Consider the following 55,367-nt stretch of genomic DNA (forward strand, 5'->3'; position numbering starts at 1 on the left):
CGCCTGCGCCTGGTGCCCGTGCTGGCCGTGCTGACCCCGCTGGTGCTGACCCCGACTCTGCTCGGGCCGCCGGCCGCCGTCGTCGTGGCGCTGGTGGCGCTCTCCGGCATGGCCCAGGGCGCCGGGCTGCCGCCGCTCAACGCGTCGTTCGCGCTCGTCCTCCCGGCCAGCCACCGGGCCCGCGCGTTCGGGGTGATGACCGGCGGGATCCAGGCCAGCCAGTTCATCGCGGTGCTGTTCAACGGGCTGTTCTCCGAGCGGTTCCGGATTCCGCTGGTCGTCGGCGTTTGGAGCCTCGCCGGCACGGTTCTGATGATCGCGGTCGCGGCGTTCTGGCCGAAGCCGGAGGAGTTCTCGGCGGCCGAGCAGGCGGTCCTCCCGCCGGAGCAGGCCCGGGCCGAACCGGCCACCTGAAAAAAGAGCTGGCAGGATGGAACGGTGACCGCACCTGTTCCGGAAGAGGCCAGCTTCTTCACCGCCGTCGGCGGCGAACCCACGTTCCGCCGCCTCGTCGACAAGTTCTACGAGGGCGTGGCGCAGGACCCGCTGCTGCGGCCGATGTACCCCGAGGAGGACCTCGGACCGGCCGCTGACCGATTGACGCTCTTCCTGATGCAGTACTGGGGTGGCCCGAACACGTACTCGGCCGACCGCGGCCACCCCCGGCTGCGGATGCGGCACGCGCCGTTCCGGGTCGGCCCGGCCGAGCGGGACGCCTGGCTCGAGCACATGCGGGTGGCGGTGGACTCGCTCGGCCTACCCGCCGCGCAGCACACCCTGCTCTGGGAGTACCTGGAGCGTGCGGCCTATTTCATGGTGAACACGATGGATCCGACAGAACCCGCTCGTTGATCGTGTCGCCACCGCCGGTGGCTCGTTGATCGGATTGTATCCACGATCGAGGAGCTGCCCATGCGTCGTCGCCTACTGGCCGTCGCCACCGCCTTCCTCACCGTGCTGGCCGGCTCCACCCCACCCGCGGTCGCCGACATCCCGCAGTACGGGATCGTCTCCGACAACCCGGTGGACTGGACCCCGCACGTTATGGACGGCACCGTCTGGGCCCTCGCGTTGGTCGGCGACACGGTAATCGTCGGTGGCGCCTTCACCAAGGTCCAGGACAGCAGCCGGCGGGTCACCCTCGATCGCAAGAACATCTTCGCGTTCGGCCTGTACGACGGCGCGATCCGCTCCTTCGCGCCAGAAGTCGACGGCGCGATCTACTCACTCGCGCCCGGCACCGGCGGGACCGTCTACGTCGGCGGCGCGTTCAAGAAGGTGAACGGCGTCGCGCAGCGCGGACTGACCCGGCTCTGGCTGGGCAGCGGCAACCGGGTCACCTCGTTCCAGGCAAAGATCAACTGGGGTGACGTGCGGTCCCTGACCAACCGTCTCGGGCACCTCTACGTCGCCGGCACGTTCTCCGCGATCAACGGCGTCGAACGGGTCGGCCTGGCCCGGCTGTACGCCGAGTCCGGCACCGTCGACCAGGGCTTCGACGCGAAACTGGCCGGGCCAGGGCTGAGCCGCACCCGGGTGGAGCACTTCGACGTGACCGCGGACGGGCGGCGACTGGTCGCGGTCGGCGCGTTCCTCAAAGCCGGCAGCTCCGAGCGGATCCAGATCGCCGAGTTCGACGTCGGCGGCCCGACGGCACAGCTCACCGGGTGGTACACGAAGGCGTACGAGCCGGAATGCATGAAAGGCTTCGACACCTACCTGCGGCAGGTCAAGTTCGCCCCGGACGGGTCGTACTTCGTGGTCGCGGCGACCGGACGCGCCTCCTCGGTGCACAAGCTGTGCGACTCGGCGGCGCGGTTCGAGACCGACGCGGTCGGTGAGCAGGAGCCGACCTGGGTGCAGCGGACCGGCGGGGACTCGCTCTACGCGGTCGCCGTCACCGGGCCGGCCGTGTATTTGGGCGGGCACCAGCGGTACTTCGACAACCCGCTCGGCACCGACGGGGACGGTCCGGGGCCGGGGGCGGTGTCGCGGCCGGGGATCGGGGCGGTCGACCCGGCCACCGGTAAGGCGCTGTCGTGGAACCCGACACGGGCCAGAGGGGTGGGGGTTCGGGCGTTCCTAGCGGTGCCGGAAGGGTTGCTGGTCGGCTCCGACACGGACGAACTAGGCAGGGAGTATCACGGCCGCATCGGCATGTTTCCGCTCGGCTAGCTTGGCTGAGTTAGCTTGGCTTCGCTTCGCTTCGCGGCAATTTGCCTGGTAACCGATGACTTAGGCCCGTTTTTGCCACCCACAAAGAGCGCGTGGGTGGCAAAAACGGGCCTAAGTCATCGGCGGCAAATTGCGGGGGTGCGGGCTTTTATGGATGACGGGGGTTCACGGCATCCGTGAGGTGGAAGGGGGTTAGAGGAGGGCGCCTTCGTCGTGGAGCCAGTCGACGAAAGAGGTGGCGACGGCGGCGCCGCAGTCGAGGAGTTCGACGAGGAGAGTGTCGTGGGTGCCGGCGGCGAGGGGGACCTGGAGTTCGGCGTAGATCGGGAGCTGGCCGCGCTCGGTGGGGTCGCCCACGTAGGCCTTGCAGAAGCGGCGGGTGTGGTTCCATTCGTTGACCACGCGGTAAGCCCGGTCGGCCCAGTCCGGCGGGACCGTCGCGTGCGGACGCGCCCGCATCACCAGGATCTCGTCGTCCGGGCCCTCGAGGGTGAACAGCACGGCGTGCCGCTCCCACATCGCCAGCAGGCTGCCGCTGCCGTCGGCGAGGAATCGGATGTCGAGCAGGTCGAGGGCCTTGCCGATGCGCGCCAGCGACACCTGCTCGATCACATCGGAGGATCCGGTCGTGGATGTCAGTTCGGATGGAGCCCCGGTCCGGACCGGCTCGCGCTGGGCCGGGACACCGACGCGAACGGTGCTCTGCACCGCAATCTCGCCACCGGCTTCCGTCTCGGCACCCGCGGCCGTTCCTGGCCGCCATGTCCACCACGGCATCGTGTGCACCTCGCTCCCCAACAGACCCGCTGCCGGACGTTGCAGTAGATCCGAGGGCCGACGGTACCCAACCGTTTCCTAAAGGTCATCCCCCCAACGGGAGGGCGGGACCATAAGAACGATACGGCCTCACCCTTTCGGGTGAGACGTCATCGGCATAACGGTCAATTTGTGGGCGCTCTGTCGCCACGCGACTCCATATGGTGCCGAAATTCCCACCCAGCTACCGGTCGTCCGGACTCTCGCCTCCACCGGTTCTACTCCCCCGGGCCCGAGAAAACCCATTCGGGCGACCGCCTGCACGAGGCGCTGGGAGACCTCAACCGGGTCGCCGGACTCCGGCGTGACGACCAGCGCGACGTGATCGAGAAGGGCGTCGCGGACCACCCGCTGCCCGACCGCGCGGCCGGCGACCCCACCCGTGGTGATCTCCCGGAGCGTGCCGGCGGCGGCCGCGGCCAGCCGGATCAGTTCCTCGGCGGAGACCGACTCGACGGCCGTGCTGGCGGCCGGCGGCAACGGCCAGCGCCACCGGGTGTCCCGCCGCTCGGGCAGCGCCTCGGTGCCGGCCGCCAGCGCGGCGAGCAGCTCCGCGGCGGAGACCGTGGCGTCGCCGGGCCCCGGGCCCGCCACCTCCCGGGTTACCAGCACGTCCCAGGGCAGGTGGGCCCAGAGCGCCGTCCGGCCGCCGACCGAGCGGAGCCGGACCGGCGCCGCCGGGTCCAGTCGGGTCAGCCGGGCCAAGAACGCTCCGGCGTCCGGAACGCCGAGCAGACCGTGCGACGACATCAGGCCACTCCGGCGTACGGCTTCAGGAAGTCCCGCTCCTCCGGAGTGAGCCGCCGCGGATGCCCGGCGGCCAGGTTGTACGGCACACACACCGACTTCGCCCGGCTCGCCAGCACACCGTCGTCGAAGAGCTCGTAGGAGACGGTGAACGCCGCCGTCCGCAGCTCGGAGATCCACATCTCGATGCGCACCGGCTCACCGAAATCGACCGGACGCAGGTAGTCGATCTCGTGGCGGGCGATCACGATGCCCTCCTCGAACGAGCCCAGGCCACGTTCGCGGGCACCGATGAAGAACATCGCAACGCGCGCCTCCTCGTAGAGGGTGAGGAAGCGCGCGTTGTTGACGTGCCCGTACGCGTCCATGTCGGACCAGCGTACGGACACGTCGTAGATGAACCGCTCAGTCACGGGTGAGCTTGCGGTAGGTGACCCGATGCGGGCGAGCCGCATCCGCGCCCAGCCGCTCGATCTTGTTCTTCTCGTACGCCTCGAAGTTGCCCTCGAACCAGAACCACTTGTCCGGGTCCTCGTCGGTGCCCTCCCACGCGAGCATGTGGGTGGTGACGCGGTCCAGGAACATCCGGTCGTGGGAGATGACGACGGCGCAGCCGGGGAACTCCAGCAGCGCGTTCTCCAGGCTGGAGAGCGTCTCGACGTCCAGGTCGTTGGTCGGCTCGTCGAGCAGGATCACGTTGCCGCCGATCTTCAGCGTCATCGCCAGGTTCAGCCGGTTGCGCTCACCACCGGAGAGGACCTTGACCGGCTTCTGCTGGTCCGGGCCCTTGAAGCCGAAGGCTGCGACGTATGCCCGGGACGGCATCTCGACCTTGCCGACCATCATGTGGTCGAGCCCGTCGGAGACGACCTCCCACACCGTCTTGCTGCCGTCCAGCCCGGACCGGCCCTGATCGACGTAGGACAGCTTGACCGTCTCGCCGACCCGGACCGAACCGGAGTCCGGCTGCTCCAGCCCGACGATGGTCTTGAACAGGGTGGTCTTGCCGACCCCGTTCGGACCGATGATGCCGACGATGCCGTTGCGCGGCAGCGAGAACGACAGGTTGTCGATGAGCACACGCTCGTCGAAGCCCTTGACCAGGTCCTTGGACTCGATAACGGTGTTGCCCAGGCGGGGGCCCGGCGGAATCTGGATCTCCTCGAAGTCCAGCTTCCGGGTCTTCTCGGCCTCGTTGGCCATCTCCTCGTACCGCTCGAGGCGGGCCTTGCTCTTGGTCTGTCGGGCCTTCGCGTTGGACCGGACCCACTCGAGCTCCTCGGTGAGGCGCTTCTGCAACTTCTGGTCCTTGCGGCCCTGCACGGCCAGGCGGGCCGCCTTCTTGTCCAGGTACGTCGAGTAGTTGCCCTCGTACGGGTACGCGCGGCCGCGGTCCAGCTCGAGGATCCAGGTGGCGACGTTATCCAGGAAGTACCGGTCGTGGGTGATCGCGATGACCGTGCCGGCGTACTTCGACAGGTGCTGCTCCAGCCAGTTGACGCTCTCCGCGTCCAGGTGGTTGGTCGGCTCGTCGAGCAGCAGCAGGTCGGGCGCCTCGAGCAGCAGCTTGCAGAGCGCGACCCGGCGGCGCTCACCACCGGAGAGCTGGGTGACGTCGGCGTCCGGCGGCGGGCAGCGCAGCGCGTCCATCGCGAGCTCGAGCTGCGAGTCGACGTCCCACGCGTTGGAGTGGTCGAGCTCCTCCTGGAGCCGTCCCATCTCCTCCATCAGCTCGTCGGTGTAGTCGGTGGCCATCTGCTCGGCGATCTTGTTGAACCGCTCCAGCTTGGCCTTGGTCGCCGCGACCGCTTCCTCGATGTTGCCGAGGACGGTCTTCGTTTCGTTCAGCGGCGGTTCCTGGGCGAGCATGCCGACGGTGTAACCCGGCATCAGCCGGGCGTCGCCATTGCTGACCTGGTCGATTCCAGCCATGATCTTCAGCAGGCTGGATTTACCGGCGCCGTTCGGTCCGACGACTCCGATCTTGACGCCTGGCAGGAAGTTCAGCGTCACGTTGTCGAGCACGACCTTGTCGCCGTGCGCCTTGCGCGCCTTTTCCAGGACGTAGATGAACTGGGCCACGGTGTGCCCTACCTCCGAGATCGTGGATTTTCGGTGCCGGGATCAAAGGACAATCTTTCCAGGTCCCGCGGCCCCGCTGCACGCCAACCCCGGCGGGTCAGTTTCCGACCACCTCCTGCACCTCCTCCTTGCCGCTCGACTTGCGGATCACGAGCCGCTCACGATTCACCAGGAAGACCGTGTTGTCCGAATTTGCGACAGCCCGGAACCCGCCGTCCGACAACTTCTCCACATCCGTGAGAAAGAGCGCCGTGACACCCTCCACCCACTCCGCGCCCTCGCCGCCCTTGTTGCCGTGGTAGAAGAGCCGCCCCGCCTCGTCCTGACAGATCCAAACCACCGATTTGTCGGTGACGGCCTTGAAGACTTTGGAAACCTCACCATCGGCGCCCGCAGCTTTCGCCTCGTCCTGGGTATGCGCCGGGCAGGGACCATCGGTGGGCAACCCCACCGACGTGCTGGACGACTCCGCGGACGCGGTGGTTGAGGTGGAAGTGGAAACGGAGGTGGTTGAGGTGGACGTGGGCTTGGGCAGGGTGCGCCGCCGCTCGCTCAGCAGATACCCCCCGATCATGCTGATGATCGTGAGCAACACAGTGGCGATCACCACAGGAAAGAAGATCTGGCGCCGTTGCTGGGAATGATCATCGAGGGGCGTCACCGGCACAGGATGGCACCCCCGGTCAAAATCGCACGACCAGAGTGGGGTACGACCCGAGCTGGCTACGCACAGTAGGCTCGCCTCGGGAACAGAAACCACCCGGAGGTGTACTCAGCGTGGCCCAACGAAGTTCCTTCGTCGTCGTCGCCAACCGCTTACCCGTGGACGAGATCATCACGCCCGACGGGGAACGGCAGTGGCGGCCCAGCCCAGGTGGCCTGGTCACGGCGTTGCATCCGGTACTGACCGAGCACCGCGGCACCTGGATCGGTTGGTCGGGCGGGGATGGCCCGGCTCCCGAACCCTTCGAACTGGACGGTATCCACATCCACCCGGTGCCATTGAGCGCCGACGAACTCGAACGCTATTACGAGGGCCAGTCGAACGCGACGATCTGGCCGCTCTACCACGACGCCGTGGAAACCCCCGTCTACAAACGGCGTTGGCGCGACTCCTATCGCGCGGTCAACCAGCGATTCGCCGAAGCCGCGGCGGACGTGGCCGCCGAGGGCGCCACCGTCTGGGTGCAGGACTACCAGCTCCAGCTGGTCCCGGCGATGCTCCGGGAGATGCGCTCCGACCTGCGGATCGGCTTCTTCCTGCACATCCCGTTCCCCCCGATCGAACTGTTCATGCAGATGCCGTTCCGGGCCGAGGTGCTACGCGGCCTGCTCGGCGCCGACCTGGTCGGCTTCCAGCAGCGACTGGCCGCGCAGAACTTCGTCCGGCTGGCCCGGCACCTGCTCGGCCTGCGCTACGAGGGCCAGTCCATTCAGGTGGACGGGCGCAAGGTGAAGGCCGGCGCGTTCCCGATCAGCATCGACACCAGGGACATGGAACGGCTCGCCGCCGACCCGGCGGTGCAGGCCCGGGCCAAACAGATCCGCGCCGAGCTGGGCGATCCGAAGACCGTCATCCTCGGCGTCGACCGGCTGGACTACACCAAGGGCATCGAGCTGCGCCTCAAGGCGTTCCGCGAGCTGCTGGCCGACGAGCGGCTGAACGTCGGCGACGCGGTGATGGTGCAGGTCGCCACGCCCAGCCGGGAGCGGGTCGAGCACTACCAGGCGCTGCGTGTCAAGGTGGAGCGCGAGGTCGGCCGGATCAACGGCGAGTTCGGCAAGGTCGGCACGCCGGCCGTGCACTACCTGCACCAGTCGGTCAGCAAGCAGGAGCTGGCCGCGATGTATGCGGCGGCCGACGTGATGATGGTGACGCCGCTGCGGGACGGGATGAACCTCGTCGCCAAGGAGTACATCGCCTGCCGCGGCGACACCGGGGGCGCGCTGGTGCTCAGCGAGTTCGCCGGTGCCGCCACGGAGCTGCGCCAGGCCTTCCTGTGCAACCCGCACGACCCGGACGGTGTCAAGGACGCGTTGATGCGCGCGATCAACACCGAACCCGCCGAGCTCAAGCGGCGCATCCGGGTGATGCAGCGCCACCTGCGCACCCACGACGTGGCCCGGTGGGCGCGCACGTTCCTGGCCGAACTCGACGCCGACGAAGCCGAGAACGCCGCGGAGGGCTAGAACCACGCTTTTCGGCGCCGGACCGCTCCAGGTCCGGCGCCGAAAGCGTGGGTACGAACAATGAGCGCCCGCCGGCGATCAGCCGGCCGCCGGGGTGAACGACTCGGTCGCCCCGACCACGTCGCCGATCACCACCACGGCCGGTGGGCGGATCCCGGCCGCCACGACCTGATCGGCCACCGCGCCCAGGGTGCTGCGCAGCGACCGCTGGTGCGCGGTCGAGCCCTCCTGGATCACCGCGACCGGCGTCGCCGCGTCCCGACCCTCCGCGATCAGCCGCTCGGCGATCTTCGACAGGTTCTTCAGCCCCATCATCACCACCAGGGTGCCGCGCAGCCGGGCCAGCGCCGGCCAGTCGACCAGCGAGTCCGCGTGGTCCGGCGGGATGTGCCCGGAGACCACGGTGAACTCGTGCGCCACCCCGCGGTGCGTGACCGGGACACCGGCCAGCGCGGGCGCCGCGATCGAACTGGTCACCCCCGGCACCACCAGCACCGGAACACCGGCCTCCGCGCAGGCGAGGGCCTCCTCACCGCCACGGCCGAAGACGAAGTTGTCGCCGCCCTTGAGCCGGACCACGAACTTTCCCTGCCGGGCGCGGTCGACCAGGATCCGGTTGATCTCCTCCTGGGCGGCGGACGGCCCGTACGGAATCTTCGCGGCGTCGATCAGCTCGACCTCCGGCCGCAGCTCACCCAGGAGCAGGCCGGGGATCAGACGGTCGGCGACCACCACATCGGCGGCGGCCAGCAGTCGGCGGCCCTTCACCGTGATCAGCTCCGGGTCGCCGGGACCGGCGCCGACCAGCGCGACGCCCTTCAGCTCGGGCGCGGCCGGGGGCGTCGCCTCCAGCGCGTGCGCGACCAGGTCACGGACCGCCATCGCGCGCCGGCGGTCACCACCGTCCGTCACAGCGACCGTCACCTGGCCGTGCCGGGTCACCGCCGGTGTCCACGCGGTCGCGGCGTCCCGGTCGTCCGCCCGTACGCAGAAGGTGTTGTGCTCCTCGGCCGCGGTGCTGACCTGCGCCGCCGCCTCCGGATCATCGATCGCGACATGCACCAGCCAGGCGCCCGCGACGTCGCCGGGCGCGAAGCGCCGCGGCGTCCAGGTCGCCCGGCCGGCGTCGACGTGGGCTCGCAGCGCGGGGGTCAGCTCCGGCGCGACGATCTCGACCCGGGCGCCGGCCGCGATCAGCGCCGGCACTCGCCGGGTGGCCACCGTGCCGCCGCCGACCACCAGCACCCGGCGGCCCGTCAGACGCAGGGCCAAGGGGTAGAGGCTCATTTCTCGGACACTCCCGCGCTGTCGAACGTCGCGACCTCGTGCAGCACCCGCACGGCAGCCGAGACGATCGGCAGCGCCAGCACCGCACCGCTGCCCTCGCCGAGCCGCATCCCGAGGTCCAGCAGCGGTTCCAGGCCGAGGTGAGCGAGCGCGACGGTGGCGCCCGGCTCGGCCGAACGGTGCCCGGCGACCATCGCGGCGACCGCCTCCGGGGCGAACGCGGCGGCGGCCAGCGCGGCCGACGCGGCGATCACGCCGTCCACGATCACCGGGACCCGGTTGGCGGCCGCACCCAGGATGAAGCCGGCCAGCGCGGCGTGCTCCAGGCCACCCACCGACGCGAGCACACCCAGCGGGTCGGCGGCGTCCGGGGAGTGCCGGGCGATCGCGGCCGCGATCACCTCGCTCTTGTGGGCCAGCATGGCGTCGTCGATGCCGGTGCCGCGCCCGGTCACGGTGGCCGGATCGGCGCCGGTGAAGACCGCGATCAGGGCCGCGGCCGGTGTCGTGTTGGCGATCCCCATGTCACCGGTGAGCAGGCATTTCGCACCAGCCGTGACGAGCTGGCCGGCGACCGCGATGCCGACCTCGACGGCGGCCAGGGCCTCCTCGCGGGTCAGCGCCGGCTCGACGGTCATGTCCCGGGTGCCCCGGCGGATGTTCGCGTCCAGCAGGTTCGGCCCGCCGTGCAGCGGGATCGCCACCCCGGCGTCGATCACCATCACGTCCACGCCGGCCTGCCGGGCGAACGCGTTCACCACCGCACCGCCGGCCACGAAGTTCGCCACCATCTGGGCGGTGACCTCCTGCGGCCACGGGGTGACGCCCTGGGCGTGCACCCCGTGGTCGCCGGCGAAGACCGCGACGGTGGCCGGGGTCGGCAGCGGCGGCGGGCAGACCCCGGCCAGGCCGGCCAGGCGCACCGACAACTCCTCCAGGCTGCCCAGAGAGCCGGCCGGTTTGGTGAGCCGGGCCTGCAGCTCGCGCGCCGCGGCCATGGCCTGTTCATCGGCTGGCCGGATGGCGGCCAGGGTGTTCTCCAGGGTCACGGTCGCTCCTCGATCACTTCTCGCAGAGTCTGCACGAATCGGTCCGTGGTGGCAGTGTCGCGCACCGCTATCCGGAGCCAGTCTGGGCCCAGGCCCGGAAAGGTGTCGCCACGACGTACCGCGTAGCCGCGTTTGCGCAGCTCGACGCGGATCTGATCGGCTCCGGAAAGGCGTACCGGAACAAAAGCGGACGCCGGATCGCCGGGAATCGTGATGCTCGGCACGTGCCGCAACTGTTCCACCAGATGGGCTCGCTCGGCGGCGAGCGTCACCGCGATCTCGCGTTCGGCGGCGACCGCGACCGGCGACGCGCAAGCGATCGCCGCCGCCAGCGCCGGCGTCGAGACCGCCCAGAGCGGCTGCGCCGCCGCCAGCCGCGGCACCAGATCGGCGGGTCCGAGCAGGTAGCCGATCCGCAGGCCGGCCAGGCCCCAGGTCTTGGTCAGGCTGCGCAGCACCACCAGGCCGGGCAGGTCACGGCGCTCGGCCAGGGACTCCGGCTCACCCGGACAACCCTCCCGGTACGTCGTGTCCGCGAACGCCTCGTCGACCACCAGCACCCGGCCCGGCCGGGCCAGTCGCGCCACGTCCCGCGCCGGATGCAGGACCGAGGTCGGATTGGTGGGGTTGCCGACGAAGACCAGGTCGGCGTCGTCCGGCACCAGCGCCGGATCCAGCCGGAAGCCGTCCCGCTCGTGCAGCAGCACCCGCTCCACCGTGTGCCCCGCGTTCTTCAGCGCCGCCTCCGGCTCGGTGAACTGCGGATGCACCACCACCGGCCGGCGCGCGGTACGCAACGCCTGGGCGAGCAGCACGAACGCCTGCGCGGCGCCCGCTGTCAGCAGCACCTCACCCGGATCGCGGCGATGCCGGGCGGCCACCGCCGCCGTCGCGGCCGTGGCGTCGGGGTACGCGGAGAGCCGGGTCAGCGAGTCCGCGATCGGTTCCGCCAGCCAGGCGGGCATGACCTGGTGCCGCACGTTGACCGCGAGATCGATCAGGCCCGTCCCCACCTCGGCGTCGCCGTGATGATCAAGGTCGAACGTCATGGGCCCCAGCATGCCCGACGCCCGTTCTCTTGCTGATTCGCGGGGAACATGAGGGCATTTGTCATACCTTCGAGGAGTGACTGACCGACGCCCCACCGTAGCCGGACGAGTCGCCCTCTTGATCCGTGCCGGACTCATCGCGGGCCTGGTCGCCGCCGGGCTCTTCTATCCCTTCACGGCCCTGGCCGGGATGGGTGTGAAGGCCGGCGCCGACGCCCTCGAGCGAATGCCGGAACAGCTCACCGAGGCGCCGGCGGCGCAGACCACCTACGTCTACGCCAAGGACGGCAAGACGCTGCTGACGATGTTCTACGAGGAGTACCGGCGGCAGGTCGCGCTCAAGGACATGTCGCCGTACATCACCCAGGCCATCGTGGCCTCCGAGGACACCCGCTTCTACGAGCATCACGGCGTCGACGCGAAGGGGGTGGCCCGCGCCTTCGTCGCCAACCAGCAGGCCGGCGGGGTCTCCCAGGGCGCCTCGACGCTGACCATGCAGTACGTCCGGATGGCGCTGCGGGACAGCGCGAAGACCCCCAGAGAGGCGCTGGAGGCCACCGAGCAGACCGCCACGCGGAAACTGCGCGAGATGCGGCTGGCCATCGAGGTCGAACACCGGCTCAGCAAACAGGAGATCCTCGAGCGGTACCTGAACGCCGCCTATTTCGGACACCGGGCCTACGGCATCCACGCCGCCGCCGGGGTGTTCTTCTCCAAGGCTCCGAAGAACCTCACCCTCACCGAGGCCGCCCTGCTGGCCGGGCTGGTCAAGGCGCCGTCCGCGTACGACCCGGCGACCACCGATCAGGATGCCGCGCTGCAACGGCGCAACTATGTGATCGACCAGATGCTGAAGATGGGCTCGATCACCCCGGCGCAGGCGGCGAGCGCCAAGAAGGCCCGGATCAGGCTGAAGCTGAGCACACCGCCGAACGACTGCGTCTCCGTCCCGGCGGAGCACAACGACTGGGGCTTCTTCTGCGACTACCTGAAGAACTGGTGGCGGGAGCAGCCGGCCTTCGGCGAGAGCGCGCTGGAGCGTGAGGAGAATCTGCGCCGCGGCGGCTATCGGGTGATCACCTCGATCGATCCGGCGATCCAGGCGTCCGCGGTCGAGCACGTGCTCGACAAGGAGAGCAAGGACAGCCCGTTCGCCCACGGCGAGGTGGTGATCCAGCCCGGCACCGGACGGGTCCTCAGCATGGCGGTGAACCGGACGTACTCCCTGCACCAGGAGCACAACGGCAAGCACAGCGACCGGTCCCAGCGCGACGACATCCGCGGGAACTACCCGAACACGGTGAACCCGCTGCTCGGCGGCGGTGACATGGCCGGTTACCAGGCCGGCTCCACCTTCAAGATCTTCACGCTCCTGGCCGCGCTCGACGCCGGGCTGCCGCTACGCACGTCGTACTACGCCCCCGAACGGTTCGTCTCGAAATACATCACCGAGCCCGGGCCGGCGACCTGCGGAAAACACTGGTGCCCGAAGAACTCCAGCAAATCGATGACCGGGCAGCAGTCCATGTGGAGCGGGTTCGGCAAATCGGTCAACACCTACTTCGTGCAGCTCGAACAGCGGGTCGGCGCGGAGAAGGCGGTCGCCATGGCCGAGAAGCTCGGGCTGAAATGGCGAACCCCGATCGACAAGGAGCTGGCCCGGCCGGCGAACGCCGCCGGTTGGGGCGCGTTCACCCTCGGCGTCAGCGACGCGACCCCGGTGGAGATCGCCAACGTGTTCGCCACGGTGGCCGCGGAAGGCACCTACTGCGAGGCGCTGCCCGTCCTGTCGATCCGCGACTCCACCGGCAAGAACGCGATGTACCGGGGCAGGTTCGTCGCCGCGCCGCGCTGCCACCGGGTGTTCAGCCCGGAGGTCGCCCGCGCCGCGACGGACGCGGCCCGCTGCGTCACCGGCTACGGCTCGGCGCGCGGCGGCTGCGGCGGGTGGGGAACATCGGAGATGGTGTACGGCGTCGTGGGGCGGCCGGTGGCCGGTAAGAGCGGGACCACGGACAACAACCGGACGGCCTGGTTCAGCGGGTTCACCCCGCAACTGGCGGCGTCGGCCTTCGTCGCCGACCCGGACAACCCGAAGCATTACGTCGGGAACGGCCGCTCGACGATCTCGAAGTACACAGTGGCCCAGACGCTGCGGGACGCGCTCGAGGGCCAGCCCGAGCTCAAGTTCACCCCACCGTCCGACAAGCTCGTCTGGTAACGACGGTGACCGCGGTCTTGATATCCCTCAGTATCTTCAGCTGACCGGAATCGCCCAGACCTAACCCGCAGAACGAAGAACGTGACCGAAGGTGGTGCTACAGCCGGTCGCCGGTGGTCCCGCCCGCGAGCTCGGCATCGGTGCGACCGGCCTGGCGTTCGCACCCGATGGCCGAAGCGTCCTCGTCACGACGTTGTTCGGTGGTTTCCACCGCTTCAAGGTCGGATGAGGCGGACCGTCCGCCGGTAGCCCGCGCAGCAGACTCGCGGCGCTGTCGTGTCCGAACCTGATCAGGCAGAGCGGGCGGCGGGCGGGTGCTCGCGGTGCAGGCGAGCCGACGGGACGTCGCGGATGCGGGGTGGTCGCCAGGCGGGGTCGCGGCCGGCCAGACCGAGCGCCCGGGGCAGAGCCTCCTCCTCCGGGTCGATCGGCACGCGCGGGCCGAGAAGGCCCGGAGTGCCCTCGGGCGGGCCCGCCGAGAGGAACTCGATCAGGGTGGCCAGGACGCGCGGATCGGCGGCGAAGTCCTGGCCGGTGGCGCGGGCCAGGTCCCAGCCGTGCATGACCAGCTCGTTCGCCGCCACCGCGCCCAGCTCGCGGGCCGGCATGGTGATCCCGCCGGCCCGGGCCGCGCCCCGCCAGGCGGCCGGCTCCTGCCAGGCGGTGGCGAGCTCCTCCAGCAGAACCGGCAGACGGCTCCGCCAGTGCTGCGGCAGGTGGGCGGCGGACGGCTGCGGTGGCGCCCCGCCACCGGCTGTGTCGGCCCCCTTGCGCGCGGCCCGGGTGAACGCCTCGGCCAGGCTGATGAGGTGATCGAGAAGGGTCGCGACGGACCAGCCCGGGCAGGGGGTCGGAGCGGTCAGGTCTCGGTCGTCGACCCCTAGCAGCAGTGCCCTGAGCTGACGAACCGGCGGGTCCAGATCCAGCGGCAGACGAGCGGCCACGGTCGTCCTCCTTCGGTTGTCGTGCCCCCACGGTACGAGGGGGGTACGACGTTATCCGGACCTCGGAACGCCGTTTTGGCACGTTGGGCGGCTTCCGGCGGCCGTCGTGGCGCGGCCGCTCCGCGCCACCGGCCCGCCCTCCCCCGGCACCGCCGGCAACCCGGGACGCCGCGATCACCAGTCCCGCCGAATTCGGTCAGTCTCGGGAATGGACGGGGCACTCCGACAGGCAGGTCAGGACGGGATCGGGAGGTCCGAGGTCGGATGGATGTCCGAGACGTCCCCCGGGCCGTGCGACGGGCCGGGGTTGTGCGTCCCGTGGACCGGGCCGCTGTTGGGGGTGCCCGAGCCCGGCCGCGGAGAGATCGGACCGTTCGGAGAGAACACTCCGGGACCGTTCGACGGGGCCATCCCGGCGCCGGGGCCATTCGTCGGCGCCATACCGGGACCCTGGCCGTTTACCGGGGCCATACCGGAACCCGCAAGTGGCGCGCCCAGCACCGGGCCGGCCGCCGGGGGCATGCCGAACATCGGGCCGGCGGCCGCGGGCATGCCGTGCACCGGGCCGTGTGCGGGCGAACCGCCCTCCACGGAGCCGTCGAACGGGACCATCCCGGGGACCGGGCCGGTGGTCGGGGTCGGGTCGGACTCCGGGACCGGACCGTTGCCCGGCACGCCCACGGGGACCGGAACGGGACCGGACGGCCCGGGAATCCCCTGCGCCGGGCCGGGCACGCCCGACGGCGCCGGCTGAGCCGGCCCACCCGACATCTGCGGGACGGGCATCGGCGGGGTGAGGGTGGACGGCATCGAAGGACCGGCGACGGCGGCCGCGACCAGGCGCTTCGCGATCTCCGGGGCGGCGGCCCAGTGCAGGCCGAGCTGGGACGCGTGCACCTGGCGCCAGACGAAGCCCTCCGGGTTGCCGCCCGACCAGGTCCACGCGGGGGCGGTGCCGGCGCGCGGTGACACCACCGCCCGGTGCTGCTTGTAGCCGGTGATCCGGGCGCCGGCCGGGGCCAGCACCGAGCTGCCCGGCGCCGTCGCCTCGCGGTAACCGGCGACGGTCTGCTCCCCGGTGGCCCCGCTGATGTCCAGGACCCCGCACATCGGCCGGCCGTCCAGCTCGCGGCCCAGCCACGGCAGGGCCACTCCTTCGGCGATCACCGGCCAGCCGTCCCGGGCGAACCGCGCGACCTCGGCGCAGAGCCGGTGGTTGGCGGAGAGCTCCTCGGCGTACCCCTCGGGAAGGCCGGAACCCACGATCAACGCCCGCGTGCCGGGCGGCAGCGACTCGTCGCGGAGCGGGTCGACGATCACGACCTCGGCACCGGCGGCGGTCAGCAGTTCGGCGGTCTCGACGTATGTATAAGGGGCGCCCGGGCCACCGGCGAGCGCGACCACCACCCGGGACTCGACCGGCTCACCGGCCGCCTCGGACGGGGTCCAGAGCGGGCCCGGCAGCGGCGGCGCCGAGTTCGCCAGTGCCATCAGCCGGTCCAGGTCGAGCGCCTGGGCGACCGCCTCACCCAGCCGGCGCACCGCGCGACCGGCCTCGACCGTCCGGTGCGCGACCGGCACCAGGCCGTGCGCCCGCGACGGCAGCACGTTGGGCAGGTCACCGCGGCGCAGCGCGCCGAGCACCGGCATGCCGATGTCGTCCAGGGCGCTACGGAGCATCTGCTCGTGACGCGGCGAGGCCACCCGGTTCAGGATCACCCCGCCCAGGTGCACCATCTCGTCGAACATCCGGAAACCGTGCACGAGCGCGGCGAGCGAATGACCCATCGCGGCCACATCCACGACCAGCGCCACCGGTGCGCGCAGCGCCGCGGCGACCGCGGCGGTGCCGTCGATCTCCGGCTGGCCGGTGAGGCTGTCGAACAGGCCCATCGCGCCCTCGATCACCGAGAGCTGCGCGCCGGACGCCCCGTGCCCGAACAGCGGTGCGACGCGCTGCGCGCCGACCAGCCGCGGGTCCAGGTTGCGACCGGGGCGGCCGGCGGCGAGCCCGAGGTACGCCGCGTCGGTGTGATCCGGACCGACCTTGAAGCCGGCCGTCGAGAGCCCCCGTGCCGCCATCGCCGCGAGCAGACCGACGGCTATCGCCGTCTTGCCGTGGCCGGATGACGGCGCGCTCACGACCAGACGAGGCTGGGCGGTGATCAATGTGTCCCCCGGTGGTTTCGCGGACCAGCGGTCACGTGGTAGAGGCTGCTGGAGTTCGCACAGTACCCGGCTGCGGCGGACGTCATCGCCTCGCCGGGTAGCCTCGGGGGGTGTACCGGTTCCTGCTGACTCCTCGCTGGCTGGCCGCGGCCGCCTTGGCCGTGATCGCCGCAGTGATCATGGTCATGCTCGGCAACTGGCAGCTCCGCAGGTACCACGAACGCACCGACATCAACAACCGGATCGACGCGGCGGACTCGGTGCAGGCGGTCCCGTTGACCTCGGTGCTCGGCCGGCCGACCGCGCAGGGCGTCCCCGGCGCGTCCCCAGGGAAGGCTCTGGCCTGGACAAAGGTCACCGTGACCGGGCACTACGACCCGACCGGTGAGATCCAGGCGCGGGGTCGCACGGTGGACGGTGAGGTGGGCTTCGAGATCCTCACGCCACTGATGCTCGCCGATGGCACCGCGGTGCTGATCGATCGCGGCTGGGTTCCGTCGCCGGTCGGCGGGGCGGGCGCCGCGCCCCAGGTTCCGGCCGCGCCGAGCGGCGAGGTGACCGTTGTCGGACAGATTCACCTGTCGGAAAGCCGACCGGCCCCGATCGGGCGACGTGACGGCCGGTTGGACACCCGCCGGGTCAATCTGCCGAAGCTCGCCCACGAGCTGCCGTTTCCGGTGTACGGAGCGTACGTGCTCGTCACCGACCAGACACCGGCCAACGATCCGGCGTTCGCCCGGGTGCCGATCGGTCACGAGGACGCCTGGCAGAACGGGGGCTATGCCGTTCAGTGGTGGCTGTTCTCGGTGATGCCTCTGCTGCTCTTCGGCTACCAGGCCCGCCGGGAGGCGCAGGGCGCGAACGTGCCCGCCGGTGAGCGGCAGGCCCCGACCCGCCCCGTCGACAAGCCGCGGGACCGGGTCGAAGAAGCGGACCGCCGCCTCGCGGCTGAACACCAGACCCCGGCCGACAAGCCCCGAGACCGGGTCGAAGAAGCGGACCGCCGCCTCGCGGCTGAACACCAGACCCCGGCCGACAAGCCCCGAGACCGGGTCGAAGAAGCGGACCGCCGCCTCGCGGCTGAACACCAGACCCCGGCCGACAAGCCCCGAGACCGGGTCGAAGAAGCGGACCGCCGCCTCGCGGCTGAGCGCCGGGCCGCGACCCGTCCGGCTGACAAACCCCGAGACCGGGTCGAGGAAGCGGACCGCCGCCTCGCGGCGCAGAACGGCGCGGATTAATGTCCGGGGTATGACCTTCCCGCCGGACGACCCCTGGGGCGCCCCCTCGCCGGCCCCGGCCGGCCCGCCACCGGTCTTTCCCGCACCTACCGGGCAGTCGCCGATCATCCCCGCACCTCCCGCCGGGCCGTCACCGGTCTTTCCAGCGCCTCCCGCTGAGCAGTCACCGGTCTTTCCAGCGCCTCCGGCCGGGCAGTCACCGGCTTTTTCCTCGACCACCGCCGGGCTGCCGTCGCAGGCTGGGCCGCCTGCGGAGTCCGGGCCGGTGATCGTGCAGATCGGCGAGATGGAGATCACCTCGTCGCTGATCCGCACCCCGGCCGGTGACTTCCCGCTGGCCGGTTCGCGCTGGCAGGTCAACGAGTTCTGGGTGCCGCAGCGCCGCACTCCACTCTGGGCCAAGATCGTCGGCGTCGCCGGAATCTGCCTCACCGCCGGTCTCAGCCTGCTGCTTCTGCTGGTCAAGGCGTCCATACCGCAGGGCACCGTCACCGTCACCGTGACCAGCGGCCCGCAGCAGTACGTCGCCCGCATCGCGGTGCACGACGAGAACGACGTGATCAACATCAACCAGCAGGTCAATTACGTCCGCAGCCTCGCCGCTCTCTGACCCTCTTCCCAGCGGGACGCCACTCAAACTCCGCCCGCCGAAACGCTGCCCAACCGCACGGACCCGCCCGGGGGCCCGGCTCACACCCCGCTTCCCAGGACACTGCCCAACCGCACCGGCCCGCGCTGGGCCCGACTCACACTCCGTCCCCGGCGAACGCTGCCCGACACACCGGCCGCCCGCGCAGGACCCGGCTCACACTCCCCCTACCGGGACACTGCCCAACCGCACCGGCCCGCGCTGGGCCCGACTCACACTCCGTCTCTGACGAACGCTGCCCGACACACCGGCCGCCCGCGCTGGGCCCGGATCACATTCCGCTGCCCGACCGCACCGGCCCGGGCCCGGCTCAGACTCCGCTGCCCGACCACCGGCCCACGCTAGGCCCGGCTCAGGCTCCGCTGGCCGGGGCGGTGCCGATCGCGCGGACGGCGTCGATGGTGTCCGCCTCCGCCGCCGGCTTGTCGTCCCGGTAGCGCAGCACGCGAGCGAACCGCAGGGCCACCCCGCCCGGATAGCGCGGCGACGTCTGCACCCCGTCGAAGGCGATCTCGACCACCTGCACCGGCCGCACCCGCACCACCCAGCCGTCGTCCTCCACGGCCAGTTCCTTGAACCGCTCGGTCTGCCAGCGCAGCAACTCGTCGGTGAGCCCCTTGAACGTCTTGCCGAGCATCACGAACCCACCGGTCTCCGGATCCCGGGCACCCAGGTGCAGGTTGGACAGCCAGCCCTTGCGCCGTCCGTGTCCCCACTCGACGGCCAGCACCACCAGATCCAGGGTGTGCCGGGGTTTCACCTTCACCCAGGCCGAACCGCGGCGACCCACGTCGTACGGCGCGTCAGGGGCTTTGACCACGACCCCCTCCTGCCCGGCGGCGAGGGCCGCGGCGAACACGGCGGCCGCCTGCGCCTCGGTCTCCACCGTCTCCCGCCCGACGAGCAGACCGGACGGCAACGTGTCGGCCAGTGCCGCCCAACGGACCCGGCCCGGCTCGTCCAGCAGATCCGTGCCGTCCAGATGCAGCAGATCGAAGAAGTACGGCATGAGGGCGACCGGATTCGACTTCCCGCGCGTGGCGGCACGACTGGACGTCTCCTGGAATGGGCGCGGCCGCCCCTGATCGTCGAGCGCCATCGCCTCGCCGTCGAGCACCACCTCGCGCACCGGCAACGCCCGGACTGCGGTCACCACCTCGGGCAGCCGCGCGGTGATGTCTTCGAGGCTGCGGGTGAAGACGGCCACCTCGTCACCGGAGCGGTGCACCTGGATCCGGATGCCGTCCAGCTTCGTGTCGACCACCGCGGGCGTGCCGGTGGCCAGCAGCGCGGCCCCCACGTCGGGGGCGCTCTGCGCGAGCATCGGGGTGAGCGGGGTGCCGACTCGCAGGTGGATCGCGGCGAGCGTGGGTGCGCCACCGGTCAACGCCGCGACGGCGACCTGCTTGAGATCTCCGGACAGGAGCAGCGCCCTGCGGACGGCGGTGACCGGCACCTGGGCGGCCACCGCGATCGCCTCGGCCAGCAGCCCGGCCTGCGCGCCCTGCCGCAACTCACCGCCGAACAGGCCGATCAGCAGCCGCTGCTCGTCGACGGTGGCCGCGCTGAACAACGCGCCGAGCAGCTCCCGGCGCCGGGCCTGTGAACCGGCGCCGGCGACCGTCGCGATCTCCGCGATCCGCGCGTCGACGCCGGCGACGGTCAGGCTCGGCTCGACGGCCGGAGCCGGGCGGTCGCGCAGGCTGGCATAGCCCACGCCGGTCTGGCGCTGCCGCAGCTCACCGGCGAGGTACGCGGAGCCGGCCGCGATCTCCTCCGGTTCGAGGCGGCGCAGTGCGTCGGCCAGCAGCTCGATCTTCGCCTTGCGACCGCCCGTCGCGGCGACCGCGGCCGAGGTCGCAGCAATGTCAAGAAACCGCACGAAACCCATCCTGGCAGCAGAACCCCGCTCACGGGGGTTCGAAGTCGATCGCAAAACCCCAGTGAGCGGGGCCCGACGTCGGTCCTGGGGTGAAGCAGGAGACCCTGCTCACCGGGGGCGAGGCTGATCCTCGTGTGAGACAGCGGAACACCTGCTCACCGGGGTTCGAAGCTGGTCCTGGGGTGAGTCGGTTACGCCGCGCGGGGTTCGTCTATGCGGAAGCCCCTGGCGCGGACCGCGTCGGCGACGCGGGTGAGCTCGGCGTCGAGCCCGCACAACGCCCGGGACAGCTCATCCAGATGCTCGGTGAGGGTGGGATCGTCCCACCCGGAGACGTCAACGTCTCCCAGGGCCCGGACCGCGGCACGCAACCGCGCGATCGACTCGATCCGATCGCGAGTCCGAAGCCGATCCAGAGTGGCACGTGGCCCGGCGGGCTTGATCCGAGCCGCGCCGCCGGTCTGACCACCACTGAGTTGACCACCACCAGTTTGCCGTCCGCCCGCCTGACCTCCGCTGGTCGAAGCGCCGCCGGTTGGACCACCCCTGGCCGGAACCGCAGTTATCGAACGCATGTTCGAATCCTAACAGGACTGATCGCCGATCACATCGCCATCGCGTGTCGGAACTTCACGTCCGCCTCGGCCGGCTGGGCACGCGCCGCGACAAAACCGTCCGGGCGGATCAGGTAGAAGAGGCCGGGTTGGAGGGCGGTCGCCGGCGCCGCCGGGAAGACGTGCACCGGCAGGCCCAGATCCGGCGCCTCGGTGCCCTCCACCCCGCCGTACCCGTGAATCTGCCAATCGGCGGTGCGCAGCACCGTGAAATTGCCACCTGTCCAGGGCAGGCGGCGGCCGATCACCGGGTCGCGCCCGCCGGACGCGGTGCTCGCCTCCGGCCCGACCGGGTAGTGGATGCGCACCTGCGACACGTACTGGAACAACCGTGACCCGCCCGAGGCGCGCGGCAGGACCCGCACCGCCACCGGTGCGATCAGCGGGATCAGCGCGGTCCGCAACGCCCGGGCCATCGGGCGGTCCGAGGTGATCGCCTGGAACAGCCGGTCGGTGGTGGCGACCAGCTTCCTGGCGACCGGGCGACGCTCCGCCTCGTACCGGTCGAGCCAGTTGTCCCGGCGCCGCCCCTGGAGCACGTCGGCCAGCTTGAACGCGAGATTGTGCGCGTCCTGCAGGCCGGTGTTCATGCCCTGCCCGCCGACCGGCGAATGCACGTGGCCGGCGTCGCCGGCCAGGAAGAACGGCCCATCGCGGAAGGCCGCGGCGATCCGGTGGTGCACTCGGTACGTCGCGAACCAGCGCGCCTCCGTGTAGGTCACCGCGAAGCGCTCACGCAGCCGTGCCCGGGCGTCCTCCTCGTCCGGCGTTCCGCCCCAGTCCTCGTCCCGGACGACGCCGATCAGTCGCCAGTTCCCCCGCCCCGACATGGGGAAGGCCAGCAGGAAGTCCCGCCCGCCCGGCCGCACGTTGACCGCATCGATCGCCAGGCCGGTCGCGGCGACCGCGTCCAGCACGTAGAACCGGTGCGCGTTGGTGGTGCCCTCGAAGGCGATCCGGCGTGCCTTGCGAACCGCCGAGTTCGCGCCGTCGCAGCCGACGCAGAACCGGGCGCGCACGGTGTGATTGCCGACCTTGGCCTCGATCCCCTCCTCGACCTGGGTGACCGCGGTGACCGGAGTCTCCCAGATCACGTCCCCGCCGAGTTTCCGCAGGTTGTCGTAGAGGATCTCCTCGTTGCGGCTCTGCTCCAGAACTTCGATGAACGGATACGGCGTGACGTCCCGGCCGAGCGCCCCCAGCGGAACCCGGCCGAAGACCCGGGCCCCGCTGCCGGGCGAGAGCGCCTCCGCCCGGTGGGCCGCCTCCAGCACCTGGTCGCCGATGCCGAGCTGATCGTAGATTTCCAGGCTGCGTGCCTGCACCACGAGGGCCCGGGACTCCCGCGTGGGACCGTCCTTGCCGTCCACCACGAGGACCTGCACCCCGAGCCGGGTCAGCCAGTTGGCGAGCATCAGCCCGGTCGGGCCGGCACCCACCACGAGGACCTCACACGACAGCTCGGCCATCAGCGACTCCGTCCTACTTCACTTCGTCAGGGTCTCCGCGACGTTCTTGAGCAGCAGCACCTCGGCCAGACAAACCCGCTCGAACTCCCCCAGGTGCAGGCTCTCGTTCGGGCCGTGCGCCGCGGAGTGCGGGTCCTCCACCCCAGTGACCAGGATCGTCGCACCCGGGAACAGCTCCTGGAAGGTCGCGATGAACGGAATCGAGCCGCCGACCCCCATGTCCACCGGCTCGACGCCGTCCCAGGCGGAGCGGAACGCCGCACGGGCGGCCTCGAAACCGGGCCCGGTCGCGTCGATCACGCACGGGTCGCCGTCGCTCTCCAGGGTCACCTCGACGGCCGCACCCCACGGGACGTTCTTCTCCAGGTGGCTCTTGACCGCGGCGTACACCGACTTGGGGTCGTCGCCCGGCGCGACGCGCACGCTGATCTTCGCCTTCGCCGACGCCTGCAGCGCGTTGGCCGCTTCCAGCGTGCGCGGCGCGTCGATGCCGAGCACCGAGATGGACGGCTTGGTCCAGATCCGGTCGGTGATGGTCCCCCGGCCGATCAGGCCGACCCCGTCGAGCAGCCCGGACTCGTGGCGGAACCTGTCCTCCGGGTAGTCGACGCTGGCGCCCTCACGCCCGACCAGGCCGCCGACCGCGACCTCGCCGTCGTCGTCGTGCAGCGTGCTCAGCAGCCGGGACAGGGTCATCAGCGCGTCCGGGACGGCACCGCCGAACATGCCGCTGTGCACGGCACCCTTCAGCACCTTGACCTCGACGAACAGGTTGACCAGGCCGCGCAGCGAGGTGGTCAGCGCGGGTCGGCCGATGTCCCAGTTACCGGAGTCGGCGATCACGATCACGTCGGAACGCAGCTCGTCCAGGTGGGCCTGGATGATCGCGTCGAGGGAGTCCGAACCGTACTCCTCCTCGCCCTCGACGAAGACGACCACGCCGACCGGAAGCTGGTCCCCGAAGGCGCGCAGCGCGGCCACGTGGGCCATCACCCCCGCCTTGTCGTCGGCGGCGCCCCGGCCGTAAAGACGGCCGTCCCGCTCGACCGGCTCGAACGGGTCGCTCGCCCAGAGCGCGGGGTCACCGGCCGGCTGTACGTCGTGGTGCGCGTAGAGCAGCACCGTCGGGGCCCCGGGCGGGGCGGGTTTCCGGCCGATCACCGCGGGTTGACCGCCGTGCCGCACGATCTGCGTGTCGAGGCCGCAGCCCCGCAGCAGCTCTGCGACCGCCTCGGCGGAGCGCTCCACGTGCGAATGGTCGAAACCCTCGAAAGCGATGCCCGGGATCCGCACCAACCGTTCGAGGTCGGCGCGGACACCGGGCATCTCCTGCGCGATTTTGGCGCGCAGCTCGGATTCAGTCAGGCTCATTCGCCGATCGTAATCAGCCCGCTTCGCTGTCGCCGCCGTTGCCGTCCCCACGGCCGCGCCGGCGTGCGTCGCTGGCCCAGTTCATCGCCCGGCCGGCAGCCGAACCGGCCATGTCCGCCGCGCCGTCGCCGACCCGGCGCAGCAGCCCGACCAGCGGATCCTGCGAGTTGGCGAAATCCTCCCGGTACGACTTCGCCGCCGCTTTGACGTCCTCGGTGACCGACGAGTCGCCGTCCGAGTCGCGGCGCGGGTAGTCGCCGCCGAGAATCTGCGCATACGCCCCGGAATCAACCCACTTGCGCAGCTCAGCGGCGCGGGCGACCGGGAACGGGTGAGTACTCCACGCGGTCATCCCGAGCTTGTGGATGCTGTCCCGGATGTCGCCGCCGCCCTCGTACTCCGCGGCCTGCTCCAGGAACGCGGTGGTGTCGATCTGCGACAGGTCGCCGCCGCCGGCGAGTTTCATCAGCAGTCGCAGCGAGGCGGCCGGGTCCTGCCCGGCGAGCAGGCCGGCCCGGTCGGCGGAGAGCTCCGCCTTGCGCCACCACTCCAGCATCCCCGCGATGATCGCCCGCAGCGCGATCGCACCGACCGGGATCCAGCTGATGTTCGCCGCCCAGCTGGTCAGGATCATCATGATGGTCTTGTAGACGGCGTGACCGCTGCGCACGTGCCCCAGCTCGTGCCCGAGCACGGCCCGCAGCTCGTCGTCGTCGAGCTTCTCCACCGCTCCCGTGGTGATCACGATGAACGGCCGGTCCAGCCCGATCGCCGAGCCGTTGATGATCGGCGACTGGGTCACATACAGCTCGGGCAGCTCGGCGATGTCCAGCGTGCTGGCCGCCTCGGTGTAGCGCTGGTAGACCCGCGGGTACTGCCGGTGGTCGACCCGGATCGAGCCGGCCAGGTAGCTCAACCGGAAGCCGCGCTCGTTCCACATCCCGAAGAACGTCTTCACCACGTCGTCGAAGCCGCGTAGCTCCCGCAACGCGGACAGCGCGCCCCGGTCGGCCGGGTGCTCCCAGGCCCGTGAGCTGATCCCGGTCAGCGTCACACGGCGGCGTACCGGTCGGCTCTCCTCGTCGGTCGTCATGGATCCCACCCCGTCCCTCGTGGCGCTCTCGGCCGCGCGGCGGTAGCCGCGCCGGACCCAACGTACGCCCGGAGCGCAACGCTGTCGTCAGGGTCTGTCCCCTACGGGGCGCCCGGCGGAACAAACGGCAATCCTGGTCGCGGGCCCTCCTCCAGCAGCCGCCAGAGCGCGGCGGTGTCCAGGTGCTCGGCCACCAGATCGCCGAGCACGTCCAGGGCGCGCTCACGGATCGCGGTGTACCGGGTGTCCGGGGCCACTGTGAACCCGTGCCGCCCCGCCTGCACGGCGGCCGCGCTCAGGAACCGGCGACGGAACTCGTCGGACTCGAACGCCCCGTGCCAGTGGGTGCCGTAGACGTTCCCCGCCACGGCGCCCTCGGGCCGCCCGTCGGCATGACGCAGCAGTGGCTCGACGTCCCCGGACGAGACCTGGCCATGGTGGATCTCATAGCCGTGTACCGGGGCGCCCAGCCCGTCGCCCGCGCTGTGCGCAAGGGTCTTACGGGCGGCGAAGGTGATACCGACCGGCAGCAGTCCGAGGCCCGGCACGACACCCTGGCCGCTCTCGACCTCGTCGTGGATCGACTGGGCCAGCATCTGGAAGCCGCCGCAGACGCCGACCAGCGGCTTTCCGGCCGCGGCGTGCGCGTGGACCGCGTCGGCCAGCCCGGTCTCCCGCAGCCAGGCCAGGTCACTGACGGTCGCTTTGGAGCCGGGCAGCATGACCAGGTCGGCGTCGGCGACATCGCCGGGTTCGACGGTGAGGCACACCCGTACGCCCGGCTCGGCGGCGAGCGCCTCGGCGTCGGTGGCGTTGGAGATCCGCGGCAGGCGGACGACCGCGACCCGCAGCCACTCGCGGCCGAGCGGCGGGCCGGGCCGGCCGAGCGTGGTCCCGTACGCCAGGGAGTCCTCGGCATCCAGCCAGACGTCCCGGTGAAAGGGCAACACGCCGTGCACCGGGCGCCCGGTGGCCGCGGTGATCATGTCGTTGCCCGGCTGAAGCAGGCCCAGATCACCCCGGAACTTATTGATCACGAAGCCGGCGACCAGCGCCTGGTCCTCGGCGCAGAGCAGGGCCAGGGTGCCGAAGAAGGCCGCGAAGACGCCGCCCCGGTCGATGTCGCCGACCACGATCGTGGGCAGGCCGAAGCGGCGGGCCAGGCCCATGTTCACGAAGTCGCCCTCGCGCAGGTTGATCTCGGCGGGGCTGCCGGCGCCCTCGCAGATCACGGCGTCGTACTCGGCGCGCAGGTCGGTCAGGGCGGCGTACGCGACCTCGGCCAGCTTGGGCCGCAGCAACCGGTAGTTGCCGGCGGTCACCGTGTCCACCGCCTCGCCCAGCAGCACCACCTGGCTGGAACGGTCGCTGCCCGGTTTGAGCAGCACCGGGTTGAACCGCAGGTCGGGAGCGATACCGCAGGCTTCGGCCTGCATCGCCTGGGCACGGCCGATCTCGCCGCCACGGCCGTCCGGGCCGACCACGACGACCGAGTTGTTGGACATGTTCTGCGCCTTGAACGGCGCGACGCGCACGCCGTTGCGGTGCAGCCAGCGGCAGATTCCGGCGGTGAGAACACTTTTACCGGCGTCCGATGTGGTGCCCGCGACGAGCAGGCCCCCACTCATCGCGCGGCGCTCCCGCCACGACGCAACGCCGCGGCCAGCCCGCACCGGACCACCGCGCCACCCGCCGCCAGCAGCACAGCCGCGGCGCCGACCACCCCGGAGAGCCGGGCCGCCCGCCGCAGATGCACCGCGGACGGCCGCGGCCCGTCCCCGAGGAACGGCCGCGTCTCACTGCGTCCGAAATAGACGTTGCGACCGCCGAGCCGCACGCCGAGCGCCCCCGCCATCGCCGACTCGCACTGCCCGGCGTTCGGCGACGGATGATCGGCCCGGTCGCGCCGCCACACCCGCAGCGTCTCCCGTGGCGATCCCCCGGCGACCGGCGCGACCGCGATCGTGAGCAGCCCGGTCAGCCGCGACGGCACCAGGTTGAGCAGGTCGTCGAGCCGGGCCGAGACGGTGCCGAACCGCTCGTAGCGCGCCGACCGGTGCCCGACCATGGCGTCCAGCGTGTTCGCCGCGCGGTAGCCCAGCAGACCTGCCGGGCCCAGCGCCGCGCCCCACAGCAGCGGGGCGACGACCGCGTCCGAAGTGTTCTCGGCGACCGACTCGACGGTCGCCCGGGCCAGCTCCGGTTCGTCGAGTGCGGACGGGTCCCGGCCACAGAGGTGGTTGAGCCGGCCGCGGGCGGCCGGGAGGTCGCCGGCTTGCAGGTGCCGGGCCATCTCCCGGGACTCCTTGCGGAGGGTACGGCCGCCCAGCACGGTCCAGGTGGCAGCCGTGGTGAGCGCGAACCGGGCGACCGGGACGCGCCGGGTGGCCCGCCCGGCGGCCAGCCCGGCAAGCACCGGCACGCCCACCGCGACCGCTGTGAACAGGGCGCCCGCCCCGCGCCGGGGGCGATAGACCCGGCGCTCCAGGGCGGCCGCCGCCGTGCCGAACCCGGCGACCGGATGGAACCAGCGCGGATCCCCGATCGCGGCGTCCAGCAGATAGCCGGCGATCAGCCCGGCCGCGTCAGCGGTCCACCGGTGCGGCACCTGTCTCCTCTCCGACAACGGTTCGTCAGCGGCCGAACGGCGTGAGGTCGAAGGCCCAGACGGCCATCACCGACGGTTCGGTCTCGGGGTACGGCACGGGTTCCAGTGCACCCCACTGAATCGATCCGGGGGCGCGATCCTCCAAGAATTCGACCACGATGGCGCGCAGATCCTCGGTGACCTGGTAGGCGACCGGGAACACCAGATCACTCGGCTTCCGGGAGCCGGTCGAGCAACGCAACTGACCGGCGTCCAAGTCGTGCCAGACGTAGAACGTCGCGGTGCCCCGGTAGCCGGAGCCGGCCACCTGTTCTCGCAACGTGCTCGCGATCTCCTCGAATACGGCCACCACCTCGTCGGCGGTCATGCCGATCCGTTCGTGCAGCGGTGCTCCGAACCAGTTGGTGTTGGCGTGCTCGGCGTCCTGATCCTCCGGCGCGAGCACCAGCGTCTCGTCGGCGACAGCGCGGATGTCCTTCAGCATCACCTCCTCAGTCTGCCGGTTGGGGTTGTCTCGAGACCAATCGGGCCGCTCCGCCCCATGGGCGGTAGAAGCGGCACGATCGGCCCATCCCGATCGAGGGATTCGGGCTTCGGCACACCGCCGGCATGGACTTCGCTCCTTCGTCCGGCACCGGTGGCCCGGCCTCGGACCCCTATCCGGCCGGGCCACCGGGCGCCACCCGCCCCAGCCTGATCCGCAGGGAGGAATCGTCCGGGGCGGCGGCCATCCGGGAAGGTCTCAGGCGGCGACCGGCTCCCGCTTCGGCCGGCGGGCACGGCGCACCTCAGCGGTCACCGGGTCCGGCTCGACCGGCGGCTCCTCGGCCAGCCCGGCCACCACCTCGAGGAAGTCCGGCTCGGCCTCACCGGGCAGCAGCTCGGGCAGGCCGTCGCCGAACCCGATCGGTGCGTCGGTCATCGGATCGGCCGGCTCGCCGCCGATCATGGTCTCTGCCTCGGCGTCCTCGATCACGGTGGTGGCGGCCGCCCGGGTGCGGTAGAAGCGGGCCCGGCCGCGAGCCAGGTCGTGCCCGATCGCGTGCGCCTCCATCTCGTAGGAGACCCGCTGGTTTCCCTCCTCGTCCTGCCAGTCACGGGTGAACACCCGGCCGTACGCGATCACCGGGTCGCCGACCGTGATCGAGGAGGCGATGCCCTCGGCCAGCCGCCGCCAAGCGGAGACCCGGATCCGCAGGGTGTTGCCGTCCACCCAGCAACGGTTCTCCCGGTCGTAGCGGCGAGCCGTGGACGCGATCCGGAAGTTCGCCACGAGCTGATTGGATTCCCTGGTACGGCGCCACTCCGGCGCGGTCAGCACGTTGCCGACGACGGTGACGGTGGTGTCGAACACTGATCTCTCCTTGTCGTCGAAGACCGCGGCCGGGATGCCGGGCGCGGCGGACGAGACAGAGCCTGGCCCCGGCGACGCCGCGGCGCGCAGCCCGCTGTGGACGAGCCGGGAATGTGGACGACGGGGCCGGAGAGTGGCCGATCTGATATAGCGCTCCACCCCATACCCGTGGGTAACCTGTCGGGGTGGAGACCGACGTCCTGGGCTGGCCGTATGAGCGGCACACCATCGAGCTGGGTACCGACGACGAGGGCCCGGTCGTGGCCACCCTCGTCCGGAGGCGCGCGGAGAAACCGACCCGCCGGGCGGTGCTGCACGTCCACGGGTTCGTGGACTACTTCTTCCAGACCCACATGGCCGACTTCTTCGTCGAGCGTGGCTGGGATTTCTACGCCCTCGACCTGCGGAAGTACGGCCGCAGCCTGCTGCCGCACCAGACCCCCAACTTCACCCGCAGCCTCACCGACTACTACCCGGAGCTGGACGAGGCGGCCCGGATCATCCGCACCGAGGACGGGCATGACCAGTTGCTGGTCACCGGGCACTCCACCGGCGGCCTGATCACCTCGTTGTGGGCACATTCACGTCACGGGCAGGGCATCGTCGACGGACTGTTTTTGAACAGTCCGTTCTTCGAGTTCAACCTGCCGTGGGCGGTTCGCCGGCCGGCGCTCTCGCTGGCGATCGCGCTGACCGGACGTACGCCGTACCGGCAGATGCCGACCGCCGGGCTCGGCCTCTACGGGCAGAGCCTGCACCGGGACTACAAGGGTGAATGGTCCTATGACCTGTCCTGGAAGCCGATTCTCGGCTTCCCGGTCCGGATGGGATGGCTGGCGGCCATCCGGCGTGGCCAGCGCCGGCTCCAGGCCGGCCTCAACATCGACGCACCCGTGCTGGTCGCCTGCTCGGACCGGACATTCCGCGGCAAGGAGTGGCACGAGGACGTCCATCTGTCCGATTCTGTTCTCGATGTCGAACACATGGTCCGGTGGGCGCCCGGGCTCGGCCCGCGGGTGACGATCGCGCAGTTCAACGGCGGGAAGCACGACCTGACGCTCTCCGGCAAGGACGTGCGCGCCGAGGTCTTCCGTGAGGTGGGCCGATGGGTCGACGCCTACCTGCCGGCGCCCGGCACGCCTGAGATCGAGATCCCGCCGGCGCCGGAAGATCAGGGTAGCCGTGCCAGGGTGCTGGAGGCGGCCGAGGCGGCTGTCGAGAAGGCGGCCGACGAGGCGGACGACAAGTCCGGCACGACCGCTTAGTATGTGCTGGCCAGCGCTCGTAGCTCAGCGGATAGAGCAACGGACTTCTAATCCGTCGGTCGTAGGTTCGAATCCTACCGGGCGCGCGCAGTTCAAGGGCATGATCGCCGATCTCGGCTAATGCCGCGTGGTGCGGCCCATGGCACGAACGAGCTACGTTCGGGCCATGGGCGCTGCATCCCGAGCCACGGGCCGCCAACGTGGCCGCATCGAAACCCTTCCCAGCGGATCACTCAGGGTGAAGGTCTACGCCGGAACCGATCCGATCAGCGGTAAACGGAACGACCTGACCGAGACCATCCCGCCGGGCCCGGCCGCCAATCGCGAGGCACAGAAGGCGCTCACTCGGTTGCTGGGCCAACTCGACGAGCGGCGTAACCCGCGGACGCGTGCGACCGTAGGGCAGCTCATGGACCGATACTTCGAGGTGCTGGATGTCGGGGAGACCACCATCGGCACCTACGAGGGGTACCGCCGCAACCACATCGATCCACTGCTCGGTGACCTTCAGCTCGCCCGCCTCGATGGAGAGGTGCTCGATTCCTTTTACGCTGACTGCCGGAGGTGCCGGGCGCACTGCCGGCCGGGCCGTCGTGCGATCGACCACCGTACCGACCGCCCGCACAGCTGTGATGAACGCTGCGGCCCGCACCGGTGCCGCCCGCTGGCCGATTCTTCGATCAGCCAGATTCACGGCATCCTGAGTGGGGCACTCAAGAGGGCCGTCCGCTGGCGCTGGCTCGGGACCAACCCGCTGGAAGCCGCGCAGCGTCCGACTCCGGGACGCACCGACCCGCACCCGCCCAGCGCCGAGCAGGCGTCGGCGATTGCCACAGAGGCGTGGCATGACCTCCAGTGGGGGATGTTCGTGTGGCTCGCCCTCGTGACCGGCGCTCGCCGCGGGGAGCTGTGCGCTTTGGCCTGGGACCGCATCAACTTCGCCACCGGCGTAATTGCGATCCGGTCAAGCATTGCTCAACGCGGCAAGAAGACCTGGGAAAAGGACACCAAGACCCACCAGCAACGCAGGATCACCCTCGATGATCTGACGGTCGCTCTACTACGCGCCTTCCTGCGGCACTGCACCGAAAGCGCTGAAGGCGCCGGGTTAACCCTGCCCACTGACGCGCGAATCTTCTCACCCGTGCCGGACGGGTCCGAATGGCTGAAGCCGGATTCGGTAACCCAGCGGTACACGCGAATGTGTGCCCGGCTTGGATGGGATATGAACCTCCACGAACTGCGGCACTACTCCGCAACCGAACTCATCGCCGCCGGGGTCGACGTTCGAACCGTGGCCGGCAGACTCGGCCATAGCGGAGGTGGAACCACGACCTTGCGCGTTTACTCCGCCTGGGTGTCCGAGGCTGACCAACGTGCCTCCAGCTCACTGGCAGGCCGCATGCCTGTGCTTCCGATGGGCATCGAGACGGACGGCGAGATGAGCGCGATCGCCAAGCCGATCAGCGAGACATCAGCACCGTACCTACGGATCGCAGAGGACCTGCGTGCCGCGATCCGATGCGGGGCGCTCAAGCTCGGAGACCGTTTGCCGACCGTTGCCGAGTTGGCCAAGCGCTACCAGGTCGCCATCAGTACCGCGCATCGGGCTGTTGCCACGCTGACCGAAGCAGGGCTCATCGCCGTCTCGCGAGGTCGTCCCGCCACCGTGGCAGTCGAGCAACTTGAGCCCCGCCCGCACGAAGAGCCCGCCGGTACGGCAAGGTAGTGACAACAGGCCATATCGGGAAGGGACGAATCAACATGGCGACCGTGGAGAGAACTCTCGTGCTACTGAAGCCGGACGCCGTACAGCGTGGGCTCGCAGGCCGAATCATCCAGCGCATTGAGGACGCCGGACTAAAAATCGTCGGAACCAAGATGAAGCTGATGGACGCCGAGTTCACGAAGCGCCATTACTTCGACCTGGAAGAGCGGTTCGGCTTGTCGGTTTACGAGAAGACGGCATCTTTCATGCAGCAGGGCCCGGTATTGGCACTCGTGTTTGAAGGCGTGGAAGCCGCAAAGAACGTCCGCCGACTCGTTGGCGCAACGTTCCCCAACGAGGCACCCGCCGGTACGATCCGCGGCGACTTCGCTCACGTTTCCAAGGCTTACACCGACGCCGAGCATAAAGTCATTGCGAACTTGGTACACGCCTCGGGAAATTCCGAAGAAGCCAAGTACGAGGTCGATCTATGGTTCGACGCAACCGAGCTATTCGACTACGAGACGCTCGCCGAAAAATACACGTTCTGAGAGAAAGGATGGGTCGATGATGGACACCGACGCCGCGCCAGTTGCATCGATCGCCGAATTGGTGAAGCAATACGAGGACGAGGTGGCCTACGGCGAGGATCGCGCGGCGGCTGAGTACGCATATGCGATCGCTCTCCGCTCGAAAGACACAAAGGGCGGCCTCGACCAAGCCCGCGAATACGCGCGACGCTCGTTGCGCCACGCCGGCCGCCTCCCTTCGAAGACGCTGGACGACGTTTCTTCGGCGCGGCTCTCGGTTGGTGGCGTGCCGATCCCTGAGTTGTTCCACGATGGCGTTGTCCGCAGCAGGTTGGCCGATTTGCTGCCGGACTAGACGAGCCGCTCTTTGAAGTAGTCTTCGACCGGGCCAAAGAAAGGGTACGGAACGTAGCTCGAAAGCTTGGCCCGGTCGCACCAATCTACTTCAGCAAGTTCATCTTCGTCGGCGACATAGGGCGTACCCTCGACCACCCGACAGGCGACGTAAATCATCTTTCGCTTGGTCGCCGGATGGATACGCTCACCTAGTAGTTCCTCAGCGCTGACAGAAAGCCCGACCTCCTCGCGAGTTTCGCGAACTGCGGCAGCCTCGCCGGTCTCGCCGGTCTCCACTTCGCCCGCGGGGAACTGCCAGGAAAGCTGACCCTCTTTCTCCTTCCTGCGAACCATGAGCACACGGCCGTTTAGGACAATGACTGCTGCTGCGATTGCTGGCCGCTCGACTGTCGTTTCGTCCGTCATGATTCCCCTTCCAAGGCTTGCAGCACGGGCGGGTAGATTGTATCCGCTTTGATGAAGCGCGTGACGTCGGCTCTAGGAACCCACATGGCATCGACATTTTCCGACGTGTCTTTGTTCTCGACACTGCCGGTCAAATAGTCGCAAAGGAAATAGTCACAATTCACTCCGGAAAGTGGATGGATTCGATTCCCAAGTTTCTTTCGCACAGCACAGTGAACGCCCGTCTCGGCCAACGCCTCCCGGACAGCAATATTCTCTGAGGCCGCGCCCGGCTTTACGATCCCAGCAGGAAACTGCCAGGTTATTCCACTGGAATCCATGTCACGACGGCATACAACAAGCACATCATCGGCGCGAATCACAACCGCGATCGCAACCTTCAGCGCAACGCTGCCCTTATGTTCGGCAGCTTCCGCCCTGTCGTCCTTACGCAACTGCCGCGCGAAACGAATCTGAGCAGACTCGCTTAGCCGTTCAAGGTTCTTGTCCAGCTCGCGTTGCGCCGCCGCCTGAAGAACTACGTCAGGCCGCTCGTGCCACATGGCGACTGTCCGCCGACCGACGCCCAAGCGAGCAGCGAACTCGTCTTGAGTCTCTCGCAACGCAGCTTGGAGTGCGCAAGCATGCTGCCCGGTCCATTGGTCCACCACTTCCATTGCTTTAGCGCTCCCGCACGAGGACTGCACAGTCACTGCACAGCGGCTGCATCAACAGATCATCGTCGATGCGGCCGATTTCCTGTTGGGTTATGGCACTGGCACACCACAAAGCTTCTCGGAGGCGACAGTGACCACCGTTTCGGCCTTGCAGAATGCCCCTGCCCCGCGCTTTCGTTCCGTCCCCGACACCGCCGAGATCCTGGGGATGTCGGAAGTGACTCTCTACCGGGCCATTCGAGATGGCCAGTTCCCTGCGATCAAGGTACGCGGTCGCTACGTTGTGCCGTCGCGAGTACTGGACGACCTGGAGGCGGAAGCGACCGCATCGGGCAGTGTCGTTGACGCTGCCCGATGGGTGCCAGGTTCGCGGGTCGGCTGACATGCGCCCGGTCATGGTGCGGACGCCCCGCGCCTGGGCCGCTCATCCTGCCACTGCCGGACCACCGACGGCCGCCAGACGGGCGACCGGCCGAAGTTACGGTCGGCCGCTGGAGCTTGGCCTCGCGAGACGTAAGAAGCCCAGGTAGCACGACTGATCGGCGCGCCAACCGAGCGCAGGTAGGCAAGGACATCTTCTGTACTCCACCAGTCGGTGGGCAGATCACCGGTCTCAGACATCGCTACAAGCCTACGCGGTATTGGCACTTGTGCGAATACAACACTGCGTTGTAGCGTGCGTACAACGCCAAGTTGTACTCCGGCACTAAGCCGAGACGGCGGGAGCCGTGGCACCAGCAGCTAGGCAGCTTCGGCCGCCTCGCTGATCCAACTCCACAGCGACGGACCTGATCACAGGCGAAACCACAGGGCCGCGATGACCTCCCATCTATTGCCGGGAGCGAGCGGAAGCCGGAGCCGGGTGGACAGGGATGAATTTCGTGACTACGTCCGGGCAGGCCGGCCCGCTGTGCTGGCGGGCCTGCCCGGCTTCTTCGTACCGCAATCTCTAGTTTTCCGATCGAGTGCAAGGAGATACGCGTTATGGCTTCCCTCGCCTCCGTCGTCCGGATCACCGCCCGTCAGAGCGCCTGCTGGCGCGAATGCGCGGGCTGCACCGACCTGGCGCCGCTGGCGCCGAACCAGACCCACTGCAACGGCTGCCGTGCCGAGCGTCGCCGGGTGAGCACCCGCCGCGCGCCGCAGGCCGCCTGACCTTCCCGAAGGGGACGAGATGAACGACTTCGACTTTGCTGAGCCGTCTCCGGCTGACCTGGCCGCGATCGAAGCGGAGTGGCCACAGGTTCAGGCGGATCTCGATCTGCTGGCCGATCCGGATGTGATCGATGCGCTGGTCGACGGGCTCGCTGTCGCGGAGCTGGCGGCGATGACCGGTCTGGACCGGCGTCGGCTTCGCCGGGCCACGGCTCACACGCTCCGTGTCGTCGCCGAGTTTGCCGCGCGGCCCGTCACCCCGCACCACATCTGCCGTGACGTGTACCTGCTCGAAACCGGCATGACCGATGACTGCCAGTACGGCTGCAAGGTCATGACCTGCACCAAGTGCGGCTCGCAGCGCGTCTGGCACCGAGACGTCTACGGGTGCCCGCTCGGACGTCAGGCGGTGGCGTGATGATGGCGTTCACCGTTCCGATCGAGCAGTTCTGGGCCGCCAATGCTGGTCCGCTGCTGCTGGCTGCGGGTGTGGCCGGCGTCGCCGCTCTGGTGGTGCTGGGAGTTTGGGCGAAGCGGTCGAAGAAGCCGCTGCGGCCGGTCGCGCTGGCGCTGTCGATGAACGTGGCGCTGCTGCTGAACGCCGAAGGCATGTGGGTCATCGCGACGGATGCGAAGGGCCTGAACCTGCCGCCGCTGTTCGCGGTGCTGGTGTTCGCGGTGTTCGAGATCTGTTTCCTGACCGCCACGTCGCTGGCGGCTGAGCAGTACCGGCGGACCACGGTCTACGCGCCGGACGGTGCGATCGTCACGCCGGGCAGTCCGGGCCGGATGCTGTACATCGCCGCGCTGATCGCCGGTCTGTCCGGGCTGATCGTGGCGTCGAACGCGGCCACCAAGACGGAGACGCTGCTGCGTCTCGCGGTGCCTTGCATCATCTTCCTGATGTGGTGGGCGGCGTTGACCGCCGCCGGTCAGAAGGTGGACCGGTCGCGGTTCGCGTACTCGCCGCGCCGTCTGGCGGAGCGGTGGGGCTGGCTGATTCCGGACGACGATCCGGACCTGGTCGCGATGGCCGCCGCTCGGCAGGCCCGCCGGATGGTCGTCAACTACTACCGCGTCGATGCGGGCCGCTGGCCGCGGATCTGGTGGAAGTCGCGTCTGCTGCGTGACGCCCGGACCGCTGGTGAGGACGTGGTCGCCGACGTGCTCGCCCAGTTGGCTCGGACCCGTTCGGTCATGGATCTGCTGATCCCCGGCGACGCTCCCGCCACCACCGACACGGCCCCGGCCCTGCCCGCACCGGCGTTGCCCGGCACCGACCCGGTGCCCGCTCTGCCTGCGCCTGCTTCGGCTGCGGCCGGTCGCAAGGCTCCGGCGAAGCGGGTCACGCCGCGTCCGGCGTCGGCGGAGAAGGTGGTCAAGGCCGCCGCCAAGTTGCCCGGCGCGACGGTGGCGCAGATCGCCGCGCGTGCTGGTGTCAGTGAGCGGACCGCCCGCCGCTATCTGCCGGATCCTGCCGCCACGGTGGCGGCACCGTCCGCCCCGGCTCCTGCGGAAACACCCGTTCTGGCCGCCGCATGAACCCGCTCAGCGGAGGGAGCACCGTCGTGGCCACCACTGACCGTATCTACCCGATGCCCGCACCGGAGGACGACGCCCGGTTCACGTACGGCCTGTTGGCCGACGTGGTGAAGGTGCTGGAGCGGCACGGCTATCCCCGCCCGGAGACCGGCGGGGATCTGGTGGCGCTTCAGTCTGCGTTGTTCGGCTACCTCTACGCCCTGCCCGGCGACGTCCCCGGGCAGTAGCACCGCCCGGCGGCGTGGCACCACGGCTACCAACCTCGCGCCACGCCGCCGGTCACCCCATCAGCCGCAAGGACCTTCGGGAGGTCACCAGTATGGCAAGCAACCTGTTCGGTGCGGGAGGCCCTTACCTGGGGCGTTCCGCCGCTGAGATCAAGGCGGATCAGGACCGCGCTCGCGCCGAGGACGCCGCCCGCGACCGCACCGCCCGTGCGGCCGGCCGCGACCGCCGTTCGATCGGTAAGGGCGGTGGCCGCTGATGGCCCGCAAGACCGGCTGGGTCGCCGACTTCGAGACCGGCCGCGCCAGCAAGGGCCGGATGCCGAAGGGTTCCACCGAGGACCCGGCGACGTTCCGTGAGAACCAGATCGCCCGCGTGGCGGGTGACGCCGCGAGTTCGGCCGGTCGGGCGCTGTTCCGGGCCGTGACCGGTCGGAGGTCCTGATGTCCGACAAGTGGGTGCACGCCCAGCGTGACGAGATCCGCGAACGCAACCGGCAGGCCCGCGAGGCCCAGATGCGCGAGGCACAGCGCCTCGCCGACGAGCGCCGGGCCAGGCAGAACGCCAAGCGCTGACCGCCTCCGCCGCGACCGGATCAGCACCACCGGTCTCGTGCGGTGGCCGCCAGAGAGGCGACCGGGGAGGACACCACGATGGCCAGCAAGCCCAACTTCCGGATCACCAAGCACGACGGCGACACCGGCAAGCGCACCACGGTCGGACGCCACACCACCGGCGACGCCGCCGCACAGTCCCGGCTCGACAAGCGCCGGGACCTGCCGCGCGGATCGTCCGACTCGTTCACCGTCCACGAGATCAAGCCCCGCCGCCGCTGAGGAGGTTCCCGACCGTGAGCACCAACCCTGAAGAGTTCGACTGGAAGGCCGCCGAGTCCGACCTCGGCGAGGTCGTCGACCTGGAAACCGCCCGCCAGCGCCGCGACGGCGCGCCGGTGGCGGCGTCCGAGGTGCCCGACGACGCGGTGCCCGCGGTGTCCGACCCGGCCGGCACGGTGGATACCGAAGTGCTGGAAGGCGAGATCGTGGCCGCGCAGGTCACGGACGCGCCGCCGGAGTTGAAGCAGTGGGCATGGGCGGTCGGCTGGCGGCACAAGGCACGCCGCCTGTGGATGTACAAGTGGCGCTACCTGTGGAACACGTTCGTCGTGCTCGGCGCATGGTCCGTGCGGGCCACCGGGTGGTGGTTCCGGGGCATCGGCCGGTCGGTCAGCGACTTCTTCAGCTACGTCGACGACCGTCAGGCCCTGGCGATCGCCGACCAGACCGCCGGGGCGGTCGACGGCCGCGCCGACGTGGACGCCTGGTTGAAGGCCCGGGCGGAGCGTCATCGGGAGGTCAAGGACCGCCGCCGGGTGGTCCGGTCCCGCACGATCCTGCCGATGGCCGCACTGGTCGGCCTGGTCGTGCTGCTGTGGTGGCTGGGCCGGGGCGACATGATCCGCAGCAACCTCGGCGGGGCCGCCCTGCTCGCGTGGATCGGGCTGGGCTGCTGGCTGGTCTGGTACGGCCGGGCACGCACACAGCCGTTCCTGCCGCAGTTCCGGGAGCCGTCGCCGTATCCGCCGGTCACCAACGACACCGTCACCGGCGCGCTGTTGGCCACCGGCATCGGCCAGTTCCGCGACGCGGTCAAGGCCGGACACTCCCCGGTCGATGTCATCTTCCGCGATGACAGCGCGGGCGGGAAGATCGCCGAGACGCACCCCATTCCCGGTGTGACCACGCAGATGGTGATGGCCAAGTCCATCGTCATCGCCGGTGCGCTCAAGCGCCCCCCGGCGATGGTGCACCTGTCGCAGGCCCCCACCGGCGTGCCGGGGCACGTGGAGATCCTGGTACTGGACATCGACCCCGGGCAGACCAAACCGAAGCGGTTCGCCTACCTCGGCAAGCCGGTCAACGTCGGCGGGCCGTGCACGATCGGCTACGACCCGCGTAACCGGCCGGTGCGGTGGCCGCTGCCCGGCGCGAACGGCATCACCACCGGCACCCCCGGATCCGGTAAGACCGCTTACCTGATCGGGCTGGCGTGTCTGGCCGCCGCCGACGTCGACGGCGCGCAGCTGGCGGTGTTCGACTTCAAGGGCATGGGCGACTACGCCGAACTGGAGCCGGTCTGTTTCGCCTACGGCGCGGACGCCGACCCGACCGAGACCGCCCGGATGCTGGTCGGGTTCCTCACCGCCCTGAAGCGGGAGATCATCCGCCGTCGGCAGGTGCTCACCGATCTGAAGAAGGTCGGCTCGGAGATGCTCGACAACAACGCCGCCGCGCTCACCGACCGGCTCGCCCGGTCGAAGAAGCACAACATGCCGTGGATCCTGGTCATCATCGACGAGATCCACGAAGGACTCGGCGACCCGATCCACGGCAAGGACATCGCTGCCCTGCTCACCGACCTGATGAAGATCGGCCGGGCGTGCGGCATCCACGTCGAGATCGCCTCGCAGCGCACCGACACCGACTCCATCCCGACCTCGATCAGCTCCCTGCCGATCGTGCGGGTGGCGTTCCACCAGAACGGACAGCCCGGTAACGACATGATCCTCGGCACCGGCGCCTACAAACGGGGAGTCGACGCGACCGCGTTCCGGCGCGGTGCGGCCGGCACCGCCGCCGACGACCGGGGTTCGTGCTGGTACATCGGCTCCGAGGGCGGCGAACCCGTCCGGGTGCGGACCACGTTCGTGCTCCCGGACGTCAAACGGATCGTCGCCACGGCACTGGCCGGCCGGACCAAGGCCGGAACGTTGACCGGTGCGGCGGCCGGGATCGTCGAGCAGGCCGACACCGCCCCGGCCCATAGCGCGCTCGACGACGTGCGCGCGGTGTTCATCGGCGACGAGATCGCCCTGCACGGTGATGTCATCTTCCACCGGGTGGAGACCCGCCACCCCGGCCGGTGGAAGTCGCAGGCCGCGCTCATGGCCGCTCTCAAGGCCGAAGCACCCGGCTGGAAGTCGCCGACCGTGCCCATCGGGCAGGTGCGCCCGACCGATGCCCCGGTGGACGCGGGGATCGAGAAGACCCGCCAGGGTATCCGCCTCGCCCACCTCGAAGCAGCCATCACGGAGCGTGACGAAAGGCGGGGCGGCTAGCCCTGGATCTTCCGCCCGAAACCGGGGCGGGATTCCCCCGTAACGATCACCGGACGGCCGCAATGCCTTGTGGGTTCGACCGCAAGGCATTGCGGGTCCGCAATGTCACCACCTTGTGGCCCAACCGCACCACCAGCAGCCGGGTTGCGCCTTGCGCTCGGCACGGTCCCGCACACCTGAAAACCGGACTGGAGGCCCTGGTGACCACCCCCACCCGACACCCGCTAGGCGCAATGTTCGCCCTGCTCACCGGCCTGCTCTGGCTCGCCGTCCGCACCACACCCGGCCTCGCTTTGATCACTCTCGGTAGTTTTGCGGGCGTGGTCGGGTACCCGTGGCGCGGCCTCGCTGCCGTCGCGCTCGGCGCGCTGATCTACGCCGCGCAATGCTCGCGCACCCCGTACACGAGGTGCCCGCGATGCACCGGAACCGGCCGCCACCCTCGCCGCCGTACCCGCACCTGCCGACCGTGCCGGGGCAAGGGCGTGCGGATGCGGTGGGGACGCCGCGTGATGAACGCCTACCGCCGCGCCACCTACACCGGCACCGCCCCGGACGCGCGCCCGGCCCGGCCGCTGAACCCCGGCGCCTACGCCGACACCGACCGGCACTGAGCCGGGGCCCGCGCATCCGCGCCGACTCGCAATGCCCGCGCTGCCGCGGCACCGGCCAGCGACTGCGCATCGGGCGCCGCGCCGCCAACGCCCTCATCCGCCGATACCGGCGCGCCCACTAACCCCTCCCGGAAGGACCCACGGATCCCGTGACCCACACCGACGACTTCGACAGCATCGACCCGGAAGACCTCGACCCGGCCAGCGCCGACCTGGACGACTGGTGGGACGCCGACCGCGGCAATGACCCCGCCTTCCAACCCCGTCAGCACTGGTGGCCGCACCTGATCGACCACATCAACCACGCGTGGATCACCCGCCGACCGCTCGGCGACGCCGTCGCCGAAGCCCTGGCCATCCCGCCCAAGCCCGCCACCGCCGTCATCTTGGCCATCCTCGCCACGCTGGCCGCGGGCGTGGTCGCGCTGATCGGGTCACTGATCGCCGCGCTCACTGGCGCGATCGCCGGGATCGCCGACGCGGTCAACGCCAGCAGCCGCACCGGGACCGCCGACACCACCCGCGACCTGGTCGACGGCGCACTGACCCGCACCATCACCGACCCGGTCCACACCTACCTCACCCAGCACGCCGCGAGCCTGCCGGCCACCGGCCAGCAGATATGGACCGCCTGGCTGGTCACCACCGGCATCCTGTTCGCCCTGGCCGCCGTCGGCTCCCGCGGTGCCCGCATCGGCTGGACCCTGACCGGCGCCCTGACCACCGCCATGGCCTACGCCGGCACCGACCCGGCCGGACGGCCGATCGCCGCCGGCCTGACCGCAATCGCCTGGGCCCTGCTGTCGGTCATCGCCTTCAACCGGTTCACCGGCACCAGCCGCCCGGTCCTGCACCTGAGCCTCCCCACCCGGCGGCAGACCACACGGGATCACGACGAGGACTGATCACCCGGTTGCCTGCGGCGACCCGCGCGGGTCGCCGCAGGCCCATCCACCTGGGAAAAGGAGGTACCAGTCCGATGAAGACCCGAACCATGCGCAGGATCCGCCGCGACGAGACCCCGCACACCCCCTGGTGCGCCCGCGACCACCGGTGCGGCATCAACCTGCACACCTCGCCGGACATGTACACCGACGGGCCGCTCGGTGCCCGTGGCGTCCTCAACCGCGTACAGACCGAGACCAGCGACTACGCCGAGATCCGCATCCGCATCCCGATCAGCACCCGCGAACCCATCGCCCGCAAACAGCTCGGTATCGCCCTGCGCATGATCCGCGAACTGCTCCACGCCGTGTCGGCCGTCCGGCCCGGCGCCCTCGACCACGACCGCGACCGGCCCGCCCTCGATCGGAGGCCCGCAGCATGACCACCACCGCCATTCCCGCCGACACCGCCCGGCAAGCCCTCACCAACGGCCTGCACGACCTGGCCGACTACCTCGCCCAACACCCGGACATCCCGATCCCCGGCGCCGGACGGGAGATCAGCTACTACGTCGATGGTGACGATGACCGGACCGGCCTTGCGAACCTGGCCCAGGTCGCCAACCTGCTCGGGGTGGAAGTGACCGACCTGCACGGCAGTCCGGTCACCGAGACCACCACCCACTTCCACGCCGCCCGACAGTTCGGCCCGATCACCTACCAGGCCGTCTACATCACCCGCGCCACGATGGCCGACCACGACGCACTGATGAGCTACCGCGACAGCATCCGCGCCGACCGGCCGGAGGCGACCGAATGAACATCCGCCTGATGGGCGACGGCGACCAGGTCGCCGCGATGGTCGCCGCGCTGGAGAACGCGCCCGGCCTGCACGTCACCCGGGTCTCCCGGCCGTACGCCAACCGGCGCGACCCGGAGCAGATGCGGATCTACCTGGACGCCGCGGTCACCGCCGACCCCCGCCGGGCTGGCGGGTGCCCGGACTGCGTCTGCGACCCCGCCGCCTGCCGCGCCGACCAGCAGGGTCAGCACTGCATGGACGTCGCCTGCGGCGCCTGCCTGCACGGCTGCCCCACCGACGAACACGACATGACTTGGCCCGCGCCGCTCGCCGAGGTGGCCCGATGAGCGCCCGGCCGCGGCTGTTGGACCTGTTCGGGGGCGAGGGTCTGGCCTCGCTGGGTTACGCCCTGGCCGGGTTCGACGTCACCGCCGTCGAGATCGACCCCGACCGGATCGCCAACCACGTGCGGCATCCGCACGTGCGCGTGGTCGAGGGCGACGCCACCCGCTACCCCCTGGACGGGTTCGACGTCGTGGCCGGTTCACCGCCGTGCACCGACTACACCGAACGGGCCGCACTGGCCGAGCACGTGCGCGGCGACACGACCGGTACCGGCTGGATGCTGCCGCACACCCTCGCCCGGGTCCGGGCGTGGGCCGCGGCGACCGGGGGCCTGTACGTGGTCGAGAACGTCGAGGGCGCCAAGCGGGTGATGGGCTCGCCGCTGGTGTTGTGCGGCACCATGTTCGGCCTGACCGATGGCGGGTGGCATCTGGAACGACACCGGCTGTTCGAGTCGAACGCCGCCCTGATGGCGCCCGGTCCGCACCGGTGCCGTGCCCGCGGCATCCGCGGGCGGATCATCGGTGTCTACGGTGACCTGACCCCCAACGACCGCTCGTGCGGCGGCGCCCGGCGTCCCGGCGGCGACATGCGCGCCGGGGTCGAACGCGCCCGGCGGCTGATGGGCGCCCCGTGGGCCTCGCCGCGCGGCCTGTCGCTCGGCATCCCGCCCGCCTACACCCGGTTCATCGGCGATCAACTCATGGCACACCTCGGCGCGGCCTGGCCGGTCGTGGATGTCGGGAGGGCCGCGTGATGGCCGCCGACCGGGTGACCTGATGAGTGGCAGGCCGGCGTTCGTGGCTCCGGAGGACTGCGTGTTCGGGGGCGGACATCTGCCCCCGATGCTCTACCGCGACCGGCTCGGGGTCGAACAGGCTGGCCTCGACTGGTCAGAGCACCGGTTCGACGTCCGGTACACGCCGTTCGGGCCGTGCCGCATCTGTCGGCGCCGCACCCAACTTCGGGACTGCTCCGGCCGGACGTGTCACAAGGTGTGCGCCGAGGCCGAGTACCTGGCCGACGTCGCCGCGTGCCGTGTCCCGCGGCCCGGCCGCGCCGATGACACCGCCTTCCGCCTTTCCGATCAAGGAGGGGATTCCTCATGCTCGACCCCGCCGCCCTGCGCGCCGCCGCCCTCGGGCACGCCGGCCGCGGCTGGCACGTCTTCCCGTTGCGGCCCGACAATCGCCCGCACGATCCCGACCAGGCCAAGCGGCCCGCCTTCCCCGGCCACGGCGAGGACCGATGCGACCGCACCGACCCGCGCTGCCACCAGCGGCACACCGGGTGGGAGCCCCGCGCCACCACCGACCCGGCCCGCATCACCCGGGCGTGGGCGCGCACGCCGTACAACATCGCCCTCGCCTGCGGACCCTCCGGCCTTGTGGTGATCGACCTCGACACCCGCAAGCCGGGCGCCGAGCCGCCGGTCGGTCACGACGGCTACCGGCACGGCCTACAGGTGTTCACCGACCTGTGCCACCAGCACGGGCACCCGGTACCCGACGACACGTACACCGTGGCGACCGGCAACGGCGGACGGCACCTGTACTACCGGCACCCGGCCGGGCCGGCGTTGCGCAACACCCAGGGCGACCGGGGCGGGCTCGGATGGCTGATCGACACCCGCGCGCACGGCGGCTACGTCGTCGCGCCCGGCTCGACCGCCGCCGGCCGGCCGTACCGGGTGCTGCTCGATCGGCCGGCAGCGCCGCTGCCCGGCTGGATCGTCGACCTGCTCCGCCCTGCCGAACCGGCCGGGCCGCGCAAGGTACTGGGTGATTTCTCCGCATTCCGGCGCGGCGCGTACGTGCGCGCCGCGGTCCGCCGGACCCTCGACCACCTCGCCGCCGCCCGCCCCGGGGAACGCAACATCACCCTCCTCGGCGGCGCGGTGTCCCTGGGCCAGCTCGTAGCCGGCGGCGCGCTGCCCGGAGAGGAGGTGATCGAGGCCCTGACACCGACCGCCCTCGCGATCGGCCTGACCGAACGGGAGACCGCCCGCACCATCCGCTCCGGCCTGCGTCACGGAGCCCGTAACCCGAGGAGGGTCGCATGACCGTCTACGTCGACAACTTCCGGTGCCCGGCCACGATCGGCCGGGTTCGGGGTCGGTGGAGTCATCTGACCGCCGACACCCCCGATGAGCTGCACACCTTCGCCGGGCACATCGACCTACAGCGCAAATGGTTCCAGCACCGCTGCAAGCACCTGGCGTGCCCCACGATCGGCGGCGTGTGCGCACACTTCCATTACGACGTGATCGACGCCAAACGCGGCGAGGCGATCCGGGCCGGGGCGCAGGCCGTCGACCTGCGTCAGTTCGGCGCGCTCGTCTCCGCCCGCCGGGCCGGATTCCGGGAGTCGGTATGACCACGCTGGAGGAACGCAGCGTCGGACCGCGCCGGGTGAAGGTCGGCACCGGGCCGGAGTCGATCCGCACCCTCGAACAGGAGTTGGCGGACGGGCTGTTGCCGGACACTTACGTCTCCGGCGGTGCCCTGGTCCACATGGAGGCCGTGTCCGGTGGGCTGACCGGCGCCGCAGATGAGGACTCGCCGCTCCCGGTGGCCGCCAGCATCATCCACCCCGCCGGGCTGGCCCGGCTGCTCGCCAAGCACGTGCGCGTGTATCGCAAGAAGACCCGCAAGAACGAGGCTGGGGAGGTCGAGACCTACGACGAGGAATGCACCCCGCCGCGGGAAGTGCTGGCGTCCGTGCTCACCGGCAAGACCTGGCCGGATGTGCCGGTGTTGCGCGGCATCATCGGCGCCCCGGTCCTGCGCCGCGACGGAACCCTGTTGCAGACCCCCGGCTACGACCCGGCGACCGGCCTCTACCTTGCCTCCAAGGTCGATCTGCCGCTCGTGCCGGAAGCACCCACCCCGGAGCAGGTCACCGAAGCGCGGACGTTCCTGCTGGATCGGTTCCTGCGGGACTTCCCGTGGTCCGGGCCGGCGGACAAGGCCAACTATTTGGCGCTGCTGGCCACGCCGATCCTGCGGCACTTCACCCGGTCGCTGACCCCGTTCGGGCTGATCGACGCCACCATGCCCGCCTCCGGTAAGACGATCCTGACCGCCGGGCCGGGCATGTTGTACGGGCAGAAGGTGCTGACCTGGCCCGACGACGATGCCGAACTGAAGAAGTCGATCACTGCCGTGTTCACTGAGCAGGTCGGCGTGGTGATCTGGGACAACCTGGCCGAGGGCACGGTCATCGACTCGGCAGTGCTCGCCCAGTTGATCACGTCGCGGGAATGGTCGGACCGGCAGCTCGGGGCGTCGCGCAACATCGGCAGCGTCAACGACCGGCTGTGGATGGCGACCGGCAACAACTTGCAGGTCGGCGGTGACATGGCCTCCCGCACGGTGCGGGTGCACCTCGATCCGAACATGCCGCACCCCGAATCACGTGATCAGTCCGGGTTCGGCATCCCGCACCTCGATCAGTGGATCATCGACCCGGCGAATCAGCTCACCGTGTTGTGGCACCTGCTCGTGCTGGTCCTGGACTGGACACGCCGCGGCGCCACGCGGGCCACGGCGATGTCGATGCGCCAGTTCACCCCGTGGGCACAGGCCCTGGGCGGGTTCCTCGCCCATCACGGCATCGACGGGTTCCTGACCAACATCGCCGACGTCCGCGAGGCGGACGAAGACGAAACCCGCTGGCGCGGGTTCCTGGCCACCTGGCACGAGAGGTACGGCACCACCCCGATGACCGCCAGCGACCTACGGCGCTCCGCCGAACTGGTCCAGATCGGCGGGGACCTGAACGACCCGTGGGACGGCACGTTCATCACCACCCCGACCGGTGCCCTGCCCAAAGCGGTCCCGCTCGGCCGGATGCTGACCGGGCAGAACGGCAGGTGGCGCGGCGAATACGTGATCCGGGCCGGGAAGTCAGAACGCGGCGACCGGGCCGTGTTCCACGTCGAGCACCAACCCAGCTAGGTCAAATCAGCTGAATCATCTCCGCATCTCCGCACTGCCCTCCCGAAACCTCCATCTAGCAGGGAAAACAGGCTGCGGAGATAAGCAAGACAGCATCTCCGCTCATCTCCGCATCTCCGCACGATCAAGAACCTTCAAGATCGTGCGGAGATGCGGAGATGAGCGGAGATGGAATCCGGCCATCTCCGCACCCCGAAACCGCAGGTAAACCGCCCTGCTGCGGAGATGCGGAGATGATTCAGCTAACCCACCCCGATTGAAAACACTCCGGAACCGGCCCGCTGAGAGCCCCTGAGCCGAACCCATGCATCGCCTAACCCTCGGACACCCGAGATCTTGGCCCCACGGCGCTCTCAGCGGCCCGATCTAAGCCAATCTGCCAAACCGGTGCCGTCGCTGTCCCCGAAACACCCCTCACGTGCAGAACGGGCACACATGGCTATCCCACACTGCCTGTCGCCCACCTCGAACGACCCAGGCCACTTAACCGATACTCGGGATGTTGACACTGCGTCATGGAAAGGGGTGCGGCATCGCAGCATGAGGGACCGTCGACATGCGACCCGCTTGTGGCGCGACTCGTGGTGCGAACTGTGGTTCGGTGGAGACCCTAGCGACACTAGAGACACGGAGATTGACACTAGAGTCGCTGTTAGAGAGCCATGATCAGAGTGTCATGGCCCCTTCTAATCCGTCGGTCGTAGGTTCGAATCCTACCGGGCGCGCCATTACCTTCGTCTACCAGGGAAAACACCCTTACGGGTGAATCGGCTCCGAGTGACTCGGCGCCGGCGGGGGCCGTTACGGCGCCGAGCGCAGATCAATTGAGCCGCTGATGGCGACGAACGTGGATGCCATTGATCCCCGCGCCCACCGCGGCTGGGTATTCTCGCCGCATGATCGCCAGCCTGCTGTTCGCCGTCGCCGCGGTCGCTCTGGTGACCGGTGTGCTGCTCGGTTACACCCTGGCCCGGGCCCAGTGCCGGGCCGCCCGCCACGAGGAGGCGGTCGCCGTCCTCGCGGGTCTGGAAGGGCGGGCGGCCGGCACCGGCCGGTGAGTCAGGCAGCGGCCAGCGCCTCGGTCGGCGCCAGCCGGGCCGCCCGGATCGCCGGGTACAGACCGGCGATCGCGCCGATCACCACGGTGGCGCCGACACCGCCGGCGGCTGCCCACAGCGGGACCACAGTGGGCCAGCCCTGCGTGGTGGCGTAGAACGCGGTGACCGCGAACCCACCGATCACCCCGCCGAGCCCACCGAGCGCCGAGAGCAGCAGCGACTCGGCCACGAACTGGGTGCGAACCTGTCCACGGGTGGCGCCGAGCGAGCGTCGCAACCCGATCTCGGCCCGCCGTTCCAGCACCGAGATGACCATCGTGTTGGCCACCCCGATCCCGCCGACCAGCAGCGCGACCGCGCCGAGACCGAGCAGCAGGGCGGTGAAGGTCTGGTTGGTGGCGCGCTGCGCGGCGAGCGCCGGGGACGGTTTGTCCACCTTCACCTGGTCCGGGCTCTCCGGGTTGGCGGTGGCGGCGAGGACCGCGCGCACGGCCTCCACCTGCGACTCCACCGACCGGGTGTAGATGGTCGTTGCGTGCCCGTCGAAGCTCAGGTACGACTTCGCCGCCGGCCACCCGATCAGCACCGCGCTGTCCAGTTCCGGTGCGAGCGGCACGCTCGCGAGCACACCGACCACCCGGTACCAACGGCCGTCGATGTAGACCGACGGCACGTCGCCGAGCCGCCGGGCCGCGGTCGAGCCGAGCACCACCGCCGGGTACTTCGCGGTCGCCGCGTTCAGCCAGGAACCCTTGGCGATCGTCGCGCCGACCGTCTTGAGCAGGTCCAATTGCGCCGCGAGCAGGGCCAGCCCACCGGTCTCCCCGGGCGGGATCCGGTCGCTGCGATAGACCGGGGTGCTGGAGATCGTCCCGGTCGCGGTCGCCGCGGTGACCGGCCCGATCCGCTTGACCATCGAGAGCGCCTCGTCGGGCAGCGACGCCTCCTCGCCGAACATGGTGTTGCCCGGCGCCACGGTCAGCATGTTGGTGCCCAGCGCGGCCAGCGCCCGGTCCAGGTCGGCCTGGCTGGAGCTGGAGATGCCGACCACGGAGACCATCGCGGCGATGCCGATCGCGATGCCGAGCGCGGAGAGCACCGCCCGCAGCGGCCGGGCCCGCAGGCCCGAGCCGCCCAGCCGGAACAGGTCGGCGGCGCTGAGCCGGGCCGGCCGCAGGAAACTCGAATGCGAGCGGGGCATCTCAGACCACCCGCCCGTCGCGCATCGCGACCTGGCGCGGCAGCGAATCCGCGATCTCGTGATCGTGGGTGATCACCAGCACCGTGGTCCCGGCCGCGTTCAGTTCCCGCAACAGTTCGACGACCCCGGCGCCGGCGACCGAGTCCAGGTTGCCGGTGGGCTCGTCGGCCAGCAGCACCGCCGGGTCACCCGCGACGGCGCGGGCGACCGCGACGCGCTGCCGCTCTCCGCCGGAGAGCTGATGCGGGCGATGCCCGAGCCGATCCCCCAGGCCGACACGGACGAGGGCGGCCTCCGCGCGCCGCTCACGCTCTTTCTTCGGTACGCCGGAGTAGAGCAGCCCGTCCGCGACATTGGCCACCGCGTTGCGGCCCGGAGCCAGGTGGAACTGCTGGAAGACGAAGCCGATCGAGCGGGAACGCAGCGCCGAGAGCTGCCGGTCGGAGAGCGACGCCACGTCGTACCCGTCGATCCGGATCGTTCCGGCGGTCGGCCGGTCCAGCGTCCCGATCATGTGCAGCATGGTCGATTTGCCGGAGCCGGATGGGCCGACGATGGCGATCAGCTCGCCGGCCGTCACGGTCAGGTCCACCTCGCAGAGCGCGGTGACCCCGCCCGGATAGGTCTTGGTCACTCCGTTCAGCTCGATGACCGGATTCACCTCGGACGGGGCTTGGACAGCCTCGTCCAGTTCGATCACCGAGTTCATGCCGCCACCTCCGCCGCGCTCCGGCGTCGGCATGAGCCGACCGATTCACTCGCAAGGTCGCTCATGCCGGAACACCCACCTTCATCCCCTCGGCGAGACCACCGCCGGAGACCTCGACCCGGCCGTCGGCGAACAGCCCGGTCTCGACCGCCACGATGCGGGCGGCGCCGCCGTCGACGACCTGCAGGCCGTACCCGCCCTCGGCGAGCGCCAGCAGCGCGTTGACCGGGACGGTCAGCACGTTCTCGCGTTGCGAGGCGACGAAGAGCACGGCCACCGACGCCTCGTTGAGCCCGGCCGGCGCCTTGCTGAAGGCGATCGTCACCTGGATCTTCGTGACGTCGTCATCGTTCGGGTTCTCCGCCTGCTCGACGGTGGTCTCCACGCCGGAGATCTTCGCCGGGACGGTCGTACCGTCCGGAAGGGTGACGTCGACCTTGGCACCCTTCTTTGCCAGCCGCTGGTCGGCCACGTCCAGTTCGACCGTGGCGACACGGCCGGTGGCGGTGGTCTGGAGCACCTCGGTACCGAGCTGGACGGCGGCGCCCTTCTCCACGGTGTGCGAGGCGATCCGTACCGGGCCGGAGGCGAAGAGCACCCGGCCCAGCTCGACCGTGCCGGTCTCCTCCAGGCCGAGATCTTCCTGCCACTGCTCGACCGCGTCGGCGGTCGACGAGGTGTACTCGCTGTCGACCGTGAAGCCCCGGTACCCGAGCGCCCACAGGTTCTTCTCCAGCTGCTTGACATCGGTGCCCTTGTCACCGGAGGCAAGCGAGCGGTAGGCGGGCATCGAGCCGTACATCAGCACCACCGGATCGCTGTCCACCTTGTACAGTGACTCGCCGCGCTTCACGGTGGCGCCGGTGGTGGGCATCCAGGTGACCGTGCCGCTCAGCCGGGCGGCGAGAGCGGTGGCGTCGCCGTACCCCAGGCTCCCGTCATGGCTCTCCTTGTCGATCAGCGTCGCCTTCGTCACGTCAGCGGTCACGGCCGCCAGGCTGCTACCGGCGGCCGCCGGGGTCTCCGCCGCCGGCAGACCCCCGACCAGTACGAACGCGGTCGCACCCACGGCCACCAACGCCCCGGCCACCGCCGCGGTCGTCCACTTCCGGCTCATGCCGCCACTTCCCCTTCGCTTGCGATCTCGCTCATGCGCCGCCGCCCCCGGTCACGGGCGCGCCCTGCCGCCCGCGGGGGCCCTTCGGCATGTACTGGTCGCACTTCTGCTCCGCCGCCTTGAACGTGGGCGATTCCGGGTCCAGGTTCATCTTCGAGTCGAGGTGGATACCCCCGTCCGGTTGCGGATCCGGGAAGTTGGGCACCCCGTTCTCCCGCATGCACTTGGCCATCTGCCGGGCCTTCTCGAGATCCTCGGCGCTGAGCTTCGGCGCGTTGTCCCGGTTCGGCGCGAACTGCCGGCAGGCCTGTTGGGCTTCCTCGAACGCCTTCTTGTCGACGCTGTCCGGGATCTTGATGGCCATTTTTCCGTTTTGCGGGTCCGGGAACCAGGTCATCCCGTTCTCCCGCATGCACTTCGAAAACCTGATCGGCGCGTCCGGGTCGAAGCTGCTGGTCGCCGTCGCGCTCGGCTTCGCGGTCGCACCGGCGCTCTGCGCGGTGGCCACGGACGGGTCGTTCCGGGCGCCTTTCCCACAGCCCGTCATCGTCGCGGCGAGCAGCAGGCCCACCGCCAGGATCGTCGTCCTTCTCATACGTTTGCCTCCTGCTGTGTCGACCCTTTTCGGGAGGCGTTCGGCGGCAGGTACTTCGAGCAGGCTTTCTCGGCCGCGTCGAAGGTGGCATCGCCCGGGCCGGTGCCGAGCTTGTCCGCGTCGAGGGCGATCTCCCCGTTCGGGCCCGGGTCCGGGAAGTTGGGCACCCCGTTCGCCCGCATGCACTTGGCCATCTGCTGGGCGCGCTCGATCTCCTCCGGGCTGGTCTTGTCCTTCTGCTCACCACCGTCCGGCAGCAGCGACCGGCAGGCCTCCTCGGCCGCCTTGGTCTTGCTGTCGGGTTCGCCCGGCGGGTTCTGGACCTGCAACTGCCCGTCCGTATTCGGGTCCGGGAACCAGTCCAGGCCGTGTTCCCGCATGCACTTCGAGTACTTGAGCATCGCGTCCGGATCGGGCCCGGTCCGCGTAGCGGCGCTGCTCGACGCCTTCGGGCCGGCGCTCTGCGCGGTGGCCACCCCGTTGTCCCCGGCCGCCGTCTTCGCGCAGCCCGCCGTCATCGCCGCGAGCAGTACGCCGAGCGCCAGGACCGCCCTGGTCCTCATCGTCGCCTCCTTCGCCGGCGGCCCCACCGGCCGCCACGCACCGAAGTAGAGCGGTGAGCGTGTTTCCCGGGCGTCAATGAAAACGGTGACGCGGAGTTGACACCGGGCTGAGCCACTATTGGGGGTATGCGGATCCTGGTGGTGGAGGACGAACCGCTGCTGGCCGACGCGGTGGCGCAGGGCCTGCGGCACGAGGCGCACGCGGTGGACGTCGTCTACGACGGCGGATCCGCGCTGGAGCGCATCGAGGTGAACGACTACGACGTGGTGGTGCTGGACCGGGACGTGCCGGTGGTGCACGGCGACAAGGTCTGTCAGGTGCTGGCCGAGCGCAACGCCGACATCCGGGTGCTGATGCTGACCGCGGCGGCCGGCATCGACGACCGGGTCGCCGGGCTCGCCCTGGGTGCCGACGACTACCTGCCGAAGCCCTTCGCCTTGCGGGAGCTGTCGGCCCGGGTCGCGGCGCTCGGGCGGCGCGCCCGGCCGGCCGCGCCGCCGGTGCTGCGCCGGGCCGGGATCAGCCTCGATCCGTACCGGCGGGAGGTGCACCGCGACGGGCGGTACGTTCCGCTCTCCCGCAAGGAGTTCGCCGTGCTCGCCGAGCTGCTGCGGGCGGACGGCACCGCGGTCTCGGCGGAGACGCTGCTGGAGAAGGCGTGGGACGAGAACGCCGATCCGTTCACCCACGCCGTCCGGATGACCATCCTCAAGCTCCGCCGCAAGCTGGGTGACCCGCCGGTGGTGCTGACCGAGCCGGGAGTGGGGTACCGGATCCGATGAATCTCACCGTGCGTGCCCGGCTCACCCTCGTCTACGGCGGCCTCTTCGTCCTGGCCGCACTCGTCCTGCTCGGCGTGACCTACGTGCTGGTCGGCCGGGACACCGTGACGGCGGGCAGCATGGAGGCCGCCTCCCAGGCCGTCATCGGCCCGGACGGCCAGCCCGCGATCAGGACCCTGCTGCGCGACACCCGGGAAGACACCATGCACGCCCTGCTCACCCAGGGCGCGATCGCCCTGGCCGTGGTGAGCGTGGCGACGATCGCGCTCGGCTGGCTGATCGCCGGGCGGATGCTGCAACCGCTGCATCAGATCACCGCGACCGCCCGGCGGATCGCCGAGTCCCCGGCCGCCGACCGCGGCCTGCACGAGCGGATCGGCCTCAAGGGGGCGGACGACGAGGTGAAGCAGCTCGCCGACACGTTCGACCTGATGCTGAGCCGGCTCGACCACTCGTTCGACGGGCAGCGCCGGTTCATCGCCAGCGCGTCACACGAGCTGCGCACCCCGCTCACCCTGAACCGGACGCTGCTCGAGGTGGCGCTGGCCCCGGAGACCGCGTCGCCGGAGGTGCGCCAGCTCGGCAGCACCCTGCTGGCGATCAACGACCGGCACAGCCGGCTGATCGACGGGCTGCTCCTGCTGGCCCGGTCGGACCGGGAGGTGACCGAGCGGGCGTACGTCGATCTGGCCGACATCGTCGACCACGTGGCGGTCTCGGACAGCGTCAAGGTGGTGACCGAGCCGTACGAGGCGGCCGTGCTCGGCGATTCGGTGCTGCTCGAACGTCTGGTGCAGAACCTGGTGGAGAACGGGGTACGGCACAACGTGCCGGAGAACGGCTGGGTGAAGGTGACCACGCTGACCAGGCCGGACGGCTGGGTGGAGCTGCGGGTCTCGAACTCCGGCCCGGTGATCCCGCGGTACGACGTGCCCGGCCTGTTCGAGCCGTTCCACCGCTACCGCAGCGAGCGGCTCGTCTCGGAGGGAGCCGGCCTGGGGCTCTCCATCGTGCGGGCGGTCGCCCGGGCGCACGGCGGCGACGTCCGGGCCGACGCCCGCGACGACGGCGGGCTCGATGTCGCCGTTCTTCTTCCGCGCGCACCGTAGGTCGCCGGCCAGGCGGGCACAAAAAGGACAAAACCTGTGCCCACTCGGCGAGAAATCCGTTTTCAGCGGCCGCAAGCGCTGCCACGATCCGCAATCACGCGTTGCACAACCGCAAGGAGGCACTGAACCGGCCAAACCACCCCGGCCGTAGTCCAGCGCGGAAACGCAACACAACGGCAACCAGCCCGGTTGTTGGGACCTGACCCACACCGCAACGGCCCGCGCCACCGAGGGGACTAGGCTTGACGCCCTGTGAACTGGGCTTCGGCGTGGCGGCCCATGCGGTCTACCGAACATGGAACGGAAGATGATGAGCGACCAGGCCAAGGCGCGAGTCCTGCTTTTGGAGAGCATCCACCCGGATGCGGTGTCCCGGCTCGAGGAGGACGGCTTCCAGGTCGAGTCCGTGGCGAGCGCGCTGGACGAGGCCGAGCTGATCGAGCGCATCTCCGGGGTGCACCTGCTGGGCATCCGCTCGAAGACCAAGGTCACCGCGAAGGTGCTGGAGGCCGCTGACAGCCTGGCCGCGATCGGCGCGTTCTGCATCGGCACCGACCAGATCGACCTGGCCGCCGCCTCGGCCTCCGGTGTCGCCGTCTTCAACGCCCCGTTCTCCAACACCCGCTCGGTGGTGGAGCTGGCGATCGCCGAGATCATCTCGATGACCCGCCGGCTGACCGAGAAGAACGCGCTGATGCACGCCGGTGTCTGGGACAAGTCGGCGGACGGCGCGCACGAGATCCGCGGCCGCCGGCTCGGCATCATCGGCTACGGCAACATCGGCACCCAGCTCTCCGTGCTCGCGGAGAACCTGGGCATGTCCGTGTCGTTCTTCGACACCGCCGACAAGCTGGCGCTGAGCAACGCGCACCGCTGCGCCAGCCTGGACGAGCTGCTCGAGGCCAGCGACATCGTCACCCTGCACGTCGACGGCCGCCCGGGCAACGCCGGCTTCTTCGGTGCCGAGCAGTTCGCGAAGATGCGCCAGGGCAGCCTCTTCCTCAACCTGTCCCGCGGAATAGTCGTCGACCACCTGGCGCTGCGGGACGCGCTGCGCAGCGGCCACCTGGCCGGCGCCGCCGTCGACGTCTTCCCGCAGGAGCCGAAGGGCCGGGGCGACGAGTTCCTCTCCGAGCTCCGCGGCCTGCCGAACGTGATCCTCACCCCGCACATCGGCGGCTCGACCGAGGAGGCGCAGTCGGACATCGGCGGCTTCGTCGCGACAAAGCTGGCCAAGTTCCTCACTGAGGGCAACACGACGCTCAGCGTCAACCTGCCCGGTGTGGTCCTGCCCGAGCAGCCCGGCCTGCACCGGATCGTGCACGTGCACGTCAACACCCCGGGCGTGCTGGCCCAGGTCAACCGGATCCTGGCCGAGCACAACGTGAACGTCGAGGGTCAGCTGCTGAGCACCCGCGGTGAGTACGGCTACCTGATCACCGACATCGGCAAGGGCTACAGCGACTCGGTGCTGGAGCAGCTGCGCGCCATGGAGCAGACGGTCCGCCTGCGCGTTCTCTCCTGACAGACGACCTGAAGCGGGCCCTTTCGGCGACGGAGGGGCCCGTTCGGCTATCCCGCCTCGACGGTCAGCAGGTTGATCTTCGAGGCGGTGTCGACGTCGTACCGGCCGGAGGTGTCCCAGTCCTTCGGGGTC

General features: G+C 70.2%; 61 protein-coding genes, 1 tRNA gene and 1 pseudogene (2 of these 63 running past the window's edge). 36 read left to right on the plus strand and 27 right to left on the minus strand.

What is annotated here, in order from left to right; all coding sequences use genetic code 11:
- The 3 genes in view from CHC09_RS23390 to CHC09_RS23400 are tightly spaced (at most 60 nt apart) and all read left to right on the plus strand, a layout consistent with a single transcriptional unit that may run on beyond the window.
- On the plus strand, positions 1–414 hold the end of the coding sequence (locus CHC09_RS23390) for an MFS transporter (protein WP_089295326.1). It extends 906 nt beyond the left edge of the window; 414 of the gene's 1,320 nt are visible here — the last part of the coding sequence; the start codon falls outside the window, past its left edge; its stop codon occupies positions 412–414.
- A 24-nt stretch (positions 415–438) separates the two neighbouring features.
- The gene (locus tag CHC09_RS23395; protein ID WP_089295327.1) at positions 439–852 is read left to right on the plus strand and encodes a globin; all 414 of its coding nucleotides are present in this window, start codon (positions 439–441) and stop codon (positions 850–852) included.
- A gap of 60 nt (positions 853–912) precedes the next feature.
- Positions 913–2,175, plus strand: a complete 1,263-nt coding sequence (locus CHC09_RS23400; RefSeq protein WP_089295328.1) for a delta-60 repeat domain-containing protein — start codon at positions 913–915, stop codon at positions 2,173–2,175.
- A gap of 192 nt (positions 2,176–2,367) precedes the next feature.
- Here the strand turns inward: CHC09_RS23400 and CHC09_RS23405 are convergent, their stop codons facing one another.
- The 5 genes from CHC09_RS23405 to CHC09_RS23425 all read right to left on the minus strand — a co-directional run bounded on the left by CHC09_RS23405 (position 2,368) and on the right by CHC09_RS23425 (position 6,481).
- Positions 2,368–2,952: a type III secretion system chaperone family protein gene (locus CHC09_RS23405; protein ID WP_089295546.1), complete on the minus strand. Its 585-nt coding sequence runs from the start codon at positions 2,950–2,952 to the stop codon at positions 2,368–2,370.
- A gap of 129 nt (positions 2,953–3,081) precedes the next feature.
- Complete coding sequence (locus CHC09_RS23410) at positions 3,082–3,741, minus strand: DUF8185 domain-containing protein (RefSeq protein ID WP_089295329.1); 660 nt, start codon at positions 3,739–3,741, stop codon at positions 3,082–3,084.
- A complete protein-coding gene (locus CHC09_RS23415; protein WP_089295330.1) occupies positions 3,741–4,151 on the minus strand; it encodes an acyl-CoA thioesterase in 411 nt (136 codons plus the stop codon). Before CHC09_RS23415 ends, CHC09_RS23410 begins: the two co-directional genes overlap by 1 nt.
- A complete protein-coding gene (ettA, locus tag CHC09_RS23420; protein WP_089295331.1) occupies positions 4,144–5,820 on the minus strand; it encodes an energy-dependent translational throttle protein EttA in 1,677 nt (558 codons plus the stop codon). The genes CHC09_RS23415 and ettA overlap by 8 nt, the downstream gene beginning before the upstream one ends.
- Before the next feature lie 97 nt (positions 5,821–5,917).
- Positions 5,918–6,481, minus strand: coding sequence for a hypothetical protein (locus CHC09_RS23425; RefSeq protein WP_239138465.1), 564 nt, complete (start codon positions 6,479–6,481; stop codon positions 5,918–5,920).
- 116 nt (positions 6,482–6,597) lie between these two features.
- Here CHC09_RS23425 and CHC09_RS23430 point away from each other — a divergent pair, with 116 nt between their 5' ends.
- Positions 6,598–8,010 carry an alpha,alpha-trehalose-phosphate synthase (UDP-forming) gene (locus tag CHC09_RS23430; RefSeq protein ID WP_089295333.1) on the plus strand — a complete coding sequence of 471 codons (1,413 nt, stop codon included), beginning with the start codon at positions 6,598–6,600 and terminating at the stop codon, positions 8,008–8,010.
- Between the two features lie 78 nt (positions 8,011–8,088).
- Here the strand turns inward: CHC09_RS23430 and cobA are convergent, their stop codons facing one another.
- Genes cobA through cobC form a run of 3 tightly spaced genes read right to left on the minus strand, consistent with a single transcriptional unit; the run spans position 8,089 to position 11,395 of the window.
- Complete coding sequence (cobA, locus tag CHC09_RS23435; protein WP_089295334.1) at positions 8,089–9,297, minus strand: uroporphyrinogen-III C-methyltransferase; 1,209 nt, start codon at positions 9,295–9,297, stop codon at positions 8,089–8,091.
- Positions 9,294–10,346, minus strand: a complete 1,053-nt coding sequence (cobT, locus tag CHC09_RS23440) for a nicotinate-nucleotide--dimethylbenzimidazole phosphoribosyltransferase (protein WP_089295335.1) — start codon at positions 10,344–10,346, stop codon at positions 9,294–9,296. Before cobT ends, cobA begins: the two co-directional genes overlap by 4 nt.
- The gene (gene cobC / locus CHC09_RS23445; RefSeq protein WP_239138466.1) at positions 10,343–11,395 is read right to left on the minus strand and encodes an Rv2231c family histidinol phosphate aminotransferase CobC; all 1,053 of its coding nucleotides are present in this window, start codon (positions 11,393–11,395) and stop codon (positions 10,343–10,345) included. Before cobC ends, cobT begins: the two co-directional genes overlap by 4 nt.
- 76 nt (positions 11,396–11,471) lie before the next feature.
- On the opposite strand from cobC, the gene CHC09_RS23450 reads away from it, so the two are divergent.
- A complete protein-coding gene (locus tag CHC09_RS23450; protein WP_089295337.1) occupies positions 11,472–13,616 on the plus strand; it encodes a transglycosylase domain-containing protein in 2,145 nt (714 codons plus the stop codon).
- 91 nt (positions 13,617–13,707) lie between these two features.
- Positions 13,708–13,845 carry a hypothetical protein gene (locus CHC09_RS46505; RefSeq protein ID WP_179277243.1) on the plus strand — a complete coding sequence of 46 codons (138 nt, stop codon included), beginning with the start codon at positions 13,708–13,710 and terminating at the stop codon, positions 13,843–13,845.
- A 61-nt stretch (positions 13,846–13,906) separates the two neighbouring features.
- Here CHC09_RS46505 and CHC09_RS23455 read toward each other — a convergent pair whose 3' ends face one another.
- Both CHC09_RS23455 and CHC09_RS23460 read right to left on the minus strand, forming a co-directional pair.
- Positions 13,907–14,560 carry a TIGR03086 family metal-binding protein gene (locus CHC09_RS23455; protein WP_089295338.1) on the minus strand — a complete coding sequence of 218 codons (654 nt, stop codon included), beginning with the start codon at positions 14,558–14,560 and terminating at the stop codon, positions 13,907–13,909.
- Between the two features lie 234 nt (positions 14,561–14,794).
- Positions 14,795–16,702 (minus strand): cobyrinic acid a,c-diamide synthase CobB, encoded by a 1,908-nt coding sequence (locus CHC09_RS23460; protein WP_239138467.1) that lies wholly within the window; start codon positions 16,700–16,702, stop codon positions 14,795–14,797.
- A gap of 137 nt (positions 16,703–16,839) precedes the next feature.
- On the opposite strand from CHC09_RS23460, the pseudogene CHC09_RS23465 reads away from it, so the two are divergent.
- Both CHC09_RS23465 and CHC09_RS47755 read left to right on the plus strand, forming a co-directional pair.
- Positions 16,840–17,661, plus strand: a pseudogene (locus tag CHC09_RS23465) (SURF1 family cytochrome oxidase biogenesis protein); the annotation flags it as partial.
- A 574-nt stretch (positions 17,662–18,235) separates the two neighbouring features.
- On the plus strand, positions 18,236–18,580 hold the full coding sequence (locus CHC09_RS47755) for a hypothetical protein (protein WP_239138468.1): 345 nt from the start codon (positions 18,236–18,238) through the stop codon (positions 18,578–18,580).
- Positions 18,581–18,971: 391 nt separating this feature from the next.
- On the opposite strand, the gene CHC09_RS23475 is transcribed toward CHC09_RS47755, so the two are convergent.
- The 9 genes from CHC09_RS23475 to CHC09_RS23515 form a co-directional block, all read right to left on the minus strand.
- On the minus strand, positions 18,972–20,510 hold the full coding sequence (locus CHC09_RS23475) for an ATP-dependent DNA ligase (RefSeq protein WP_179277244.1): 1,539 nt from the start codon (positions 20,508–20,510) through the stop codon (positions 18,972–18,974).
- Positions 20,511–20,692: 182 nt separating this feature from the next.
- On the minus strand, positions 20,693–20,890 hold the full coding sequence (locus CHC09_RS23480) for a hypothetical protein (protein ID WP_239138484.1): 198 nt from the start codon (positions 20,888–20,890) through the stop codon (positions 20,693–20,695).
- Positions 20,891–21,105: 215 nt separating this feature from the next.
- Complete coding sequence (locus CHC09_RS23485; protein WP_089295342.1) at positions 21,106–22,584, minus strand: FAD-dependent monooxygenase; 1,479 nt, start codon at positions 22,582–22,584, stop codon at positions 21,106–21,108.
- 18 nt (positions 22,585–22,602) lie between these two features.
- On the minus strand, positions 22,603–23,949 hold the full coding sequence (locus CHC09_RS23490; RefSeq protein ID WP_373871947.1) for a dipeptidase: 1,347 nt from the start codon (positions 23,947–23,949) through the stop codon (positions 22,603–22,605).
- Positions 23,950–23,968: 19 nt separating this feature from the next.
- Positions 23,969–25,048, minus strand: a complete 1,080-nt coding sequence (locus CHC09_RS23495) for a M48 family metallopeptidase (RefSeq protein WP_089295344.1) — start codon at positions 25,046–25,048, stop codon at positions 23,969–23,971.
- 101 nt (positions 25,049–25,149) lie between these two features.
- Positions 25,150–26,676, minus strand: a complete 1,527-nt coding sequence (locus tag CHC09_RS23500) for a cobyric acid synthase (protein ID WP_089295345.1) — start codon at positions 26,674–26,676, stop codon at positions 25,150–25,152.
- Entirely contained in the window at positions 26,673–27,656 is a 984-nt protein-coding gene (locus CHC09_RS23505; RefSeq protein WP_089295346.1) for a cobalamin biosynthesis protein, read from the minus strand. Before CHC09_RS23505 ends, CHC09_RS23500 begins: the two co-directional genes overlap by 4 nt.
- Before the next feature lie 25 nt (positions 27,657–27,681).
- Entirely contained in the window at positions 27,682–28,140 is a 459-nt protein-coding gene (locus tag CHC09_RS23510; protein ID WP_089295347.1) for a hypothetical protein, read from the minus strand.
- Positions 28,141–28,398: 258 nt separating this feature from the next.
- Positions 28,399–29,010: a single-stranded DNA-binding protein gene (locus CHC09_RS23515; protein WP_089295348.1), complete on the minus strand. Its 612-nt coding sequence runs from the start codon at positions 29,008–29,010 to the stop codon at positions 28,399–28,401.
- A 185-nt stretch (positions 29,011–29,195) separates the two neighbouring features.
- Here CHC09_RS23515 and CHC09_RS23520 point away from each other — a divergent pair, with 185 nt between their 5' ends.
- The 5 genes from CHC09_RS23520 (at position 29,196) to CHC09_RS23540 (ending at position 32,868) form a co-directional block, all read left to right on the plus strand.
- Complete coding sequence (locus CHC09_RS23520) at positions 29,196–30,275, plus strand: alpha/beta hydrolase (RefSeq protein WP_089295349.1); 1,080 nt, start codon at positions 29,196–29,198, stop codon at positions 30,273–30,275.
- Between the two features lie 13 nt (positions 30,276–30,288).
- Positions 30,289–30,361, plus strand: a tRNA-Arg gene (locus CHC09_RS23525).
- Positions 30,362–30,441: 80 nt separating this feature from the next.
- The gene (locus CHC09_RS23530; protein ID WP_089295350.1) at positions 30,442–32,004 is read left to right on the plus strand and encodes a tyrosine-type recombinase/integrase; all 1,563 of its coding nucleotides are present in this window, start codon (positions 30,442–30,444) and stop codon (positions 32,002–32,004) included.
- 35 nt (positions 32,005–32,039) lie between these two features.
- Positions 32,040–32,534 carry a nucleoside-diphosphate kinase gene (locus CHC09_RS23535; protein ID WP_089295351.1) on the plus strand — a complete coding sequence of 165 codons (495 nt, stop codon included), beginning with the start codon at positions 32,040–32,042 and terminating at the stop codon, positions 32,532–32,534.
- Between the two features lie 16 nt (positions 32,535–32,550).
- The gene (locus tag CHC09_RS23540; protein ID WP_089295352.1) at positions 32,551–32,868 is read left to right on the plus strand and encodes a hypothetical protein; all 318 of its coding nucleotides are present in this window, start codon (positions 32,551–32,553) and stop codon (positions 32,866–32,868) included.
- Here CHC09_RS23540 and CHC09_RS23545 read toward each other — a convergent pair.
- Together CHC09_RS23545 and CHC09_RS23550 are read right to left on the minus strand one after the other, a co-directional pair.
- Entirely contained in the window at positions 32,865–33,275 is a 411-nt protein-coding gene (locus CHC09_RS23545; protein ID WP_089295353.1) for an NUDIX hydrolase, read from the minus strand. The genes CHC09_RS23540 and CHC09_RS23545 overlap by 4 nt on opposite strands.
- A complete protein-coding gene (locus CHC09_RS23550) occupies positions 33,272–33,931 on the minus strand; it encodes an NUDIX hydrolase (protein WP_089295354.1) in 660 nt (219 codons plus the stop codon). The genes CHC09_RS23545 and CHC09_RS23550 overlap by 4 nt, the downstream gene beginning before the upstream one ends.
- A 130-nt stretch (positions 33,932–34,061) precedes the next feature.
- Between CHC09_RS23550 and CHC09_RS47760 the strand changes: the two genes are divergently transcribed.
- The 20 genes from CHC09_RS47760 to CHC09_RS46535 all read left to right on the plus strand — a co-directional run bounded on the left by CHC09_RS47760 (position 34,062) and on the right by CHC09_RS46535 (position 47,633).
- Positions 34,062–34,313 (plus strand): helix-turn-helix domain-containing protein, encoded by a 252-nt coding sequence (locus CHC09_RS47760; RefSeq protein WP_275407884.1) that lies wholly within the window; start codon positions 34,062–34,064, stop codon positions 34,311–34,313.
- A gap of 602 nt (positions 34,314–34,915) precedes the next feature.
- Positions 34,916–35,086, plus strand: a complete 171-nt coding sequence (locus CHC09_RS46510; protein ID WP_179277245.1) for a hypothetical protein — start codon at positions 34,916–34,918, stop codon at positions 35,084–35,086.
- Between the two features lie 19 nt (positions 35,087–35,105).
- Positions 35,106–35,504, plus strand: a complete 399-nt coding sequence (locus tag CHC09_RS46515; RefSeq protein ID WP_179277246.1) for a DUF6284 family protein — start codon at positions 35,106–35,108, stop codon at positions 35,502–35,504.
- A gap of 2 nt (positions 35,505–35,506) precedes the next feature.
- On the plus strand, positions 35,507–36,628 hold the full coding sequence (locus tag CHC09_RS46520; RefSeq protein WP_203833184.1) for a hypothetical protein: 1,122 nt from the start codon (positions 35,507–35,509) through the stop codon (positions 36,626–36,628).
- A 26-nt stretch (positions 36,629–36,654) separates the two neighbouring features.
- Positions 36,655–36,855, plus strand: a complete 201-nt coding sequence (locus tag CHC09_RS23570; protein WP_143232483.1) for a hypothetical protein — start codon at positions 36,655–36,657, stop codon at positions 36,853–36,855.
- 92 nt (positions 36,856–36,947) lie between these two features.
- Complete coding sequence (locus CHC09_RS46525; RefSeq protein ID WP_179277248.1) at positions 36,948–37,112, plus strand: hypothetical protein; 165 nt, start codon at positions 36,948–36,950, stop codon at positions 37,110–37,112.
- Positions 37,112–37,297 (plus strand): hypothetical protein, encoded by a 186-nt coding sequence (locus tag CHC09_RS23575; protein WP_089295356.1) that lies wholly within the window; start codon positions 37,112–37,114, stop codon positions 37,295–37,297. Before CHC09_RS46525 ends, CHC09_RS23575 begins: the two co-directional genes overlap by 1 nt.
- Entirely contained in the window at positions 37,297–37,428 is a 132-nt protein-coding gene (locus CHC09_RS48465) for a hypothetical protein (RefSeq protein ID WP_275407885.1), read from the plus strand. The genes CHC09_RS23575 and CHC09_RS48465 overlap by 1 nt, the downstream gene beginning before the upstream one ends.
- Before the next feature lie 42 nt (positions 37,429–37,470).
- Positions 37,471–37,689, plus strand: a complete 219-nt coding sequence (locus CHC09_RS23580; RefSeq protein WP_089295357.1) for a hypothetical protein — start codon at positions 37,471–37,473, stop codon at positions 37,687–37,689.
- 14 nt (positions 37,690–37,703) lie between these two features.
- Positions 37,704–39,971: an FtsK/SpoIIIE domain-containing protein gene (locus CHC09_RS23585; RefSeq protein ID WP_089295358.1), complete on the plus strand. Its 2,268-nt coding sequence runs from the start codon at positions 37,704–37,706 to the stop codon at positions 39,969–39,971.
- A gap of 200 nt (positions 39,972–40,171) precedes the next feature.
- Positions 40,172–40,585, plus strand: a complete 414-nt coding sequence (locus tag CHC09_RS46530) for a hypothetical protein (RefSeq protein ID WP_179277249.1) — start codon at positions 40,172–40,174, stop codon at positions 40,583–40,585.
- A 149-nt stretch (positions 40,586–40,734) separates the two neighbouring features.
- Positions 40,735–41,490 (plus strand): hypothetical protein, encoded by a 756-nt coding sequence (locus tag CHC09_RS23595; RefSeq protein WP_089295359.1) that lies wholly within the window; start codon positions 40,735–40,737, stop codon positions 41,488–41,490.
- A gap of 74 nt (positions 41,491–41,564) precedes the next feature.
- Positions 41,565–41,912 carry a hypothetical protein gene (locus tag CHC09_RS23600; RefSeq protein ID WP_089295360.1) on the plus strand — a complete coding sequence of 116 codons (348 nt, stop codon included), beginning with the start codon at positions 41,565–41,567 and terminating at the stop codon, positions 41,910–41,912.
- Complete coding sequence (locus tag CHC09_RS23605; RefSeq protein WP_089295361.1) at positions 41,909–42,289, plus strand: hypothetical protein; 381 nt, start codon at positions 41,909–41,911, stop codon at positions 42,287–42,289. The genes CHC09_RS23600 and CHC09_RS23605 overlap by 4 nt, the downstream gene beginning before the upstream one ends.
- Complete coding sequence (locus CHC09_RS23610; RefSeq protein WP_089295362.1) at positions 42,286–42,618, plus strand: hypothetical protein; 333 nt, start codon at positions 42,286–42,288, stop codon at positions 42,616–42,618. Before CHC09_RS23605 ends, CHC09_RS23610 begins: the two co-directional genes overlap by 4 nt.
- Complete coding sequence (locus tag CHC09_RS23615) at positions 42,615–43,373, plus strand: DNA cytosine methyltransferase (protein ID WP_089295363.1); 759 nt, start codon at positions 42,615–42,617, stop codon at positions 43,371–43,373. The genes CHC09_RS23610 and CHC09_RS23615 overlap by 4 nt, the downstream gene beginning before the upstream one ends.
- A gap of 348 nt (positions 43,374–43,721) precedes the next feature.
- On the plus strand, positions 43,722–44,678 hold the full coding sequence (locus tag CHC09_RS23620) for a bifunctional DNA primase/polymerase (protein ID WP_089295364.1): 957 nt from the start codon (positions 43,722–43,724) through the stop codon (positions 44,676–44,678).
- Complete coding sequence (locus CHC09_RS23625; RefSeq protein WP_089295365.1) at positions 44,675–44,992, plus strand: DUF4031 domain-containing protein; 318 nt, start codon at positions 44,675–44,677, stop codon at positions 44,990–44,992. The genes CHC09_RS23620 and CHC09_RS23625 overlap by 4 nt, the downstream gene beginning before the upstream one ends.
- The gene (locus CHC09_RS23630) at positions 44,989–46,575 is read left to right on the plus strand and encodes a hypothetical protein (RefSeq protein ID WP_089295366.1); all 1,587 of its coding nucleotides are present in this window, start codon (positions 44,989–44,991) and stop codon (positions 46,573–46,575) included. Before CHC09_RS23625 ends, CHC09_RS23630 begins: the two co-directional genes overlap by 4 nt.
- A gap of 896 nt (positions 46,576–47,471) precedes the next feature.
- Positions 47,472–47,633: a hypothetical protein gene (locus CHC09_RS46535; RefSeq protein ID WP_179277250.1), complete on the plus strand. Its 162-nt coding sequence runs from the start codon at positions 47,472–47,474 to the stop codon at positions 47,631–47,633.
- Position 47,634: 1 nt separating this feature from the next.
- Here CHC09_RS46535 and CHC09_RS23635 read toward each other — a convergent pair whose 3' ends face one another.
- The 5 genes from CHC09_RS23635 to CHC09_RS23655 form a co-directional block, all read right to left on the minus strand.
- On the minus strand, positions 47,635–48,834 hold the full coding sequence (locus tag CHC09_RS23635) for an ABC transporter permease (RefSeq protein WP_089295367.1): 1,200 nt from the start codon (positions 48,832–48,834) through the stop codon (positions 47,635–47,637).
- Between the two features lies 1 nt (position 48,835).
- The gene (locus CHC09_RS23640) at positions 48,836–49,543 is read right to left on the minus strand and encodes an ABC transporter ATP-binding protein (protein WP_089295550.1); all 708 of its coding nucleotides are present in this window, start codon (positions 49,541–49,543) and stop codon (positions 48,836–48,838) included.
- A gap of 61 nt (positions 49,544–49,604) precedes the next feature.
- Positions 49,605–50,660, minus strand: a complete 1,056-nt coding sequence (locus CHC09_RS23645; RefSeq protein ID WP_089295368.1) for an efflux RND transporter periplasmic adaptor subunit — start codon at positions 50,658–50,660, stop codon at positions 49,605–49,607.
- Positions 50,661–50,691: 31 nt separating this feature from the next.
- Positions 50,692–51,255: a hypothetical protein gene (locus tag CHC09_RS23650; protein ID WP_143232485.1), complete on the minus strand. Its 564-nt coding sequence runs from the start codon at positions 51,253–51,255 to the stop codon at positions 50,692–50,694.
- Positions 51,252–51,818, minus strand: a complete 567-nt coding sequence (locus tag CHC09_RS23655) for a hypothetical protein (RefSeq protein WP_143232487.1) — start codon at positions 51,816–51,818, stop codon at positions 51,252–51,254. Before CHC09_RS23655 ends, CHC09_RS23650 begins: the two co-directional genes overlap by 4 nt.
- A gap of 126 nt (positions 51,819–51,944) precedes the next feature.
- Here CHC09_RS23655 and CHC09_RS23665 point away from each other — a divergent pair, with 126 nt between their 5' ends.
- From CHC09_RS23665 to serA, 3 genes are all read left to right on the plus strand, one after another.
- Entirely contained in the window at positions 51,945–52,601 is a 657-nt protein-coding gene (locus CHC09_RS23665) for a response regulator transcription factor (protein WP_089295372.1), read from the plus strand.
- A complete protein-coding gene (locus CHC09_RS23670; protein ID WP_089295373.1) occupies positions 52,598–53,710 on the plus strand; it encodes a sensor histidine kinase in 1,113 nt (370 codons plus the stop codon). The genes CHC09_RS23665 and CHC09_RS23670 overlap by 4 nt, the downstream gene beginning before the upstream one ends.
- Positions 53,711–54,017: 307 nt before the next feature.
- Positions 54,018–55,235 (plus strand): phosphoglycerate dehydrogenase, encoded by a 1,218-nt coding sequence (gene serA, locus CHC09_RS23675; protein ID WP_089295551.1) that lies wholly within the window; start codon positions 54,018–54,020, stop codon positions 55,233–55,235.
- 47 nt (positions 55,236–55,282) lie between these two features.
- Here serA and CHC09_RS23680 read toward each other — a convergent pair whose 3' ends face one another.
- Positions 55,283–55,367, minus strand: the final stretch of a protein-coding gene (locus CHC09_RS23680) for a hypothetical protein (RefSeq protein WP_143232489.1). 1,121 nt of this gene lie beyond the right edge of the window; the window shows 85 of its 1,206 coding nt (coding positions 1,122–1,206); the start codon falls outside the window, past its right edge; the stop codon is at positions 55,283–55,285.

Source organism: Actinoplanes regularis (genome assembly GCF_900188005.1).
GTDB classification, from domain to species: domain Bacteria; phylum Actinomycetota; class Actinomycetes; order Mycobacteriales; family Micromonosporaceae; genus Actinoplanes; species Actinoplanes regularis.

What these genes read in the sequence shown, in the direction of transcription:
- CHC09_RS23620 (WP_089295364.1), top strand. Translation starts at nt 43,722, where the DNA reads ATGCTCGACCCCGCCGCCCTGCGCGCCGCCGCCCTCGGGCACGCCGGC.
- CHC09_RS23530 (WP_089295350.1), top strand. Translation starts at nt 30,442, where the DNA reads ATGGGCGCTGCATCCCGAGCCACGGGCCGCCAACGTGGCCGCATCGAA.
- CHC09_RS23550 (WP_089295354.1), bottom strand. Translation starts at nt 33,931, where the DNA reads ATGGAAGTGGTGGACCAATGGACCGGGCAGCATGCTTGCGCACTCCAA.
- CHC09_RS23630 (WP_089295366.1), top strand. Translation starts at nt 44,989, where the DNA reads ATGACCACGCTGGAGGAACGCAGCGTCGGACCGCGCCGGGTGAAGGTC.
- CHC09_RS23645 (WP_089295368.1), bottom strand. Translation starts at nt 50,660, where the DNA reads ATGAGCCGGAAGTGGACGACCGCGGCGGTGGCCGGGGCGTTGGTGGCC.
- CHC09_RS23510 (WP_089295347.1), bottom strand. Translation starts at nt 28,140, where the DNA reads ATGCTGAAGGACATCCGCGCTGTCGCCGACGAGACGCTGGTGCTCGCG.
- CHC09_RS46515 (WP_179277246.1), top strand. Translation starts at nt 35,106, where the DNA reads ATGAACGACTTCGACTTTGCTGAGCCGTCTCCGGCTGACCTGGCCGCG.
- CHC09_RS46525 (WP_179277248.1), top strand. Translation starts at nt 36,948, where the DNA reads ATGGCAAGCAACCTGTTCGGTGCGGGAGGCCCTTACCTGGGGCGTTCC.
- CHC09_RS46535 (WP_179277250.1), top strand. Translation starts at nt 47,472, where the DNA reads ATGATCGCCAGCCTGCTGTTCGCCGTCGCCGCGGTCGCTCTGGTGACC.
- CHC09_RS23500 (WP_089295345.1), bottom strand. Translation starts at nt 26,676, where the DNA reads ATGAGTGGGGGCCTGCTCGTCGCGGGCACCACATCGGACGCCGGTAAA.
- CHC09_RS23615 (WP_089295363.1), top strand. Translation starts at nt 42,615, where the DNA reads ATGAGCGCCCGGCCGCGGCTGTTGGACCTGTTCGGGGGCGAGGGTCTG.
- CHC09_RS23540 (WP_089295352.1), top strand. Translation starts at nt 32,551, where the DNA reads ATGATGGACACCGACGCCGCGCCAGTTGCATCGATCGCCGAATTGGTG.
- CHC09_RS23475 (WP_179277244.1), bottom strand. Translation starts at nt 20,510, where the DNA reads ATGGGTTTCGTGCGGTTTCTTGACATTGCTGCGACCTCGGCCGCGGTC.
- CHC09_RS48465 (WP_275407885.1), top strand. Translation starts at nt 37,297, where the DNA reads ATGTCCGACAAGTGGGTGCACGCCCAGCGTGACGAGATCCGCGAACGC.
- CHC09_RS23535 (WP_089295351.1), top strand. Translation starts at nt 32,040, where the DNA reads ATGGCGACCGTGGAGAGAACTCTCGTGCTACTGAAGCCGGACGCCGTA.
- CHC09_RS23400 (WP_089295328.1), top strand. Translation starts at nt 913, where the DNA reads ATGCGTCGTCGCCTACTGGCCGTCGCCACCGCCTTCCTCACCGTGCTG.
- CHC09_RS23665 (WP_089295372.1), top strand. Translation starts at nt 51,945, where the DNA reads ATGCGGATCCTGGTGGTGGAGGACGAACCGCTGCTGGCCGACGCGGTG.
- CHC09_RS23670 (WP_089295373.1), top strand. Translation starts at nt 52,598, where the DNA reads ATGAATCTCACCGTGCGTGCCCGGCTCACCCTCGTCTACGGCGGCCTC.
- CHC09_RS23600 (WP_089295360.1), top strand. Translation starts at nt 41,565, where the DNA reads ATGAAGACCCGAACCATGCGCAGGATCCGCCGCGACGAGACCCCGCAC.
- CHC09_RS23605 (WP_089295361.1), top strand. Translation starts at nt 41,909, where the DNA reads ATGACCACCACCGCCATTCCCGCCGACACCGCCCGGCAAGCCCTCACC.
- CHC09_RS23655 (WP_143232487.1), bottom strand. Translation starts at nt 51,818, where the DNA reads ATGAGGACCAGGGCGGTCCTGGCGCTCGGCGTACTGCTCGCGGCGATG.
- CHC09_RS23625 (WP_089295365.1), top strand. Translation starts at nt 44,675, where the DNA reads ATGACCGTCTACGTCGACAACTTCCGGTGCCCGGCCACGATCGGCCGG.
- CHC09_RS23635 (WP_089295367.1), bottom strand. Translation starts at nt 48,834, where the DNA reads ATGCCCCGCTCGCATTCGAGTTTCCTGCGGCCGGCCCGGCTCAGCGCC.
- CHC09_RS23495 (WP_089295344.1), bottom strand. Translation starts at nt 25,048, where the DNA reads ATGACGACCGACGAGGAGAGCCGACCGGTACGCCGCCGTGTGACGCTG.
- CHC09_RS23575 (WP_089295356.1), top strand. Translation starts at nt 37,112, where the DNA reads ATGGCCCGCAAGACCGGCTGGGTCGCCGACTTCGAGACCGGCCGCGCC.
- cobA (WP_089295334.1), bottom strand. Translation starts at nt 9,297, where the DNA reads ATGAGCCTCTACCCCTTGGCCCTGCGTCTGACGGGCCGCCGGGTGCTG.
- CHC09_RS23610 (WP_089295362.1), top strand. Translation starts at nt 42,286, where the DNA reads ATGAACATCCGCCTGATGGGCGACGGCGACCAGGTCGCCGCGATGGTC.
- cobC (WP_239138466.1), bottom strand. Translation starts at nt 11,395, where the DNA reads ATGACGTTCGACCTTGATCATCACGGCGACGCCGAGGTGGGGACGGGC.
- CHC09_RS23410 (WP_089295329.1), bottom strand. Translation starts at nt 3,741, where the DNA reads ATGTCGTCGCACGGTCTGCTCGGCGTTCCGGACGCCGGAGCGTTCTTG.
- CHC09_RS46510 (WP_179277245.1), top strand. Translation starts at nt 34,916, where the DNA reads ATGGCTTCCCTCGCCTCCGTCGTCCGGATCACCGCCCGTCAGAGCGCC.
- CHC09_RS23650 (WP_143232485.1), bottom strand. Translation starts at nt 51,255, where the DNA reads ATGAGAAGGACGACGATCCTGGCGGTGGGCCTGCTGCTCGCCGCGACG.
- serA (WP_089295551.1), top strand. Translation starts at nt 54,018, where the DNA reads ATGATGAGCGACCAGGCCAAGGCGCGAGTCCTGCTTTTGGAGAGCATC.
- CHC09_RS46520 (WP_203833184.1), top strand. Translation starts at nt 35,507, where the DNA reads ATGGCGTTCACCGTTCCGATCGAGCAGTTCTGGGCCGCCAATGCTGGT.
- CHC09_RS23405 (WP_089295546.1), bottom strand. Translation starts at nt 2,952, where the DNA reads ATGCCGTGGTGGACATGGCGGCCAGGAACGGCCGCGGGTGCCGAGACG.
- CHC09_RS23640 (WP_089295550.1), bottom strand. Translation starts at nt 49,543, where the DNA reads ATGAACTCGGTGATCGAACTGGACGAGGCTGTCCAAGCCCCGTCCGAG.
- CHC09_RS23545 (WP_089295353.1), bottom strand. Translation starts at nt 33,275, where the DNA reads ATGACGGACGAAACGACAGTCGAGCGGCCAGCAATCGCAGCAGCAGTC.
- CHC09_RS23485 (WP_089295342.1), bottom strand. Translation starts at nt 22,584, where the DNA reads ATGGCCGAGCTGTCGTGTGAGGTCCTCGTGGTGGGTGCCGGCCCGACC.